General features: G+C 62.3%; 39 protein-coding genes, 1 tRNA gene and 1 pseudogene (1 of these 41 running past the window's edge). 15 read left to right on the top strand and 26 right to left on the bottom strand.

Annotated features, from left to right (window positions below; translation table 11 throughout):
- From PUQ42_RS05155 to PUQ42_RS05125, 7 genes and pseudogenes are all read left to right on the top strand, one after another.
- Window positions 1-768 carry the 3' portion of a BT_3987 domain-containing protein gene (locus tag PUQ42_RS05155; protein ID WP_273371611.1) on the top strand. Its footprint begins 216 nt before the window's first position, so the window shows 768 of its 984 coding nt (coding positions 217-984); its start codon lies off the left edge, out of view; its stop codon occupies window positions 766-768.
- Window positions 769-787: 19 nt separating this feature from the next.
- A complete protein-coding gene (locus PUQ42_RS05150; RefSeq protein WP_122120453.1) occupies window positions 788-1,957 on the top strand; it encodes a DUF1735 and LamG domain-containing protein in 1,170 nt (389 codons plus the stop codon).
- Window positions 1,958-2,043: 86 nt separating this feature from the next.
- On the top strand, window positions 2,044-2,778 hold the full coding sequence (locus tag PUQ42_RS05145) for a DUF1573 domain-containing protein (protein WP_273371609.1): 735 nt from the start codon (window positions 2,044-2,046) through the stop codon (window positions 2,776-2,778).
- A gap of 18 nt (window positions 2,779-2,796) precedes the next feature.
- Window positions 2,797-3,099: pseudogene (locus PUQ42_RS10335) on the top strand (glycoside hydrolase domain-containing protein); the annotation flags it as partial.
- Window positions 3,100-3,118: 19 nt separating this feature from the next.
- The gene (locus tag PUQ42_RS05135) at window positions 3,119-5,437 is read left to right on the top strand and encodes a glycoside hydrolase family 3 N-terminal domain-containing protein (RefSeq protein ID WP_273371607.1); all 2,319 of its coding nucleotides are present in this window, start codon (window positions 3,119-3,121) and stop codon (window positions 5,435-5,437) included.
- 7 nt (window positions 5,438-5,444) lie between these two features.
- Window positions 5,445-7,694 carry a family 20 glycosylhydrolase gene (locus tag PUQ42_RS05130; RefSeq protein ID WP_273371604.1) on the top strand — a complete coding sequence of 750 codons (2,250 nt, stop codon included), beginning with the start codon at window positions 5,445-5,447 and terminating at the stop codon, window positions 7,692-7,694.
- A gap of 93 nt (window positions 7,695-7,787) precedes the next feature.
- Window positions 7,788-8,027, top strand: a complete 240-nt coding sequence (locus PUQ42_RS05125) for an NUDIX hydrolase (RefSeq protein WP_273371601.1) — start codon at window positions 7,788-7,790, stop codon at window positions 8,025-8,027.
- Here PUQ42_RS05125 and PUQ42_RS05120 read toward each other — a convergent pair.
- The gene (locus tag PUQ42_RS05120; RefSeq protein ID WP_273371599.1) at window positions 7,965-9,038 is read right to left on the bottom strand and encodes a tyrosine-type recombinase/integrase; all 1,074 of its coding nucleotides are present in this window, start codon (window positions 9,036-9,038) and stop codon (window positions 7,965-7,967) included. The two genes, PUQ42_RS05125 and PUQ42_RS05120, sit on opposite strands and share 63 nt — an antisense overlap.
- A 208-nt stretch (window positions 9,039-9,246) precedes the next feature.
- On the opposite strand from PUQ42_RS05120, the gene PUQ42_RS05115 reads away from it, so the two are divergent.
- The 3 genes from PUQ42_RS05115 to PUQ42_RS05105 all read left to right on the top strand — a co-directional run bounded on the left by PUQ42_RS05115 (window position 9,247) and on the right by PUQ42_RS05105 (window position 13,092).
- Window positions 9,247-10,443 carry an FprA family A-type flavoprotein gene (locus PUQ42_RS05115; RefSeq protein ID WP_273371596.1) on the top strand — a complete coding sequence of 399 codons (1,197 nt, stop codon included), beginning with the start codon at window positions 9,247-9,249 and terminating at the stop codon, window positions 10,441-10,443.
- Window positions 10,444-10,445: 2 nt separating this feature from the next.
- Entirely contained in the window at window positions 10,446-11,759 is a 1,314-nt protein-coding gene (locus PUQ42_RS05110; RefSeq protein WP_273371594.1) for a UDP-glucose dehydrogenase family protein, read from the top strand.
- A 154-nt stretch (window positions 11,760-11,913) separates the two neighbouring features.
- Window positions 11,914-13,092, top strand: coding sequence for a multidrug effflux MFS transporter (locus tag PUQ42_RS05105; RefSeq protein ID WP_273371592.1), 1,179 nt, complete (start codon window positions 11,914-11,916; stop codon window positions 13,090-13,092).
- A gap of 220 nt (window positions 13,093-13,312) precedes the next feature.
- Here the strand turns inward: PUQ42_RS05105 and PUQ42_RS05100 are convergent, their stop codons facing one another.
- The 21 genes from PUQ42_RS05100 to PUQ42_RS05000 form a co-directional block, all read right to left on the bottom strand.
- On the bottom strand, window positions 13,313-13,762 hold the full coding sequence (locus tag PUQ42_RS05100; protein ID WP_087311009.1) for a NanQ anomerase/TabA/YiaL family protein: 450 nt from the start codon (window positions 13,760-13,762) through the stop codon (window positions 13,313-13,315).
- 49 nt (window positions 13,763-13,811) lie between these two features.
- A complete protein-coding gene (locus tag PUQ42_RS05095) occupies window positions 13,812-14,960 on the bottom strand; it encodes an endonuclease/exonuclease/phosphatase family protein (protein ID WP_122120446.1) in 1,149 nt (382 codons plus the stop codon).
- A gap of 3 nt (window positions 14,961-14,963) precedes the next feature.
- A complete protein-coding gene (locus PUQ42_RS05090) occupies window positions 14,964-15,578 on the bottom strand; it encodes a rhomboid family intramembrane serine protease (protein WP_087311007.1) in 615 nt (204 codons plus the stop codon).
- 43 nt (window positions 15,579-15,621) lie between these two features.
- Window positions 15,622-17,685 (bottom strand): DNA mismatch repair endonuclease MutL, encoded by a 2,064-nt coding sequence (gene mutL / locus PUQ42_RS05085; protein ID WP_273371587.1) that lies wholly within the window; start codon window positions 17,683-17,685, stop codon window positions 15,622-15,624.
- Window positions 17,686-17,708: 23 nt separating this feature from the next.
- Window positions 17,709-18,161: a hypothetical protein gene (locus PUQ42_RS05080; RefSeq protein WP_087311005.1), complete on the bottom strand. Its 453-nt coding sequence runs from the start codon at window positions 18,159-18,161 to the stop codon at window positions 17,709-17,711.
- 341 nt (window positions 18,162-18,502) lie between these two features.
- Window positions 18,503-19,672 carry a molecular chaperone DnaJ gene (gene dnaJ, locus PUQ42_RS05075; protein ID WP_273371584.1) on the bottom strand — a complete coding sequence of 390 codons (1,170 nt, stop codon included), beginning with the start codon at window positions 19,670-19,672 and terminating at the stop codon, window positions 18,503-18,505.
- Window positions 19,673-19,676: 4 nt separating this feature from the next.
- A complete protein-coding gene (locus tag PUQ42_RS05070) occupies window positions 19,677-20,321 on the bottom strand; it encodes a nucleotide exchange factor GrpE (protein WP_273371582.1) in 645 nt (214 codons plus the stop codon).
- A gap of 55 nt (window positions 20,322-20,376) precedes the next feature.
- The gene (locus PUQ42_RS05065; RefSeq protein ID WP_273371580.1) at window positions 20,377-21,090 is read right to left on the bottom strand and encodes an SAM-dependent methyltransferase; all 714 of its coding nucleotides are present in this window, start codon (window positions 21,088-21,090) and stop codon (window positions 20,377-20,379) included.
- A 20-nt stretch (window positions 21,091-21,110) separates the two neighbouring features.
- The gene (gene alr, locus PUQ42_RS05060; protein ID WP_273371578.1) at window positions 21,111-23,480 is read right to left on the bottom strand and encodes an alanine racemase; all 2,370 of its coding nucleotides are present in this window, start codon (window positions 23,478-23,480) and stop codon (window positions 21,111-21,113) included.
- A gap of 251 nt (window positions 23,481-23,731) precedes the next feature.
- Window positions 23,732-25,105, bottom strand: coding sequence for an MFS transporter (locus PUQ42_RS05055; protein ID WP_273371575.1), 1,374 nt, complete (start codon window positions 25,103-25,105; stop codon window positions 23,732-23,734).
- Window positions 25,106-25,190: 85 nt separating this feature from the next.
- Complete coding sequence (locus tag PUQ42_RS05050; protein ID WP_273371572.1) at window positions 25,191-26,105, bottom strand: glycerophosphodiester phosphodiesterase family protein; 915 nt, start codon at window positions 26,103-26,105, stop codon at window positions 25,191-25,193.
- 66 nt (window positions 26,106-26,171) lie between these two features.
- A complete protein-coding gene (locus PUQ42_RS05045; RefSeq protein WP_273371570.1) occupies window positions 26,172-28,205 on the bottom strand; it encodes an endonuclease/exonuclease/phosphatase family protein in 2,034 nt (677 codons plus the stop codon).
- A gap of 20 nt (window positions 28,206-28,225) precedes the next feature.
- Entirely contained in the window at window positions 28,226-30,085 is a 1,860-nt protein-coding gene (locus tag PUQ42_RS05040) for a PKD domain-containing protein (RefSeq protein WP_273371568.1), read from the bottom strand.
- Between the two features lie 25 nt (window positions 30,086-30,110).
- Complete coding sequence (locus tag PUQ42_RS05035; protein WP_273371567.1) at window positions 30,111-31,535, bottom strand: glycerophosphodiester phosphodiesterase family protein; 1,425 nt, start codon at window positions 31,533-31,535, stop codon at window positions 30,111-30,113.
- A gap of 11 nt (window positions 31,536-31,546) precedes the next feature.
- Window positions 31,547-33,007 (bottom strand): RagB/SusD family nutrient uptake outer membrane protein, encoded by a 1,461-nt coding sequence (locus tag PUQ42_RS05030; protein WP_087311025.1) that lies wholly within the window; start codon window positions 33,005-33,007, stop codon window positions 31,547-31,549.
- A 13-nt stretch (window positions 33,008-33,020) separates the two neighbouring features.
- Window positions 33,021-36,545: a SusC/RagA family TonB-linked outer membrane protein gene (locus tag PUQ42_RS05025; protein ID WP_273371564.1), complete on the bottom strand. Its 3,525-nt coding sequence runs from the start codon at window positions 36,543-36,545 to the stop codon at window positions 33,021-33,023.
- A gap of 113 nt (window positions 36,546-36,658) precedes the next feature.
- Window positions 36,659-37,642, bottom strand: a complete 984-nt coding sequence (locus tag PUQ42_RS05020) for a FecR family protein (protein WP_273371562.1) — start codon at window positions 37,640-37,642, stop codon at window positions 36,659-36,661.
- A gap of 215 nt (window positions 37,643-37,857) precedes the next feature.
- Window positions 37,858-38,418 (bottom strand): RNA polymerase sigma-70 factor, encoded by a 561-nt coding sequence (locus PUQ42_RS05015; protein ID WP_087310983.1) that lies wholly within the window; start codon window positions 38,416-38,418, stop codon window positions 37,858-37,860.
- Between the two features lie 149 nt (window positions 38,419-38,567).
- Window positions 38,568-41,060, bottom strand: coding sequence for an endonuclease MutS2 (locus PUQ42_RS05010; protein ID WP_122120435.1), 2,493 nt, complete (start codon window positions 41,058-41,060; stop codon window positions 38,568-38,570).
- A 143-nt stretch (window positions 41,061-41,203) separates the two neighbouring features.
- Entirely contained in the window at window positions 41,204-42,205 is a 1,002-nt protein-coding gene (locus PUQ42_RS05005) for an MlaD family protein (RefSeq protein ID WP_273371553.1), read from the bottom strand.
- Between the two features lie 6 nt (window positions 42,206-42,211).
- On the bottom strand, window positions 42,212-43,477 hold the full coding sequence (locus PUQ42_RS05000) for an N-acetylmuramoyl-L-alanine amidase (RefSeq protein WP_273371552.1): 1,266 nt from the start codon (window positions 43,475-43,477) through the stop codon (window positions 42,212-42,214).
- A gap of 226 nt (window positions 43,478-43,703) precedes the next feature.
- On the opposite strand from PUQ42_RS05000, the gene PUQ42_RS04995 reads away from it, so the two are divergent.
- Window positions 43,704-46,583, top strand: coding sequence for a putative LPS assembly protein LptD (locus PUQ42_RS04995; RefSeq protein ID WP_420534947.1), 2,880 nt, complete (start codon window positions 43,704-43,706; stop codon window positions 46,581-46,583).
- Between the two features lie 590 nt (window positions 46,584-47,173).
- On the opposite strand, the gene PUQ42_RS04990 is transcribed toward PUQ42_RS04995, so the two are convergent.
- On the bottom strand, window positions 47,174-48,061 hold the full coding sequence (locus PUQ42_RS04990; RefSeq protein WP_273371540.1) for a nitroreductase family protein: 888 nt from the start codon (window positions 48,059-48,061) through the stop codon (window positions 47,174-47,176).
- The gene (locus tag PUQ42_RS04985) at window positions 48,036-49,316 is read right to left on the bottom strand and encodes an MFS transporter (protein WP_273371538.1); all 1,281 of its coding nucleotides are present in this window, start codon (window positions 49,314-49,316) and stop codon (window positions 48,036-48,038) included. Before PUQ42_RS04985 ends, PUQ42_RS04990 begins: the two co-directional genes overlap by 26 nt.
- 160 nt (window positions 49,317-49,476) lie before the next feature.
- Here PUQ42_RS04985 and PUQ42_RS04980 point away from each other — a divergent pair.
- A tRNA-Gln gene (locus tag PUQ42_RS04980) sits at window positions 49,477-49,547 on the top strand.
- A 269-nt stretch (window positions 49,548-49,816) separates the two neighbouring features.
- On the opposite strand, the gene PUQ42_RS04975 is transcribed toward PUQ42_RS04980, so the two are convergent.
- A complete protein-coding gene (locus PUQ42_RS04975) occupies window positions 49,817-51,934 on the bottom strand; it encodes a M3 family metallopeptidase (RefSeq protein WP_197714853.1) in 2,118 nt (705 codons plus the stop codon).
- A gap of 37 nt (window positions 51,935-51,971) precedes the next feature.
- Window positions 51,972-54,158, bottom strand: a complete 2,187-nt coding sequence (locus PUQ42_RS04970; protein WP_273371534.1) for a M3 family metallopeptidase — start codon at window positions 54,156-54,158, stop codon at window positions 51,972-51,974.
- A gap of 123 nt (window positions 54,159-54,281) precedes the next feature.
- Here PUQ42_RS04970 and PUQ42_RS04965 point away from each other — a divergent pair, with 123 nt between their 5' ends.
- The 3 genes from PUQ42_RS04965 to PUQ42_RS04955 form a co-directional block, all read left to right on the top strand.
- Window positions 54,282-55,004 carry a 16S rRNA (uracil(1498)-N(3))-methyltransferase gene (locus PUQ42_RS04965; RefSeq protein ID WP_273371532.1) on the top strand — a complete coding sequence of 241 codons (723 nt, stop codon included), beginning with the start codon at window positions 54,282-54,284 and terminating at the stop codon, window positions 55,002-55,004.
- A gap of 30 nt (window positions 55,005-55,034) precedes the next feature.
- Window positions 55,035-57,023: a proton-conducting transporter transmembrane domain-containing protein gene (locus PUQ42_RS04960; RefSeq protein ID WP_273371531.1), complete on the top strand. Its 1,989-nt coding sequence runs from the start codon at window positions 55,035-55,037 to the stop codon at window positions 57,021-57,023.
- A 4-nt stretch (window positions 57,024-57,027) separates the two neighbouring features.
- Window positions 57,028-57,671, top strand: a 644-nt coding sequence (locus PUQ42_RS04955) for a respiratory chain complex I subunit 1 family protein (protein WP_273371529.1), incomplete at its 3' end; no start/stop codon positions are given.

Genomic DNA, 57,671 nt, shown 5'->3' with positions numbered 1-57,671 from the left:
CCTTCGGGCTTCTCGGTGGGTGTTGAGGTCGACAACTCGCTGGTCAGCACCTATAATGCCGCTCACGGCACTTCGTACGCCGCCATGGAGAGCCAGTATGTCAACCTGGCAAACGTACCCTGCCAGATCCCGGCCGGCGCCAACAAGTCGACCGATCAGGTGGTTGTAACGCTGCAGGGTGACCTTTCGTCGCTGACCAACGCCAACGGCTATGTCATTCCGCTGCGCCTGCAGGCCCCGTCGGGTGCCGTTGTCAGCGAGAGCCGCGGCGTAGTCTACGTGACCGTCGACGTCGAGACGAGCAGCGAACTCTTCCGCACGAACTTCTCCGCATCGAGCATCGAGGGGACGCCGGTAGCCGACCGTTCGGGCTGGAAGATCATCGCCTGCGATACGGAGGGTATCCACACCGGCACCTACGACCTGCTCTTCGATGGAGACGAGGCCTCCTACATCCGTACGTGGGGCGGTCCGGTCAGCTTCACGGTCGACATGGGCCGCGAGTACGACATGACGGGCATGTATTTTGTCTCGCGCTCGGATTACGGCGCCAAATACGCCCCGAACGAGGTGATGATCGAGTACAGCCTCGATGGCGTGGACTACCAGATGCTGGGCACGCCGTCGCAGAGTGCCGGCAGCATCTCCGTCTCCCTGCCCGATGCCTATATCGCCCTCTACGGCTCGCAGAAGGTCCGCTACCTGCGTATCAACGCCTCGTACGGCAGCAACATGGGTACCGGCGAGTTCAATATCTATGCGAAATAATCCAAAATGTTGATCTATCATGAAAACCAATAAACTGATGGCAATTCTTCTGGCAACCGCAGCACTGGCTGCGGGCTGCCAGGAGTCGCAGGAGTACACCGATGTCGTCTTCTTCACCGGCACGGAGAATTCTCCCCTGACGAACGTCTACATCGACGGTCCGTCAACCGTATCGGTGAGCATCACCTCGTCGACCAAGGTGACCGAGGACGTCGGCGTCTTCCTCGAGGTCAAGGCTTCGGAACTGGATACCTACAATGCCGAGCACGGCACTTCGTACCGGATTCTGCCCGAGGGCAGCTATAATCTTTCGGACACCGAAGCTCGCATTGCGGCCGGTTCGGCCGTGTCGGATCCCGTATCGGTCGAGATCCTGTCGATGGACGACCTCGAGTTCGGCGTCCTGTACTGCCTGCCGCTCCACATCACCGGCACGTCAACCGGCATGTCGGTGCTGGGGGCTTCGCAGACGACCTACATCGTCTTCAACCAGCTGATCAAGACACGCGGCGTCGATCTGGGCGGTTCGTGGAACATCGACATGGAGAAGACCATGAAGGGCAAAGCCGAACTGGACAACCTGTCGGCCTGCACGATGGAGATCCGCATGTATGCCAAGGGGTGGAGTTCGCTGAGCCACGGCATTTCGTCGCTCATCGGCGTCGAGGAGAACTTCATGCTCCGCATCGGTGATGTCAGCATCGGCGGCGTCGACGAGCCGCGCAGCATCCTCAATGTGGCCGGCCGCGGTTCGACGCTTGCAGCCCTGGACAACCCGCTGAGTCTGAACCGCTGGTATCACGTCGCCACGGTTGACGACGGTTCGAACCTGAAACTCTACATCGACGGTGTGGAGGTCGCTTCGGTTTCGTCGGCCGACCGTGACCCGGTGAACCTGGGCTACTACTACAACAGCGCCTTCTGTATCGGACGCTCGGCCAACGACTACCGCCGCTTCAACGGCATGGTCAGCGAGGCCCGTGTCTGGAGCCGTGCTCTGACTCCGATCGAGATGCTCAACAACCAGTGCTACGTCAATCCCGAGACGGCCGAGGGGCTGATCGGTTACTGGCGGCTGGACGAGGCCGAGGATCGTGTCTTCAAGGATATCTCCGGAAACGGCTATGACGGAGAGGCGACGAGCGACCCCGTCTGGACCGGGGAGATCCACTGTCCGGTTGTCGAATAATGAATCGATAGCATGATGTCTGGATGCGGGCGGTCGCTGCGTGCTGCGGCCGTCCGCATCCTCTTTGAAAAACGAATGAACAGAGTATGAAACGGTTTTTGGGGTGGATCCTGTCGGTCGGGATGTCGGGCATACCCGGTCTCTCGACGGCACAGTCGCATCCGCGGCTGCTGCGCTTCGACAATCCGACGCAGCAACTCGATACGGTGCGCGAAGTCGACGGGGCGATACGTCTGCGCTACGAGTTCACGAACATTGCGGACAAGCCGGTCGTACTGCTCGATGTCCATACGCAGTGCGGATGCCTGCAGCCGGTCTTCGACCGGAAAGCCGTGGCTCCCGGAGCGCGTGGCGTGATCGAAGCGGTGTTCGACCCCGCAAACCGACTGGGAGACTTCTCATTCGGGCTGACGGCAATCTCGACCAACGGCGACTACAAGAAATTCAACACCCTGATTGCCAAGGGGCATGTAATCAGCCGGATTCCCGAGCATGAGATTTTCCACCCCTATGTGCTCTCCGGGGTTTTCCGGGCCAACGTCGAGTCGGTCGGCATGCGGCGGTTCCGTTCCTGGGAGTGGTTCCGGACCCGCGAGATTCGGCTCTACAACACCACGGGCAGTACCCTGCATCCGGTTTACGACTCCGGAAGCGGCTATTTGCGGATGGAGGGGCCCGATGTGATTCAGCCTCACTCCGAGGCGGTGGTAACATTCGGTCTGATCACCTGTTTCATGGATCCGGGGCCCTTCGTGATCCGTTCGTCGGTTCGCACCGGCGATACGGTGACGGCAATCGAGGTCAAGGGGTTTGTCGACTGAAAAACAAACTGGACGACGATGAAAAAGATATTTCTCTGTCTGCTCTCCACACTCTGCTGCGGGGCCTGCGGCGGTCTCGAAACCGATACGGCGGATTATGCCGGCCAGGAGGATCCACGCATCGGCGGCTTTGACCGCACGACGGCCTACGAGGCGATGAAGCGCTCGATGGAGCGTGACGACCGCGTGCGGCAGATCCTCACGACGCTCTACCACGACCGCCCGGACGGCATCTGCGGCAACGAGGATGTCGGCCAGATGTCGGCGTGGTACGTGCTGTCGGCACTGGGCATGTATCAGGTCAAGCCGGCGGGCGGGCGCAGAAATAACGGGTAACACCATGAAACGGACGATATCGAATCTGATTTTTGCGGCGGCCGCGTTGCTCGCCGCGTGCGGCGACGACTGGCACGACGCTTCGCTGTCGCCCCAGCGGCGGGCCGAACTGCTGACGGCCCAAATGACGCTCGATGAGAAGATCGGGCAACTGCAGTCGCCCTACGGCTGGGAGATGTACGAACGCCGGGGCGACTCGGTGGTGCTGACCGACCGGTTCCGGCAGGCCGTCGAGGAGGAGCACATCGGCATGATGTGGGGTGCGTTCCGGGCCGATCCGTGGACGCGGAAGAACCTCGAGACGGGACTTACGCCGCGTCTGGCTGCCCGGCTGGCCAACCAAATGCAGCGCTACGCCATCGAGCACTCGCGGCTGGGCATTCCCCTGTTCCTGGCCGAAGAGGCACCCCACGGCCACATGGCCATCGGAGCGACGGTCTTTCCGACGGCTACGGGACAGGCTTCGACGTGGAACCCGGCACTGATCGAGCGCATGGGGGCGGTGATCGCCTCGGAGATCCGCCTGCAGGGTGCCCATATCGCCTACGGGCCGGTGCTGGACATCGTGCGTGACCCGCGCTGGTCGCGCGTCGAGGAGTCCTACGGCGAGGATCCCTTCCTGACCTCCCGCATGGGGGCAACCTTCGTGCGGGGACTGGGTTCGGCGGACCTCGCGCATCCGCGGCACGCCCTCTCAACGCTCAAGCACTTCATCGCCTACGGTGCCTCGGAGGCGGGGCAGAACGGCGGTCCGAACCTGTTGGGCGAACGCGAACTGCGCGAAACCTACCTGCCGCCGTTCCGGGCGGCAATCGAGGCCGGCGCCCGCTCGGTGATGACGGCCTACAACTCGGTGGACGGCATCCCGTGCACCTGCAACCGCCACACGCTGACCGACATTCTGCGCGGCGAATGGGGCTTCGACGGCTTCGTCATCTCGGATCTGGTGAGCATCGAGGGGCTTTGGGAGACACACGGTGTGGCGGAGGATGTAGCCGACGCCGCCCGTCAGGCCCTCGACGCGGGGGTCGATGTCGACCTGCGCGGGGCGGCCTTCTCCACGCTGAAGGAGTCGGTCGAGGCGGGGCTGGTTCCGGAAGAGGAGATTGACCGGGCGGTACGGCGCGTGCTGGCGCTGAAGTTCGAGATGGGGCTCTTCGAAAATCCCTATGTCGACGAAGATGCGGTTGCCGAGGTGGGTTCCGAAGCCCACTCGGAGGCGACGCTGGAGGTGGCCCGGCAGTCGGTTACGCTGCTCGAGAACCGCAACGGCACGTTGCCGCTCGACGCCGCAAAGCTGCGCCGCGTGGCGGTCGTCGGCCCCAATGCCGACCGCATCTACAACCAACTGGGCGACTATACGGCCCAGCAGTCGGCAGCCAATACGGTCCGCAACGGACTGGAGCAGGCCCTGGGGCGCGACCGCGTGGAGTATGTACGCGGCTGCGGCGTGCGCGACACGGATGCATCGGAGATTGCGGCGGCGGTGACAGCCGCGCGGCGTGCGGATGTCGTCGTGGCGGTGGTCGGCGGGTCGAGCGCCCGGGATTTCGAGACGGAGTTCCTCGCAACCGGAGCGGCCAAGGCCTCGAACCGCGCAGTGAGCGACATGGAGTGCGGCGAAGGCAACGACCGCGCCACGCTCGCGCTCATGGGCGCCCAGCAGCAGCTGCTCGAGGCGCTGAAGGCCACGGGACGACCGCTGGTGGTGGTCTACGTCGCCGGACGACCGCTCGACATGCGCTGGGCCTCGGAGCAGGCCGATGCGCTGCTCGCGGCGTGGTATCCCGGCCAGCGGGGCGGCGATGCCGTGGCCGACGTGCTGCTCGGACGGGTGAACCCGGCGGGGCGCCTGCCGCTGTCGATCCCCCGCGAGGTGGGACAGATTCCGATCTACTACAACAAGAAACGGCCCGCCAACCACGACTATACGGATGCCTCGGCCCGACCGCTCTATCCGTTCGGATACGGCCTGAGCTACTCCCGTTTCGAGTACGATTCGCTGCGCGTCGAGCCGACAGACGGAGGTTACGAGGTCTCATGCAGGGTCCGCAACGTCTCGCAGCGCGACGGCGACGAGGTTGTGCAGCTCTACGTTTCGGACCTTGTGGCATCGACCGTACGCCCCGTACGCCGGCTGTGCGGCTTCCAGCGGGTGACGATTCCGGCCGGCAGGTCGCAGACGGTGCGTTTCGACGTAAATGAGGAGTCCCTCTCGCTGATCGACCGGTTCGGGCAACGGGTAGTCGAACCCGGAGAGTTCGAGTTCGCAATCGGGCCCTCGTCGGAGAATTTGAAACTGAAACAGACCGCAAATTATTGATTTCCATATGAATATTATTCGACTTTCCATGCTGGGGCTCCTGATGTCCGGACTGGCCGCTTGTGCGGATTTCGGGCGGGAGGAGTCATTGCTGATCCCAACTCCGGCCAAGGTGATTCGGGGAGACGGCGTGCTCGACCTGTCGCACGGCGTGACGGTCCGTACGGCCGATACCCTCTTGCGCCCGGCGGGTGACCTCCTTTCAGAGTGTATGGAGCAGGAGGGGTTCCACATCACCGGGTCCGGAGCCGGGAGTGTGCCGATCACCCTCGGACTCGACCCGACCCTGCCGGCTGCGGGCTATCGGCTGCGGGTTCTACGCAACGGCGTCGAGCTCTGCGGAGGCTCCTACGAAGGGGTGATCTCGGCGACATCCACCCTCCGGCAGCTCCTCTGGAGCGCCGATGCACAGCGGCTGCACCGGGTGGAGATCGTCGATGAACCGCGCTTTGGCTGGCGCGGCGTGATGCTCGACGTGGCCCGTCACTTCTTTACGGTCGACGAGGTAAAGTCGCTCATCGACCGCATGGCCCTCTACAAGTTCAACCGACTGCATCTGCACCTGACCGACGATCAGGGTTGGCGGGTCGAGATCCGCCGCTATCCGCAGCTGACCGAACACGGGGCCTGGCGCGAGCCGGACCGCAACGATTCGCTCTGTCTGGCCCGGGCCCATACCGACCGGGACCGTCGTTTCCTGTTGCCTCAGGACCGCTTCAAAGAGGGACTCTACGGCGGATTCTACACCCGGGAGGAGCTCCGCGATCTGGTGGACTATGCCGCCCGGCGCGGCGTGGAGATCATTCCCGAGATCGATTTCCCGGGCCACTCGCTGGCAGCCCTGCGTGCCCGTCCCGAGCTCTCGTGCGACGGGCAGGGCGGTGCCTGGGGGAAGAACTTTTCGACACCGCTCTGTTTGGGAAACGACGCGACGCTCGAGTTCTGTCGCAACGTCCTGACCGAGATCCTCGAGATCTTTCCCTCGCCTTATGTCCACATCGGCGGCGACGAGGTCGAGCAGACGGCCTGGGAACACTGTCCGCGCTGCCGGCAGCGGGTTGCCGACCTCGGGTTGACGGGAATCGAGGAGCTGCAGTCGTGGTTTACCCGCGAACTCGAATGCTTCCTGCAGGAACACGGCCGCATACTGGTCGGTTGGGACGAGGTGGCACACGACGGACTCTCGCCGCAAAGCCGGGTGATGTGGTGGCGTAACTGGAATCCCGGGACACTCAACGATGCCTTGCAGCAGGGGCAGCATGTGATCATATCTTCGTCGGAGTTTTACTATTTCAGCGGCGCTCAGGACCGTAACTCCCTGGCCAAGGTCTATGGCTACGAACCGGTTCCGAACGGCATGCCCGGATACGACCGGCTGATCGACGGAGTACAGGGCCACCTCTGGAGCGAGGAGGCTCCTACGAAAGAGGCCGTCGGCGTGCGCCTTTTCCCGCGCCTCCTGGCGCTTGCCGAGACGGCCTGGTGCCGCCCCGACCGCAAGGATTTCGGGCGATTCGAACAACGCCTGCCCTATCACCTGAAAGAGCTGTCGCGCAGTGGATGGAGCTATCGGCTGCCCGATATCGGAGGCGTCTGTGATCGCAATGTCTTTGTCGGCCGCACCCTCGTCAGGCTCGGCGTGCCGGAGGGTGCAACGCTCTACTACACACTCGACGGATCAATCCCCGACACCGGCGCAATCCGTTATACCGCACCTTTCACCGTCGATAAGGACTGCAAGCTGCGGATGCGCTGCTACGATGTCCGCGGTGTCGAGGGCGATCTGGCAGATGCCCTCTTCGAGGGGATGAATTTCCTGTCGGCGGTGAATCCCGAGGGGACGTTGGTCGAAGGCCTGCTTGTCCGCTGGTTCGACTTCGGAGGCGATTGCTGTGCCGACATCGACAAAGCTCCGCTCAAGGAGGACTTCATCAGCCATGAAATCTCCATCCCGGAGAATGTGGTAGGAGATATCGGGCTGATTTTCGACGGGTATATCGAAATCCCCGACGACGGGATCTATTCGTTCTACACCTATTCGGACGATGGCAGCATGCTCCGGATCGGAGGCAGACTTGTCGTCGACAACGACGGTCTCCATTCGCGTTCCGAGCGCAGCGGACAAATCGCCCTCCAACGGGGACTCCACCCCATCGAACTCCGCTATTTCGATACCAACGGTGGTGTGCTCGAAGCCGGCATGATTGACCGGGAAGGGCGCCGCATCCCCTTTACGGCCGGGATGTTCAGACATTGACCGCCGGGGCGGCAAGGGGTTCGGACGAGAAGATGCAGGATGGCGGGTGTTAGCGTAACAGGGCACCCGGCATTCGCCGAAATCTTCCCCCGGGTGCTGCTGATCGAACGGCGTTACTACAAGCCCGACTCGCATCTTGACCCGTTGAAACTGCCCGGCTCGATGATTCTCGAGAACGAGACGCTTCCCGAAGCCGCCTATCGTGTGCTGGAGGAGACGACGGGTCTCAAGGACGTCTACCTGAAAGAGATTGAATCATTAGCCAAAAACTCAGATTTCGAGCAAATCTATAACCAAACGATTGGCGCGGTCCACCACCCCCGTATCCAGTGAGGCCAAATAGATGCGTGTGGCCGTTTCCGAGTCATGCCCCATGCCTTCGCTGATAACCGACAGCGGAATCTCCCGGCTCCGCGCAACATTGGCCCAGGTATGCCGGGCGCAATAGAGAGTCAGCGGAATCGGCAAATTGAGAAGATTGCCCAGCCGTTTCAGATTCCGGTTGATCAAATGTCCCCGGTTCTTGTATTGATTCCGTCCGTCCGGGAAACCGCTCCGGAAGACCGGCAGCAGATAATCCGGATGCCGCAAGGGATATTTGTCGACGATCGCCTGCATGCAGGGTTCCCAACGGATCCGCAGCAGCTGGCCGGTCTTCTGCCTGCGGCAGACCAGCACACCGTCCTGCAGGTTCGAACGCTTCAGATAGGCCATGTCCACGAAGGACATGCCCCGCAGGTAGAAGCTCAGCAGAAACAGATCCCGGGCATAATCCAGGTGGGAATCCGACCGCAGATCCAACATCCGCAGACGCCGCAAGGATTCCAGCGTAACGGCCCGTTTGACGGTCTTGTCGACCCCCGTATAGACATGCCGGAAGGGATAGCGCTGCGGAGTGAGGTTCTTCTCCACGGCCCGGTTGTAGACCGCCCGCAGAATCCGCATGTAGAAAGACGAGGTGTTCCGGCTCACTCCCGAACGCCGCAGATCGGCCTCATAGGCCTCGATCAGATCGCCGTCGATGGCTGCAAACGGAATATCCTGCTGATGGCGGAAACGGGCGAAACTCCGCAGCGCCTCCGTATAGGTTCCACTCGTGCGCATACGGTTCAGTTCCCGGAGTTGAAGGATCAGCCGCTGCACGTCGGCCAGGTACTCCCGTCGTTCGGAATCGGCGGCGGATTCGGTGCGGCAGCATCCCCTCCCGGCATCCCACTCGGACGGAAAAAGCCGGAATCCGGTTCGCATCCGCTCGATACGTCCGTCGTGAACAACCTGATAGAATAGATGCCCCATCCGGCCTGCTATGGTCGAGGCCCGGAATTTCACTTTTACTGTTGCCATAACATAATAATAGGTTTGAAAAACCCCGAAGATAAGACTTTCATCCCACTCCCGGCCCCTTCCGAGGATGCGGCCCTGCAGTCCCGGCATGCAACAACACCCCGGGCCGGGGCCGAAACCGCACGGATTTTGAGAATGCCCGCAAAAACAACGAGTTGTTTTGCGTTTTTTTTCGTACCTTTGCGGCAAAAATTTAACATACCCTTTTATGGCAATTACTGAAATTGTTCCCGGCATTCACTATGTCGGCGTCAACGACCGCACGACGACCCGTTTCGAGGGTCTCTGGTCGCTCCCGCAAGGGGTTTCCTACAACGCATATCTGGTCGTGGGCGAGAAGATCGCCCTGATCGACACCGTCGAGGAGGCATTCGGCAGCCGTCTCGAAGCCAACATCCGCGAAGTGATCGGCGACCGCCGGATCGACTACCTGGTCATCAACCACATGGAACCCGACCACTCGTCGTCGATCGCCACCCTGCGCCGCATCTACCCCGACCTGCAGCTCGTCGCCAATGCCAAGGCCCTGCAGATGGTCGAGGGATACTACGGCGTGAAGGGAAACGCCATCGAGGTCAAGGAGGGCTCGACGCTCGATCTGGGCGATGGCAAGAGCCTTTCGTTCCACATGATCCCGATGGTCCACTGGCCCGAGACGATGGTCACGTGGTGTGCCGAAGAGCAGACCCTCTTCTCGGGGGATGCCATGGGTACGTTCGGAGCCCTCGACGGCGGAATCACCGACTCGCAGGTCGACGCCGAGCGCTATTGGGACGAGATGCGCCGCTATTACGCCTGCATCGTCGGCAAATACGGAGCTCCGGTGCAGAAGGCCCTGCAGAAACTCGCGACGCTGCCCGTGCGGACGATCTGCCCGACCCACGGTCCCGTCTGGCAGCAGCACATCGACCGCGTGCTGGATCTCTACGACCGCATGAGCCGCTACGAGGGTGAGCCGGGCGTGGTGATCGCCTACGCCTCGATGTACGGCAACACCGAACAACTGGCCGAGCGCATCGCCCGGGAACTGGTGTCCGCAGGCGTCCGCAACATCCGCCTCTACAACCTCTCGTATGCCGATCCGTCGGTCGTGCTGCGTGACGTCTTCCGCTTCGACACGCTGCTCGTCGGCGGCCCGACCTACAACGGCGGACTCTTCCCGCCCGTGGGCGAACTGCTCGACAAACTGGCCGCACGTTGCATCCCGCAGCGCCGCTTCGGCTGGTTCGGGTCGTTCAACTGGGCCGGAGCCTCGGTACGTCTGCTGGGTGAATTCGCCCAGAAGATGAAGTGGGAGACGCTGTGCGACCCCATCGAGATGCGGCAGGGCTTCGGCGAGAAGATATTCGACGCCTGCCACGCACTGGCCTGCAACGTCGCCGAAAAACTCCGTAACAAGGCCTGAGGATGAGAATCGCCATCGTCGGAACGGGATACGTCGGACTGGTGTCGGGGGCCTGCTTTGCGGAGATGGGCCTCGACATCACCTGCGTGGACACCGACCGCGGAAAGATCGAAGCGCTTCGCAGCGGACAGATTCCGATCTACGAACCGGGGCTGGAGGAGCTGGTGCGCCGCAACACCGCAGCCGGACGGCTCCACTTCACGACCGATCTGGCGGAGTGTCTCGACCGCGTCGAGGTGGTCTTCTCGGCGGTCGGAACCCCGCCGGGAGCCGACGGCAGCGCCGATCTGAACCAGGTGATGAGCGTCGCACGCACCTTCGGACAGCACATCAACCGCTACACGCTGCTCGTCACGAAGAGCACCGTTCCCGTAGGCACGGCCGACCGCATCCGCACGATCATCCGCGAAGAGTTGGACCGACGCGGCTGCCAGGTGCCCTTCGACGTCGCCTCGAACCCCGAATTCCTGAAGGAGGGGGCCGCCATCAAGGATTTCATGTCGCCCGACCGTGTCGTGGTGGGGGTCGACAGCCAGCAGGCCCGCGACCTGATGGCCCGGCTCTACCGACCCTTCCTGATCAACAACTTCCGCGTGCTGTTCATGGACATCGCCTCGGCCGAGATGACCAAATACGCCGCCAACGCCATGCTGGCCACCCGTATCTCGTTCATGAACGAGATCGCCAACCTCTGTGACCGCGTGGGGGCCGATGTCGGGATGGTCCGCAAGGGGATCGGCTCCGACACCCGTATCGGCAACAAATTCCTCTATCCGGGATGCGGCTACGGCGGTTCGTGCTTCCCGAAGGATGTCAAGGCGCTGGCCGCCACGGCCCGCCAACACGGCTACACGATGCAGGTCATCGAAGCGGTCGAACGGGTCAACGAGGCACAGAAGAGCGTCGTCTTCGAGAAGCTGCACGCCGCGCTGGGCGATCTGCACGGACGTCGCGTGGCCATCTGGGGGGTCGCCTTCAAGCCCGAGACGGACGATATCCGCGAAGCCCCGGCCACGGAGGTCATCACGCGTCTGGTCGGCGCCGGTGCCGAGGTGCGGATCTGCGATCCGGTGGCCGTGACGGAGTTTCTCCGCCGGCGGAGCGATCTGGAGGTGCTCCCGGCCCGGACGATGTACGAAGCAGCCATGGGGGCCGATGCCGTGGCGCTGCTCACCGAGTGGAAGGAGTTCCGCATGCCCGACTGGGGCCGCCTGCGCGAGATGATGCGCGGCGATGTGGTGGTCGACGGACGCAACATCTACGACAGGGAGGAGGTCCGGGCCGCCGGATTCCGCTACTTCGGTATCGGCAAATAGCCCGACAGAGAGAGCTTCCCCCTGGAAGGAGGATTTCGGAGACGACGTGTTCCGGAATCCTCCTTCTTGTTCCGAAATGCGACAAAACCGGGCAACAAACGACTACTCGCACCGGGAAAAACCAGTGTACTTTTGCAACGAAAATTTGTACGGAATGAACAACAACAGCAAACTCTTTCTGCTCGTTCTGCTGGGTATGCTTACGGCGTTCGGCCCCTTTGTGACGGACATGTACCTGCCGACGCTCCCCGCCATGACGGGCTATTTCCACACCTCGTCGTCGCTCGTGCAGATGGGACTGACAACCAGCATGATCGGCCTGGCCGTCGGACAGCTGCTCTTCGGCCCGCTGAGCGACAAGTACGGACGTCGCCGCCCGCTGCTGGCAGCCATGTGGCTCTTCATTGCCGCCACGCTGCTCTGCCTGTTCGCCACCGACATCAGTCAGTTCATCGCCCTGCGTCTGCTGCAGGGCGTGGCCGGAGCCGGCGGCATCGTCATCTCACGCTCGGTAGCCACGGACCGCTTCGCCGGCCAGGATCTGGCCCGCATGCTGGCCCTGATCGGTGCCGTGAACGGCGTGGCCCCGGTCGTGGCCCCGATCGTCGGCGGTACGCTCAGCGACTCGATCGGCTGGCGGGGCATCTTCTGCATCCTGCTCGCGCTGGGTGTCGTCCTTCTTGCCGGCAGCTATCGCCTGCGCGAATCACTGCCGCTGGAGCGCCGCAGCCGGGTCGGCTGGGGCGATCTGCTGCACGGCTTCGCCACCGTCCTCCGCAACCGCCGCTACCGCGCCTACACGCTCCAGCTCGGATTCGCACAGGGTGTCCTCTTCGCCTACATCGCCTCGTCACCCTTCATCGTCCAGCAGCACTACGGCTTCTCGGCCTTCGAATTCAGTATCTGCTTCGCCATCAACGCCATCTCGATCGGTACGGCTGCTGCCCTCTCGGTGAAGTTCCGCTCGCCCGAACGCTGTACGCGCACGGGCTGCCGGGGCATGATCCTCTTCGCCGCAGCCGAAGCCATTGCGCTGGCATCGGGTTGCGGATTCTGGACCTACGAGATGCTGCTCTTTGCACTGCTCTTCGCCATGGGCCTCACCTTCACCTCCTCGACGGCACTGGCCATGGAGGCCGCCCGCGAACAGGCCGGAACAGGTTCGGCCCTGCTGGGAGCCGTCTGCTTCGCCTTCGGAGGTGTGGTCTCGCCGCTCGTCGGCATGGGCAACACGCTTCTCTCGACGGGTACGGTCTTCGTGGTCTGCGCCCTTTGCTCGTGGCTCTGCATCCGCTTCGGAGTGCGCCACTCGTCCCGCCCCGCCGTGGCCTGACACTCCGGAAGAGGGTGCGGAAAGCGGACCCGGTGCCCATCCGATACGGCCCTACACCCGTCCGATGCCGCCCGGCACCCGCCTCTGATACGGACCGACTCCCGCTCTTCCGCAGCCACCTCTCCATACAAAAAACCCTGCTGCCCAAAGACAGCAGGGTTTTTCATGAGCGTTTTTCCATCAGAAGGGAAGGAATCAGCCCCTTCCCGCCCGCGCGGAACTACAGGCGCACCTTGACGATGATCTTGCGCACCGTCCCCTCGCCCACCATCGGAGCGTGTCCATCCTCGGGGAAGAGCACCGTAAACTGGCCCGGACGAAGCGTATAGTAGGTCTGGGGCTCATCGTCGAAGAGCTGAATATCCTTCTCCTTGTTGAACTCCGACTGCGGTTTGCAGAGATCCTTGCGCTCGCTCCAGCCGAACGATTCGCACGTGCCGCTGACGAGCACCTGGATGTCGATATACTCGTTGTGCACCTCGAGTTTGGCATCCTTCTTCAGTTTGAGCAAGCGCTCCTGGACGTTGACGTAGATATCCCGGCCGTCGAGCTCGTGAATACCGGGCTCCACCTTCGTCCAGTCGGTCGAGGCGATCAGTTCGAAGGCCTTCTTCATGCGCGGATGTACGCCGTAGTAGAGTGCGCTGTTTTTCAAAGAATCCAGAATCATAGTTTTCTATTTTTAGGGTTATCTTGCAATTCAGGGTTATCGGGCTCGCTCAGTCCTCCTCCGATTTCTTCATCCGCACCAGCACCGGATGGTGGTCCGAATAATCTACGGGAATGGTTTCGTAGGTGATCGGTTCCAGACCGCCGCACAGCACATAGTCGATGCGCAGTGTGTTGTAGAAGCCGCGGAACGTATGCGAATAGCCCGATCCGCAACTGCGGAAGGCGTCGCGCAGTCCGCGGGCCATCTTGCGGTAGACATACGAAACGGGCGTATCGTTGAAATCGCCGCAGACCAGGATCCGCGTGCGGGTATCGTCGATCACGCGGGCGATGCTGTCGACCTGTGCGGCGCGCAGCACGCTGTTGTCACGCAGGCGGTCGACGATGCTGCGGATCTTAGTCTCGCGGGCCGTATCCGAGAGGAAGCGGTGCTCGGTGATGTAGCGGTTGTCCGAGGCATTGATGGCCGTCGAGCGGAGGTGGTTGTTGAAGACGCGCACCGTGTCCTCGCCCACCAGCAGGTCGACCCACACCGACGAGGCGGGAGTCAGCACCGTTCCCGAGCGCAGGATCCGGAACTTGCTCAGCACCGCCAGCGGAGCCTCGTAGGCCGAATCGGGGGCCGACGTACGCCCGAAGCCGGCACTTTCGTAACGTTCATCCAGCAGCGCAAACTTCTCCGAACGCGCCGCCAGCCGGGCATTGAACTCCTGCAGGCAGATCACGTCGGGATCCTGTTCGTCGATCAGCCGCAGGATGTCGCCAACGCTGCTGTGGCCGTTTTCGCCGTAGAAACTGCGGACGTTGTAGGTCATCACCTTGAAGGTTCCGCGGTCGAAATCCTCCGTCTGTTCGTAAGTGCGCCGGATCTCGGGGCGCCAGAAGAGCGAGACCTTGAACAGACCGATCACAACGATCAGAATCATCATGCCGGCCCTCAGCCAGCGCCAGCGGATGATCCAGTAGAACATCAGAATGACACCAGCCACATAGGTGATCGGTGCCGCGAGTCCCAGCACCGGAAAGAACCACACGCGGGCCGGATCAACATAGGGGACCAGATAGGTCAGCACCAGCACCACGGCCACCACGGCCGAGAGCAGCGTCATCGCGCCATCCAACAGCCAGACGATCCAGCTGCGGCGTCGTTTTGCGGCCGGCCGCTCGCCGTAACCGCTGTAGTACTCGGAGGCCATCTTTCAGAAACGGATCATACCGCGGCGTTTCCACCACTGGAGCATCAGATATCCCCACAACATGCCGCCGACATGGGCGAAGTGGGCCACGTTGCCTACGCCTCTCCACCCGAGGAAGAGCTCCAGGACGGCGTAGATGATGACGAACCATTTGGCCTTCATCGGGATGGGCGGGATGAGCAGCATGATCACGGCATTGGGATACATCACGCCGAAGGCCAGCAGCAGTCCCATCACGGCCCCCGACGCACCGACCAGAGCCATCGGCTGACCCATGGCCACGGTGATGGCGGCCTGAATCAGCGCCGCGCCCACGCCGCAGACCATGTAGTAGATCAGGAAGCGCCGCGAACCCAGATCATACTCCAGCGTACGTCCGAACATCCACAGTGCGAACATATTGAAAAAGACATGTTCGAAATTGGCGTGGAGGAACATGTAGGTAATGAACTGGTAGGTATGGAATTCATAGCCCAGCATCCGCGGGCCGATCTGAAGCGCTCCGTAATGGTTCAGGAAGCGGTAGGCTTCGGGGATGAGCGCCATCGCCAGGTAGATCAGAGCGTTGATGATAATCAGGTTCTTGACTACCGGTGGGGTCTGGAAATAACGGTTCATGAACGAATTCAAATTTTTGCAAATGTAACTTTTTTCCGCCGGATTATCCCAGTCGGGCCCGCAAATCTTCGGGGGTGATCTCGGCGATGAGGGTCTTGCCCGAGGGCGAGAAGCTGATGTTGCCCGTCTCGGACAGACGGTCGAGCAACGCCTGCGCCTCCTCGCGCGAGAGGTTGCGCACGATGCTCTTCGATCCCGAGAGAGCCATGGCTGCGGCGATCTTCTCGCGGCGCACGTCGGCCAGCGACACGGGTGTGGCGAAGGCCTGCAGCAGGTCGAACAGCAGCTGATCGACCGAATCGGCAGGCATGTCGGCCGGCGTACCCTTCACCTCGACGGTACCGCCGCCGCGAAAGTCGATGTCGAAACCCAGGGCGGCCAGATCGACGGCATTCTCCTCCATAAGGCGGTACTCCTCCTGCGAAAGGACGAGCCGTTCGGGGAAGAGCAGTTGCTCGCTGACGGCCGAACCGTGGCCCAGCATGCGCAGATACTCCTCATAGAGGATCCGTTCGCGGGCCCGGCGTACGTCAACCACGACGAAACGGCCGCCGACCAACGCGGCAATGAACCCGCCCGGCAGCGGCATCGCATCCGAGAACTGCACGCCTTCCGCCAACTCCAGCTGCTGCTGGCGGGGTTCCGCCGACGAGGGGATGAACTCCAGCGAACTCTCTCCGAGGGAGGCTGCATCCGCCCCATCGCCGACCGGGGCTCCCGAAGCCACGATCTCGAAATCCGCGGCCGCCAGTCCGTCCGGCGAGAGGAACTCGTCCGAGGGTTCCGGCTGAAAATCGCTCGACGATTCGAAATCGTCAAACTCGTCGGACTGGGCCGCAGTCAGCGCCCCGCCGCCCAGGAACGACGGAACACGTCCCGCACGCGGTGCGCCCACACCCCCCGATACCGGTTTGGACGGGGCATCCGCCCCGTCGTAGGGGACGTCGAAGCCCGTAAAGTCGACCGTCGGTTCGGGAGCCGACGGATCGATATACTCCTCGCGGAAGGGGTTGTAATCCAGATTCGACATGGCGGCCGGTTCGCTGTAGACGGCTCCCTTCTGCAGCACGGGGATCTCCATCGACCTCTCGCGGTCGAAATCCATCATCGGCACGGCGCCCGTCTTGGCCAGCGTCTCGCGCACGGCGGCGTTGACGATCTGCCAGACGGCATCCTCGTCGGCAAAGCGGATCTCGGTCTTCTGCGGATGGACATTCACGTCGATACGCGCGGGATCGATCGTCAGGAAGAGGAAATACGAGGGTTGGCAACTCTCCGGAATCAGCTTTTCATACCCCTTCAGGATGGCGCTTCCCAGATAGGTGCTCTTGAAGAAGCGGCCGTTGACGAAGAGATACTGCTCCGTATTGCGCTTCTTGGCCGCCGCAGGGCGTCCGATGAAGCCTTCGAGGCGGGCAATCGAGGTATCGGCCTCGACCTCCAGCAGATTCTGCTTGATGTGGCGTCCCACCACATCGACGATCCGCCCGGCCAGCGACGCCGGCTGCAGGTTGTAGACCGGAGCGTCGTTGGAGTAGAGTTCGAAGCTCACCTGCGGATAACAGAGCGCAATACGCTGGAATTCAGCGCGGATCTGCGACGCCGACGTGGTACTCTTGTCCAGGAAACGCCGCCGGGCCGGTACGTTGTAGAAGAGGTTGCGCACGTAGAACTGCGACCCCACGGGGCATATCACCGCCGTCTGCGAGACGAACTGTCCGCCGTTGATTTCGGTCTGCGTACCCATCTCGTCGCCCTCCTGCCGCGTGCGGAGTTCGACCTGCGACACGGCGGCAATCGAGGCCAGCGCCTCGCCGCGAAATCCGAACGTATGCAGTGCATAGATATCCTCGACCTCCTTGATTTTGCTCGTGGCATGACGGTCGAAGGCCATGCGCGCATCAATGGGCGACATACCGCAGCCGTCGTCGACGATCTGAATAAGCTCCTTGCCGCCGTCGCGGAAATTGACCTTCACGGTCCGGGCCCCCGCATCGAGCGAGTTCTCCATCATCTCCTTGACCACCGACGAAGGCCGGTTGACCACCTCGCCCGCCGCAATCTGGTTGGCGACCACTTCGGGCAACAGTCTGATTTTGTCTGCCATTTACTCTCTCACGGATTACACGATTACTCCTCCGCCTGCTTCTCCGCCGTCTCGGCGGCCGGAGCCTCCGGCTTCTGATAGTCGTTCGGGACGACGACAATCGGCGCATAGGGGTTGAACTCCCCCTCGGCCTGAGCCGCCGGTACGGGCCGCGCCACGGGCCGCTGCATCTGCAGCATCCAGTTGACCAGCCGCGGATAGAGCAGATAGATGAACAGCAGCATCAGGACCACCGCCCCGGCGATCTTGAAGATGCGCATCCGGCCCCGATCCTCGGTTCCGGCATGGCGAGCCGCACGCGCCTCACGCTGCGTACGGATATACTGTCCCGGGCGGTATTCGCGGCCGGCATCCTCGGCGCGTTCGCCGCGCAACTCGGCGCGACGCTGTTCACGGGCCTCCTTTTCGGGGTCGTAATAGCGCGGAATATAGTTGAACTTGTTCGCGTGTTTCTTGAAGGGGGTAAAGCCTAACATGGTCGTCCTCTTTTTCGGTAAAGATACGAATATCTTTGCAAATTATTGCATGTTTTTTCACAGATTCGGATCCCGGGCTCGCCGTGCAGGCGGATCCATAGGCACAGCAAACGGCCCGAATACCCGCACATCCGAGCCGGTCTCCCCGCGAGCAGCCCGGAGCTTCGCCCATACGGCCCCGAACCTTCGGCACCAAGCAGCCCGGCTCTCACACAGACGAGCCTCAAAAACAGCCGGGGAGGGGTCGCCGGCCCCGCATCCATAGTTCCTCCGTCATGAGAAAGCCCCTCCCGAGGGAGGGGTTTTCGTCCCGACGAGCATCCAAAGCGCCCTTCCGCCCGTCAACGGAAGAAGCTCTTCATGCGTTCGAATATGTTCTGATTCCTGGTCGATTCGGCGCGCTGGAACGAGGGCTGGGCTGCCAGCTGCTCGACCAGCCGTTTCTCTTCGGCCGATAGTTTCGAGGGGATGGTGATGTCCACGACAACCAGTTCGTCGCCGCGGCCGTAGCCGTTCACCTCGGGCAGGCCCTTGCCGGCCAACCGCAGCACCTTGCCGGCGTGCGTACCCGGAGCGATCTTGATCTTGGCTCGTCCGTCGACGGTCGGGACCTCGACCGTGCCGCCCAGCAGCGCCGTGGTCACCGTGATGTTCAGGTTGTGGATCAGATCGTTGCCGTCGCGGACCAGTTCCGGATTGGGCTCCTCCTCGATCACGACCTGCAGGTCGCCGTTCACGCCGCCCTGGCGCGCGGCATTGCCCTTGCCCGTCACCGTGAGGACCATTCCCTCGCCCACTCCGGCCGGGATCTTGATCTCGACGACCTCCTGACCGCGCAACGTGCCTTCGCCCTTGCACTTGTCGCAGGGCGAGGTGATCACCTTGCCCGTGCCGCCGCACGTCGGGCAGACACCCTGCGTCTGCATCCTTCCGAAGAAGGTGTTCTCCACGCGCGTGACGTAACCCGTACCGTTGCAGGCCGAGCAGGTCGAGTAGGAGTTGGCATCCCTGGCACCCGTACCGCCGCACTTGTCGCAGGCTATGGTCTTGTTGATCTTGAGCTTCTTGGTGACGCCCGAGGCGATCTCGGCCAGCGTCAGCTTGACCCGCACGCGGATATCCGAACCGCGGTTGACGCGCCGGCTGCCACCCGCCGACGACGAACGGAATCCGCCGCCGAAGTGGCCGCCGAAGATGTCGCCGAACTGCGAGAAGATATCCTCCATCGAGAAACCTCCGCCGCTGAATCCGCCGAAACCGCCGGCACCGCCGCCAGCCGCACCGTTCATTCCGGCATGGCCGAACTGATCGTAGCGGGCCCTCTTTTCGGGGTTCGACAGCACGTCATAGGCCTCGGCGGCCTCCTTGAACTTCTCTTCGGCCTCCTTGTCCCCGGGGTTCTTGTCCGGGTGATACTTGATGGCGGCCTTACGATAGGCCTTCTTTATCTCGTCGGCGTTGGCGTTCCGCGCCACACCGAGCACTTCATAGTAATCTCTTTTCTCTGCCATGGCATTATTCTCCTACGACAACTTTGGCAAAGCGAAGCACCTTGTCGCCCAGCAGGTAACCCGTCTGCACGACGTCGATGACCTTGCCCTTCATCTCCTCACCGGCCGCGAATTTGGCCACCGCCTCCGCGATGTCGGCATCGAACTCCTTATCCTTCAACTCCATCTCCGTAACGCCCCGTTGGCGCAGCGCCTCGGTGAACTTCTGCGAGATGAGCCGCACGCCCTGACGCAGCGCCTCCAGATCGTCGCTCTTCTCCATGGCCGCCATGGCGCGCTGCACGTCATCGCGCACCGGCAGCATGGCCAGCAGCACGTCGCGGCCGCCCGTCTGGACGAGCTCCATCTTCTCCTTGAGGGTCCGTTTGCGGTAGTTGTCGAATTCGGCCTGCAGCCGCAGGAACTTGTCCTTCCACTCGGCCACGGCAGCCTCGACGGCCCGGGCCGCTTCGTCGGAAGCCTCCTCGGCAGCGTCCAGTTCCGGATCGGAGTCCTTGGCCTTGGCATCGTCTGCCATTTTGGCACTCTCCGCAGCGGCCGCGTCTGCCATTTTGGCATCCGAAGCCTCGTCGTGCGAAGGATTTCCAGCGTCCGGAGCGACTTTCTTGTCGCTCTTAACGTCTTCATTATAAACCTTTTGTTCTTTCATATCTCGTATTTTTTTCAGTTTCCGGATAATCTTTCGCACAAATTGCATACCAACGCTAACCGATGATGAAGATAGCCGGGCGTTTGTTCAATTCGGGCAGCGGGCCGCGGCGCCACTCCCCGACCGTGCGGGTTATGACCGACTCCGAAGGGGCCGTCAGATCAACGGCTACCGTCAGCCGCGTCTCCTGAGCGAGCGTCTGCAACAGCTCGCCGAACAGCTTCGCGTTGCGGTACGGCGCTTCGATGAAGAGCTGCGACTGCCCCTCCGCATGGGCCCGGCGCTCGAAGAAGCGGATGGCACGGCTTCGTTCGGCCGGCTTGACGGGCAGATAGCCATTGAAGGCGAACGACTGCCCGTTCAACCCCGAGGCCATCACCGCGAGGAGGATCGACGAGGGGCCCACGAGCGGCACCACGCGGATGCCGCGCCGGTGGCACGCCTCGACCACCAGCGCCCCGGGATCGGCCACGCCCGGCACCCCGGCTTCGGAGATCACCCCGGCCGAGCGTCCGGCGGCGATCGGCGCCACCAGCTCCTCGACCTCACGGCCGGCCACCGTATGTTCGTTCAGTTCGCGGAACTCCAGCTCGTCGATCGGCCGTGCGATGCCGGCCCGCGAGAGGAAGCGCCGCGCCGTGCGCGTATTCTCGACAATGAAGTAGTCCAGCGCGTCCATCACCGCGCGGTTGGCCGCGGGCAGGACGTCCCACGGATCGGTCTGGTCCGAAATCGGACACGGAATCAGGTAGAGGGTTCCGGCAGTCATACGTTGCGTTGAAATGGGGGTTACTCCTTGAGGTAGATGCGTTTGACTCGGCCCGAAACCGAGGTCATGATTTCGTAGGGGATCGTATCCAGCACGCGGGCCATCGTCTCGAGATCGTTGCCTGCGGTGGCCGAGAAGACGACGGCCTCGTCGCCCTCCTCCACCCCGGGGATATCTGTGATGTCGATCATGCAGCTGTCCATGCAGACCCGCCCAACGATCGGAGCCGGCTGCCCGGCCACGAGCATCGACCAGCGTCCGCACCCCAGGTGACGATCCAGGCCGTCGGCATAACCGATCGGGACGGTGGCCGTAACCGTCGGACGCGTCAGCCGTCCGGCCCGCCCGTAACCGACCGTATCGCCCGCCTCAAGGTGTTTGATCTGCACGATGCGGGTCTTCAGCGTCGAGACGGGACGCAGCGCGGCGTTGTGCTGCCACCCGAAGCCGTAGAGCCCCAGTCCCAGGCGGCACATGTCGAACTGCGCCTCGGGGAAACGCTCGATGGCCGCCGAGTTGGCCGTATGGCGGATGACAGGATAGGGCAGCGCCTCGATCAACGCCGTGCTCATGCGGTCGAAGCGCTCGATCTGCGCCCGGGTGTAGGTATCCTCCTCGGGCATGTCGGCGCAATTGAGGTGCGAGAAGATCGTGGCCACCTTGACCTCCGACATTCCCTGCAGCCGTTCGCACAGCGCCGGGATCTCCTCCTCCATGAAGCCCAGCCGGTGCATCCCCGTGTCGAGCTTCAGGTGGATCGGATAGCGGAGCTCGCCGGCGTGCGTCACGGCATCGGCAAAGTCACGCAGCGAGTGAAAGCTGTAGATTTCGGGTTCGAGGCGGTTGGCGATCATCAGGTCGAAACTGTCGGCGTCGGCATTCAGCACCACGATCGGCATCGAGATGCCCCGCTCGCGCAGCAGCACCCCTTCGTCGGCAAAGGCCACGGCCAGGTAGTCGACCCCCTGGTGCTGCAACATCTGCGCCACCTCGAAGTCGCCCGTGCCGTACGATCCGGCCTTGACCATGGCCACGAGTTTCGTCCGGAAATCGAGTTTCGAGCGGAAATAGTTGAGATTATGGATCATGGCGTCGAGGTCGACCTCCAATACCGTCGTATGGCTCTTGAGCGAGAGCGCGTGGGCCAGCTTCTCGAAGCGGAAGTCGCGGGCCCCCTTGAGCAGCACGGCGCGGCCGGCCACTGCTTCGCGGCCGAGACGTGCGATGCACTCGTCGGTCGAGGCGTAGAAGAGCTTCGCGCAGTCGAAGAGCGAGGCATAGCGCTTCAGCCTGGGACCGATGCCGACCAGCGTGTCGATGCCCGCCCGCGAGACCATGCCGGCCACGCGACTGTAGAGCTCGTCGTCCGAAAGGCCGCTCTGCGCGATGTCCGACAGCACGAGAGTCGTCGGCCGCGTGAGGGCCACGCTGTGGAGGTAGTCCAGCGCCAGGGCCAGCGAATTGAGATCGAGGTTGTAGGCGTCGTTGATCAGCACCGAGTCGTTGATGCCGTCCTTCACCTCGAGGCGCATGGCCACCTCCGGGGCGCTGGAGAACGACGGTGCCGGAAAGCCCATCGCCGTGCAGAAGGCCTCGACGATCTGGGCGTTGCGGCGCGAAGCCTCGTTGCCGATCACCGCCTCGGGAACCTGCGGCGCCGAGGCCGCATCGTAGAGCCGGCGGTCGGCGAAATGCGTGGCAATGAGATGCCCCAGCGGTTCGTAGTAGCTGTGGTAGACGATGACCCGGGCGCGGTGGGCCAGCACCATCTTTTCGAGACACTTCTGTTCGAGATTGAGGAAATTCTCCTGGTGGGCGTCGCCGATCGAGGTGAAGACCACCACGTCGGGACGGATGATGCGCTCCAGGCGCTCCATCTCGCCGGGCTGCGAAATGCCCGCCTCGATCAGCGCCAGCTGCTCGTCGCCCTCGATCATCAGCACCGACAGCGGCACGCCCAGCTGCGAATTGTAGCTCTTCGGCGAGCGGTAGCACTTCATGCCCGCGGGCAGCTCCTCGGCGATCCACTCCTTGATAACCGTCTTGCCGTTCGAGCCGGTGATCCCGACGACCGTTCCCTTGAAATGGGCGCGGTGGTAGGCGGCCAGGCTCTGCAGCGCCGCGATGGCATTCTTGACCACCACGTACCCGGCCCCGGGCAGCTCCTCGACGGCGTGTTCGACCAGAAACGAGCGCACGCCGCGGCCATACATCTGAGCAATGAAATCGTGCGAGTCGTGATTGGCACCGCACATGGCGACGAAAATCGGGTTGCAACCCAGTTCGCACGAAAGCGAACGGCTGTCCGTGACGACCGACTGCACCTCGTGGTCTTCGCCCGAGAAGCGGCCGCCGACGACGGCAGCGATCTGCGAAAGTTTGTAATTCATAAAATACCGATTGTTAACGGCATCGGCCTTTCCGGTGCTGACAGCTCGCTTCGCCGGACGCTCCGTGACGGAGGGCTCACAGCCCCGGGTCGGTCCGGCGCCTGCGCAAGCGGGTCGGGGCTCGGCGTCCCGGCGTTGCAAAGGTAGCCAATTTTGTCGGAAATGCAAGGTTGCGCCTCTCCTTTCGACACAACGAAGCGGGCTGCGGAATTCGCTCCGCAGCCCGCCCGAAATCCGGTCCGGACCTCCTCTCAGCGTCGCGACCTGCGGGCCACAAAGAGGGCCAGGATGAACGACAGGGCCGAGGCGGCGATCCAGAAGACCGCGGCCGTGGAGAAGTCGTAGCGCGTCACGCCGTCGACAACCTCCTTGCCCGAGTCGATGAGCCAGCCGCTGATGATGTCCTGCAGACCGGCGCCGACGTAACTGGCCATGCCGACGATTCCGAGGGCGGCACCCGTGGCCTCGCGCGGCACGATGTCGATGGCCATCAGCCCTCCGAGGAAGCAGATCAGCACGCCGATGGCCATGCCGAAAAACACCATCGAGAGCAGATTGACGAACATTCCGTTGCCCGAGTAGAGGAACAGCGCCAGGGCCAGCGTGTTCAGCACGCCGAAGCCGAAGGCCAGCACATTCCGCCGCCCGTGGAAGAGACGGTCGGAGAGCCACCCCGAGAAGACCGTTCCGAGGATGCCCAGCAGGGCGTTGACCGAGATGACCTGCGTGGCCGTAGCCAGCGAATAGCCCTTGGCTTCCTGCAGGAACAGCACGCCCCAGCCGTTGATGGCGTAGCGGCTCACGTACATGAAGGCGCTCGAGAGGGCCAGCACCCAGACCAGCGGATTGCGGATTGCCGAACGCTGCAGTTCACTGGTCGAGGCGTGGTGATGGCTCTCTTCGGCCGTCTCCTCGCCGGTCAGCACGCCGATCGGGGGCAGCCCCTTCGATTCGGGCGTGTCGTGGAGCAGGCAGACGATGATCACCACGCCGATGACGCCGGCCAGGGACGATCCGACGAATCCCCACTGCCAGCCGCAGATCCCCACGACGGCCCCCACGAAGAGGAACGAGAGGAATTCTCCGAGGTTGTGGCTGGCCGAGAAGAAGCCGTAGAAGGTGCCGCGGATCGAGAGCGGATACCAGCGCGAGAGGGCAATGATGGCCGGAGGGGCCCCCATCGACTGGGCCCAGCCGTTCAGGCCCCACATCACGGCGAAGACCACGAAGAGGGTCATGTTGCCCACCAGGCCGCCGCCGTTGGCCAGGCCCAGCAGCCCGACCAGCAGATTGGCCACGGCCGAGACGCAGAGTCCGGCGGCCATGAAGCGTTTGATGTTGCTGTGGTCGGCCAGGAAGCCGTTGACGAACTTGCCGATGGCGTAGGCGAAGAGCAGCGCCGAACCGATCAGACCCAATTGCGAGGCATCGAGCGCCCCGCTCTCGAGGATCGGCTGCTTGACCACGTTCAGACTCGTGCGGCAGACGTAGTAGAGACTGTAACCCACCGTTCCGGCGATGAAACTCTGCAGCCGCAGCTTGCGGTAGAGCCGCATGCGGGCCTCGTCGTCGCCGGCAAAGGGCGCCGACGGCTCGCTTTTGCGGAAATAGGATAAAATGGACATGTTGTTTCAGGTAGTTTCGGTCAGTCGTGTTCGCAAGGTCCGGCAGAGAGGCGCCGGTCGGCACCCCTCCGTCAGACCGTCTGATTTACGGGCGGCGCCCCCTGGCGCTCAGATAGTCGATCAGCAGCTGCGGGCGATCGGTCTGGATGATTGAGGCCCCCATGTCGAGCAGCGCGCCGTAGACGGCATCCTCTTCGCCGCTGAAAGCCCGGTCATCGTCCAGCCCGCCGCAGAGCGACGGCCACAGCGAATTGACCCACAGACGCGACCCCCCGGCTACGATCCGGTGCATGCAGGAGTCCACCGCAGGGGTAAACTCGTCCCAGCAAACCTCGTAGGCCAGCGGCTGGACCGTCTGCCGACGATACGACTCGAAGAGTTCTCGGCCCCCGGGTTTGAGGATATCGATGATCGGCATGTACATCATGTTGTGCGGATACTCGGCGAACTTCGCGGCCACGACTTCGGCCGGGCGTTTGCCCTTGATCAGCAGCTGATCCGTCACCCCGAGCTCCTCGGCTATGGCCAGCGCCAGATCGTAGTATTCATACCCCTGGTCGATGTTGACCACGATGCGGTCCTTGCAGACGGCGAGCGCCTCACGCAGGGTCGGCATCCGCCACGAGGTCTTCACGTTGTGACCGGTCCGCAGCACACAGCGCTGAATGGAGTCGTAGGTGATGTCGCAGACCCGGCCCTTGCCGCTGGTCGTGCGGTTGATCGTGTGGTCGTGGCACAACACCAGCACGCTGTCCCGCGTAAGTTTGAGGTCCAGCTCCATGATATCGACCCCCATTTTGATCACCGACTCGATGGCCGGGATCGAATTCTCGGGCCAGTTGCGCCAATCGCCGCGATGCGAGGCCACCAGTACGTATTTCGAGGTCGGGTCGTGGAGTTCGGCCAGGATCCGGTCGACGTGGCTGCCCGCCGGCTCCGGCTGCGGGGCGCATGCGCCGAGCCACAGCAGGGCGCCCAATCCAAATAACAAACGTTTCATGTTGACAAAGATACTAAAAAAAGGCGGAAAAGTCCTCCTTTCGGAACGCTTTTCCGCCGATACATACTATTTCAGAACGGGATAGGTATCCGAAGCCACCCACTCGCGCAGGCTCACCACGGGTTTGGTCGGGAGCGTGCCGTCGGGCAACTGGTCATAGAGTTCGGCTCCGGTGTTGAGCGCCTCGACCAGCGACGCGCACTCCTTGCCGGACGAAGGCACCGTCACGGCCCCGGACTTCATCTCGTCGAGGCTCAGCAGCGCACCGACACTCTCGGCCCAGACCGAGCCGGCCATCTTCGAGTCGTTGCCCACGATCCAGTCGGCATTCTTCTGTCCCGACGGGCAGGCCTCGTTGCCGTAGACATTCCAGACGTTGCCCTTCTTGTTGTAGCCCACCGACGAGGCGTAGGAGTCGTTCTGCGTAACGTCGGCCAGTGTCGCATAGCAGTTGATGACGAAGCTGTCGTCGCTGACGATGCCGACGATACCGCCCAGGTTGTTGTTGTTCGAGGCGATGCGTTCGATCCAGCTGTAGCAGTTGATCACGTAGTTGCCCACGCCGTCCGAGCCCTTGGAGATCTGGCCGACGATACCGCCCAGATTCTCGCCCTTGACTCCGGAGTCCAGATTGACGGCCTCGATCGAACCGCCGCGATTGCCGCAGTTGACGATCACGCCCTGATTCTGGCCAGCGATGCCGCCCAGAACGGAGGCCACCCCCGTGCCGACAATCCGGCCCCGGAAGGTGACGCCGTCGATCACGCCGCGGTTCGTGCCGACCACGCCGCCGGCCGTCTTGAAGGCCGTCGAGAGCGAGAGATCCTCCACGTTGAGATCGTGGATCCGGCCGTCGTTGGCGCCGAACAGACCGAAGGAGGAGCCCGAAGCGGTCATCGTCACGTTGCGGATCGTGTGCCCGCGGCCGTCGAACTCACCCTGGAAATAGATCGTCGAGGCCGCATAGGAGATCGGGAGGAGACTCTGTCCCTTGAAGTCGATATCGGCCGTCAGGGCATAGAAGTGGGTCGTCTGATAGGTGGCGTCGGCCTCCGCGCCGTTGATCGACTCGGCCACGGCGTTCCAGTCGGCCGTGGAGTTGATCTGCCAGGGGTCGGACTCCGTACCGGCACCCTCGATCTGAGGAGGCTCCGGTGCATCGTAGTTGAAGTCGACCTGGATGCTCACCGGGCAGTGGTCCGAGGGATAGATGCCGCCGTAGATCGAGTTGTCGACCCGGTAGCTCTTCAGCGCAAGCGAACCGCGCGTGTAGATGTAGTCGATGCGGGCCGTCGAAACCGAGAGGTCGGTCGAGGTCTTGTGACCGTTGAAGGTCCCCACCGGACCGCTTATGAAGCGGGCGTCGACCGCCTGATAGGCGTCGTTCCAGCAGGTGCGGAAGGTTGCCGAGGCGGCATCGTCCGGCGTGGCGTTCATGTCGCCCACCAGCACCGAGGGCATGCCCGGTTTGTTGTACATCTGTTCACGCTCGACGATCAGCTTGGCGGCCTCCGAGCGGGCCATGTCGGCCAGCGGCAGGTGGGTCACCGTCAGCAGGAACTGCTTCCCGTAGCGTTTGTCGGTCACCACGGCGCAGCAGGCGACGCGGTGGTAGCCCAGCTCGTCCCAGCCGTAGCTCATCTCGTCGGGCGTCTCCGAGAGCCAGTAGTAGTGCTGGTCACTGAGCGTGAAGCGGTCCGGGTCGTAGGCGATGCCGAGAGCCTCACCGCTCTTGCCGTCCTGCGAATCGCGTCCGACGAACCACCACTCGTAGTTGCCGCCCTTGTCGGCCACCAACTTCGGCAGCTCGGACTGAATCGTGGCGTTGGCCTCCTGGAATCCGAAGATGTCCCAGTCGTTGTTGACGATCGACTGCGCCAGCACATCGCGGCGGTTCGTCCAAAGGTAGTCACCCGTACCCTTGTTCGAGATCCAGAGGTTGTAGGTTCCCAGCCGCACGGTCTGCTCCGTCACGTCGGGCTGGGCGGGCGTCGTATTCTCCTCGTAATAGTCGTGGTTGAGCACCGTGGGGAAATCCTCGGCGCAACCCGCCGTCAGGCAGAACGTCGCGCACAGAGGAAGAATCAGGTATTTTTTCATATCGGTTTGTTTTTCGGTTGTTACTTCTGGTAGTTGATGTGGCGGGCGTTACGGCCGTACTGCGACCAGGCCGAATCGGCTGCGGAGTTCACACCCGGCAGTGCCACGGCGTAGACCTTGAGCTTGCCGGCGGCGGTATCCTTGCCCAGCACATAGGCGTAGCCCCACTCGGCGATCGAAACCGAACCCTCGAAGCTGTCGGCAATCTGCTCATAGCAGACCACCTCACCCTCGGCCGAGAGAACCACGTAATGACCGCTGAGCGTGACGACATGCACCTGACCGAGGTTGTCGACGGCCGGGATACTGCGGCTCTGCGCATCGAGCGTATAGGACCAGCGCGTAGCGCCATTCGTCGTATTGAGGGCATAGACCACCGAAGGCGTCACGGCATCGGCCACGATGTAAAGGGTCTGACCGTCGGCGCTCAGCGAGGCTCCCGTCTGTTCGAAACCGCCGTCGAGAGCCGCGCTCCACTTGGGCGTCTTGGCCGAGGAGGCCGTCAGATTCGTACAGTCGAAAGCGGCCAGATTCCACGTGCCTCCGCTACCCTCCTTGATCTTGCCGGGCAGATAGACGCAGTTGTCGGCGCCGACACAGGGCTGACAGCGACCGGCCGAAAGCGTCTTGCTCGGAGCAAAGGTGTTGGAGGTCGGAACCGGCGACCAGACGAACTGATCATCGGGAACCATGATTCCGTAACCGTATTCGGACGTATTGGTAAAGACCACAACACCGTTCTTCAGGATGACGGTTCCCGATGTGGCGCCGCCGTTTGCAGGCGTTGCGTGGGCGGTATTCTGTCCCGAAGCCTTGTCGAAACCGCGGATGGCGCCGTTCGTACCACGGCTGCCGACCACCATCAGACTCGGAGTGATGCAGGGGGTCGAGTAGGCGATGCGGGCTCCCGAAGCATAGGCCGTCTGGTTCTTCCAGCGCACCGTACCCGTCGCGCCGTCGAAGGCGTAGACCGTCGGAACGGGATCCGTGCCGTAGGCGTGAGCCGCCCAGTAGAGCGTACCGTCGCTGTCCACCGAGGCATAGGCGATCTCCTGGGTCAGCGATACCTGGTCCTGCGCCGCGGCGTCATACTCCCAGGCCACGTCGCCGTTGGCATCGAGAGCCACGAGCTTGCCGTCGCCCGTCACGGCGTAGATGTAGCCCAGATCGCTCACCGTCACGACATTGGCCGTGCAGAGCGCCTCGGCCGAAGCCACCGCCGTACTCCACAGCAGGGTGAAGTCCGCAACGTCGCCCGAACGGACGTTGACCGACTTGGTGACGCTGCTTTCGCCGCCGCGGTCGTCGGTCACCGTCAGCGTCACGCGGAACATGCCCGCCGAGGTGAAGGTGTACGAGGGGCTTTCGGCCGTGGAGGTCGAACCGTCGGGAAGCGTCCACTTGCGGGAGACGATCTGGCCGTCCGAGTCGGTCGAACGGTCGGTGAAGGTCACCTCGTCGCCCACGTTGACCATCATCGGGGCATAGGCAAAGTCGGCCGTCGGCAGCACGTTGTCGGCCAGTACCTTGATGATCTTCTTCACCGTGGCGCGGTTGCCGTCGGCGCCCCAGGCCGTCAGGGTGACGGTATACTCGCCGGCCGTCTTGTAGACCACCGGATCGGGCTGGGCCTCTTCGCTCCAGTTGCCCTCGCCGGCGAATCCGAAGTGCCAGAAATAGTCGGTCACGGTGGTACCCTCGACCGTGGTGGTATTGGTAAAGGTCACCGGGGTGATTCCGGCCACGACCTCACCCTCGGGGAGGGTGAAATCGGTGTTGATGACCGAGTCATATACGGTATTCATGTCGTCGTTGCTCTCCGAGCAGGCACCCGGCGCCAGGAGCGACACGACGCTCAACAGGGAAATGATTCGTTTCATGATCTTGGTTTTGTCGTTTTAAGGTTTAGCGTTTGCCCCTGCCGCGCAGGTATTCGTCCATTTGGGCAGGATAGTCGCACTGGATCATCCGCACACCGGCCGTCACGAAGCTCTCCATGAGCGTCGTATTGCCGTTGTGGAAGTTTTCGCCGTCGGCGTCGAGCAGGTTCGTCACCGACAGCGCCCGGGCGTTGATCGCCGCAATCCACGACGGGGTGACATACCCGGTCGAGGTCTGCACCATCCAGGTGTTTTCGTAGGCGGTCATCAGCGTCAGCGCCGACTCCTTGTTGGCGTGCGGGGCGAGGATTCCGGGCACCTCCTGCTGCGAGAGCCAGTCGGCGCGGTCGGTATTGTCCGAGATGTAGAACTGCACGCGGTCGAGGCATCCGCAGCGACGCACCACGTCGTAGACCTTCTCGATGTTCACGTCGCTCTCCATGCACTTGTCGAGGTTGAACCACACCTTGCCGCGGAACTCCAGCAGGACCTCCTCCAGCGTGGGGATCTTCTCCCCGGAGACCTTTCCGTCGGAGGTTTTCAGACGGAACTGCCCGAGCTCCTCGAGCGTATAGTCGGCCACCATGCCCTTGCCCGAATAGTAGCTGTTGTAGTCGGTGAAGCGGCTCAGGTAGTTGTCGTGCAGACAGATGACCTCGCCGTCGCGGGTGATCTGGACGTCGGTTTCGATGAAGTCCACACACCCCGACTCGACACAGGCCCGGAAGGCGGCCATCGAGTTGGGCGGCAGGTTGTAGCCGTTCTGCGTGTTGCCGCGGTGGGCCATGATCCACATCTTCGAGCGGTCGAAGTTGCGGCACGCCCAGCTCAGCGACAGCCCCTCGACCTCGACCTCGTGCTGCAGCGACTCGCTGCGGCCGTCGCCGTAGGTGATCGAGGCCCGGACGGTGAAGTTCCCGTCGCGTTGGAAGGCGTGCGTGAGGATCTCCGAGGCCGAGGCGGTCGACTGCGGATCGCTGTCGTCGCCGAAGTCCCAGTCGACACGCTCGACACCGGCCAGGTGGTTGAGCGAGAAGCTCACCTCCTCCATGCGGGCCGGGAAGTCGTTGCTGACGACCATTCCAGCTTCGGTGTTATTCACCGTCAGCGACTTCGAGAGTTCGGTCATCGGACCCGAGAGATGGGTCACGGCCGCCTTCACGACATATTCTCCGGCCTTGGCATAGGCGTGTTCGACCGGTGTGGAGACTCCGCCCGAGGCGGTTTTCCCGTCGCCGAATATCCACAGCACGCTGCGGACATTCGCCACGTCGCCCCCGAGCGAGAAACTCACCGTCTGTTCGACAGCCGGCGCTTCGGGCGTCCAGCAGATCTCCAGCTCCGAGGTCTTTTCGGGCGCAGCGGCATCCTCATCCCCGCTTCCACACGCCGGGAGAATCAAACCCGCCATCCCGGCCACCAGCCACAGTCTCAGTTTCAGCAATTTCATTTTTCCGTGTTTTAGTCGACGTTGTAACCCGGATTCTGATAGAGCCCGTCGGGATTAAGCACCCGCTCGTTGTAGGGAATGGGCAGCAGCAGATCCTTGACTGAGAAGTTGGAATTGATGGCGTTGTAGTGCTCGATGAGCTCCTGGTTCGTGTACATGCGGCGCACGTCCTGCCAGCGCAGGCCCTCCTGCATGAACTCGAAGAGGCGTTCGTCGTAGATTCCCTGCCGCAGGTCGCTGCCCGACCAGTCGCCCAGACCGGCGCGCTTGCGCACCATGTTCAGATAGGTCTTGGCCTGCTCGGCCTGATCCTGCCAGTAATAGGCCTCGGCCAGCATCAGCGCCACGTCGGCATAACGCAGCACGATCCAGTTGTTGCCGCCGTAACCGTTGGCGCCGCACTCCAGATCGGCATACTTCATCGTGTGGTAATAGGTCACGCCGGCCACGGTCGTCGACCGCAGGTAGTTGCGACGCACGTCCTTCTCGTCGAACGAAGCGTAGACCTCCGGCGTGGTCATGTTGTGCATCTGACCGATCTTGTAGGAGGTGATGCCCGTGGTGCTGGGTCCGAACTGATAATTCCAGATCGAGCCCAGATCGGCGTTGCCCTGCACGAAGTTGACCTGGAAGAGGCTTTCGGGGCAGGATTTCTGCGTCGAGAGGTCCCAGAGCTGGTTGTAGGGGATGTCGGCCAGCTCGCTGAAGGGGCGCATGCCCCAGACCTGCCCCAGCTTGTCGATGGCCGTGGTGAGGAACTGCGACTTCTCGGAAGCCAGATCCTCGTCGCAGGCGCACTGCAGCGCCACCTTGCCATAGAGGGCCATTGCGGCGGCCTTGCTGGCACGACCGCATTCGGCAGCCGGCTGGAAATCGGTCAGCGGACTCTGCAACACATAGTCCAGATCGTCGAAGATGGCCTGGTAGACCTCGCGTTTGGGACGGCGGTAGTTGTTGGCCTCGACCTCGTCCTTGGTCTCCAGACGCTTGAGCACCAGGGGCACATCACCCCACTCGGTGACCAGATGGAAGTAGGTCAGCGCCCGGATGAAGCGGGCCTCGGCCTCGTACGTATTTCGGGCCTCGGGCGTCGAGTAGCTCACGTCGTCGAGGTGGGCCAGCAGTGTATTGGCGCGCGAGATGCTCTTGAAGAGCTGCGTGTAGCGGTTGTAGACATACTGGTTCTCCTCGGTGAGGGTGTAGTTGTAGAACTGGTAGGGAATACCGCTGCTCGCACCGCTGTCGGTCACCACGGTGACGTGTGCGCGCACGTCGGTGAAGTAGTAGTTGTACGGATAGTAATAGCTCTGCGTAAGCGACTGGTAGACACCGTTGAGCGAGGTCTGAATATCGGCTTCCGAAGTATAGAAGTTGCCGGCCGTGGTGGCATTGGGGTCGTATTCGTCGAGGAAGCTGCACGAGGCCAATGCGGCCGAAGCGGCCAACAGGGCAAATATCTGTTTGATTTTCATGGTCATCCTGGGATTAGAAGGTAAGATTCAGTCCGATCGAGTAGATGCGCGAAAGCGGGTAGCAGCCCCAGTCGAAGCCCGGCATCAGGTTGCTGGTCTTGTAGGAGACCTCGGGGTTGTAGCCGCGATAGGGCGTAATGGTGAAGAGGTTGTCGCCGCTGAAGTAGATGCGGGCCGACGAGATGCGCAGCTTGTTCATCCAGCGCGAAGGCAGCGTATAGCCGAGCGTGATGTTGGCGCAGCGCAGGAACGAGGCATCCTCGACGTAGTAGGACGAGAGCTTGAGCGACGTGTTGGGCGTCGAGATACGCGAAGCGATGGGGACGTTGTTGCGTCCGGGCTGCTCGTCCGAGATGTAGCGGTCGGCCACGATGGCGTACTGGTTGCCCGAACCCTCCATGTTGTAGAGGTAGTAGTCCTGGAAGTTGATCACCTCGCCGCCGTACGAGTAGACGAAGCTGGCGCTGAAGTCGAGTCCCTTCCACGAGAGGTTGGTCGAGAAGCCGCCCGTGAAGTCGGGATAGGCATCGCCGATGATGGTCTTGTCGTCGGTGGTGATCATGCCGTCGCCGTTGACATCCTCCCAGATGGCGTTGCCGTACGACAGGGCGTCGAGCGAATAGGAGGAGACGGCCGGGCCCTTGAGCTGGTAGCCCTCGGGGAACTTGTTGCCGTTCTGGAGATAGACCTCGCGGTCGAGCAGCGCATTGGCGTAATCGGCCTTCGACATGATGCCGATGGCGTTGTAGCCGTAGAACGAACCGATCGGATAACCCTCCTTGGTGATGTGCGAACCGACGGAGCGCTCCGTGGTGGAGATGATGTCGTCCAGACCGCCCATGCTGACCACCTTGTTGCGGTTGACCGAGATGTTGGTACTGACGTTCCACTTGACCTTGCCGGTCAGCAGACGGGCGTCGAGCTGCAGGTCGAAACCGCGGTTGCGGATCTTGGCCGAGGTGAGGTTGGTCTTCGTCGAGGTGGCACCCGAGATCGAGGAGATGGGATAGTCGTAGAGGATATCCGACGAGAAGGAGTTGTAGTAGTTACCGATGATGTTCAGGCGGCCGTCGAAGAATCCGAGGTCGAGACCGATGTTGGTCTGCGTGGTGGTCTCCCAGCCCAGGGCGGCATCGGCGAACGAACCTTCGTAGGTGGTCGACACGGGTGTTGAACCGAAGGCGTAGCTGCCCGTCGAGATCGAGGCGATGCTGGCGTAGTTGCCGATGTCGTTGTTACCGCTCTTACCCCAGCTGGCGCGCACGCGGATCGTGGCGATGTGGTCGAGGGCATCCTTCAGGAAGGGCTCGTTCGAGAGGGTCCATCCGGCCGATACCGAGGGGAAGTAGCCCCAGCGGCTGTCGACGCCGAAGCGCGACGAACCGTCGGCACGGAACGAGGCGGTGAAGGTGTAGCGGTCGTCGAAGGCGTAGTTCACACGCGCCAGGAACGACATCATCGACCAACCGGCCTTGCGCGTATCGTAGAGTTTGATGTCGGTGGCCTCGGCGCCGTGGGCCGTCACCTCGTGGATGCGGTCGTCGGCAAATCCCGTGGCCTCGACACCCAGGCGGTCGTAGGTCTTCTTCTGGAGCGTGTAGCCGGCCAGGGCATCGAAGTGGTGACGGCCGAGCTCCTTTTTGTAGCTGAGCATGAACTCGCCCAGGCGGTCGACGTCATAGGTCGAGGTGGTGCGGGCGATGTTGTAGGGCTTCAGGGCGTCGCTGTAGGCCACGGCCGAGTCGCGTCCGAGGCTCATCGGACGATAGTAGAAGTAGCGGTAGGTGTACCACTGCTGCCCGAGGCGTGCCGAGAGCTTCAGATCGGGGATGAACTCGTAGACCAGATTGACGTTCAGGTTGTGACGCGACATCTTCTCCTGAATGTCGAGTTCATGGGCGATGGCCAGCGGGTTTTCGGGGAAGTTGATGCCCCAGTCGTTCTTCATGGCGATCATGGCGCTGCGTGCGTAGTCACCCGACTCGTCGTAGACGGGAAGGTTGGGCAGGTACATCAGCGCACTCTGGATCACGCCGTCGTTGATCATGCGGCCCTCGGCCTGCACCACGCGGTTCCTGGCGTCGTACATCGAGTAGCTCAGGCTCACCGAGAAGCGTTTCGAGATCTGCGCATCGAGATTCAACCGGGCGTTGATGCGGTTATGGTTCGAGGGGGCGATGATACCGTCCTGATCCATGTAACCGACGCTGGCCATGTAGCGGATGGCCTTCGTGCCGCCCGTGACGGAGATGTTGTGGCGCATGATGCCGGCATTGGAGAAGAGGGCATCCTGCCAGTCGGTGTCGTACTGCGGCGTGACGGGCGTACGGGTCGTGAAGTCGTAGAACATCTCGGGGATGCCGACCTCGGCCAGCGAGAAGCCCTTACCGGCACGGACCGTATTGTCGTCATAGGGGCTCCACGAAACGCCGGCGGCCGTAGCGCGCAGCCGGTAGGAGTTGTTGCGGGCGTCGATCAGCAGATCGCGGAACTGCGTGGCGTTCAACAGATCGACCTTGTGATCGAGCTGCTGGATACCGTACGAGAAGTCGTAGCTGACGCGGGCAGCCTGCCCCTCCTTGCCGCGCTTGGTGGTGATGAGCACCACGCCCGAGGCACCGCGCGAACCGTAGATGGCGGCCGAAGCGGCATCCTTCAGGATATCGATCGATTCGATGTCGTTGGGGTTGATGAAGACATCCTCCGAGGCGGGATATCCGTCGATGACGTAGAGCGGGTCGCTGCTGGCCGACAGGGAGTTGACACCGCGCACGCGGATGGACACGCCGTCGCCCGGGGCGCCGCTGGTCTGGTGGACCTCGACGCCGGCGACCTTGCCGACGAGCGACTGTCCGACGGTGGGCGCCGTCACGGAGAGTTCACTGGCCTTGACGCTGGCGATCGAACCCGTGAAGTCACTCTTGCGCATGGGGGTGTAGCCCACGACGACCACTTCGGAGATCTGTTTGTTGTCCTCCTGGAGCGTGACGTCGATGACCGTACGCGAGCCGACCGTCTCCTCCTTCGTATCGAAACCGAGGAAGGCGAACGAAAGGGTCTGACCGGGGCGGGCCGAGATCGAATACTCGCCCGAGAGGCCGGTGACGGTACCCACGGAGGTCTCCTTGACGATGACACTGGCTCCGACGACCGGATCGCCCGCGACGGTGGTTACGCGTCCGGTGATAACGCCGCGCTGCGATTCCCGGTTTTCCGCAGCGGCTGCCGGGCGCGCCACCCGCGAAAGGAGCACGCGGTTACCCTCGATGCGGGCCTCGAGATGCTGAGGGCCGAGCACGCGGTTGACAATCGAGACGATCTCTTCGGATTCGGCCCTGACGCTGACGAGGGCCGTCAGATCGATGTCCGCATTGTTGTAGGCGAAGGTGTAGTTGCTGCGGGTTTCGATTGCGGAGAGAAACTCCTTGACCGTCACATTCCGCAGATTGATCGAGATGACGCGGGTCTGGGCCGCGGCCGTAAAGACCATACCCAGCGCCAGCATCAGCGACACGAGAAATTTCGGGACACGGGGCATACGCCCGAACGGATTGGGTCCTTCATGTTTCAGTGGATAAGTTTCAGCATCGGGACCGCGGCCCCGTCAAAAAGGAAGGGTTCAGTTGTCTGGTTTCATGGGTCAAAAGGCGTTCATTTACGGATGGAAATATGGTGCTTGTCAATTTGCAGACAGTGATAGTGAGTCAGATTTTCGATGATGCGGAGCGTCTCATCGAGGGTTTCGGGGCGCAGCGTGAACGAGATCCGCACCGACGGGTCGACATCCGATTCGATGCGGATACGGATATTGTACCAGTGTTCGAGGTTGACGGCAATCTCCCCGAGGGTCATGTTGTCGAAGACGATCGAATCGCCGGTCCAGCTGCAATAGTTGTCGGCCACGACGTTGCGGACGGTCATCAGTCCGGTCGAGGCATCGAACGTACAGTTCTGGTCGGGGACCAGCCGGATGCGCTCCTGCGAATAGAGGTGTTCGACCTCGACGCTACCCGACTGCAGGGTGACCTCTTCGATCCCGAAGTCGTCGATATGGCTGGCCATGAAGCGCGTACCGAGCACGCGGACCTGCAGTTCGTCCATCGTCACCTCGAAGGGTGCGAGCGTATCGCGCTTCACGTCGAAGAAGGCCTCGCCGTCGAGGCGGACTCTGCGGTGGCCGTTTTCGGCGAAATCGGCCCGGTAGGCCAGGCGTGAATCGGCATTGAGCCAGACGGTCGAACCGTCGGGCAGCGTAAAGCGTCCCTTGCTGTTTTCGGCCGTCACGAGCCACGTGGTAGAGTCGGCGGCCAGGTGCTTCACGACGAAGAACTCAACGCCCATCAGCAGCACGACCACAGCGGCGGCCACGGCGGCAGCCCGTCGCGAAAGGGTGATCAGCCGCGCCTTCGGAGCCACGTGCATTTCGCGATGCAGCCGCCCGAGTTTGCGCCGATAGCTCCGCTCGTCGACGGCAAAGACCTCGGCGGGGTCGAGCCGGTCCCACTCCTCGCGCAGAACCGACTCCTTCTCCCGGGCATGCTCCTTGTCCAGGATCCAGGAGCGGAAGTGCTCCTGCACCCGGTCGGGCATCGGATGGAAGAGATAGGTGTGGATAATTTTTCGAACCAGATTCATGTTTCCACGGCATTTACATCCATAAGACGGGCAACAAGGGGGCAACCCCAGTCGGAAAATCAATTTTTTTCAACACGATGCCCACTCCCCAAAATCATTCACCCCGGAATTCTGAAATCCGGGGCGAAAATAGCGTAAAAGCCAACAACAGGGATTCTGCGGACAAAATGTCACAGAAATATCATCTCGGCGGGCAAAGGCTCCGCGAGAGGCAATCAACAGAAAAAGGCGATGATTCCGATGATTTTTTTCAATTCGGAGAGAGCCGTATGAATATGGTATTCAACGGTTTTGGTCGATATGCCGAGTTCCCGGGCGATCTCCTGGTGGGAGCGTTTCTCGTAGCGGCTCATACGGAAGACGCGCTGCCGCTGTTCGGGCATCTGCTCGACGGCCATTTCGATGATCAGCAACAGATCCTCCGAAGCGATCCGGGCGGCGAGATCTTCCGAGACCAGCTCCCCGACCGAGGGATAACTGCGCTCGTAACGGATTCGAACATGCCTGTGCTCGAAGCGGTCGAAGACGGCATTGCGGGTCATGCGGAAGAGGTAGCTGCGCAGGGATTTCACATGGCTCATACCGGTGCGGTTCTCCCAGATTTTCAGAAAGATGTCATGGGCGACATCCTCGGCTTCCGAGCGATTTTTCAGCAAACAGAAAGCAAAGGCCTCCACATGCGGAGCATACCGCAGATAGAGTTCGTCGAAGGCTCCGCAGTCGTTCTCGTCGAGTCCCTGCAGGAGGCGTTCATCGGTCTGTTCTTTCCAGTTCATTTCGAGATTAGGGATCGCACCACTGGGGAGATCCGCCCGGTTGCAAAGACGAATTTACGCAAAAAAATCCAGAAAAGAAAACGCCCGCATGCTCCCGCCCGATCACAAAGCACCGCACCGGCCCCCTCGGCGGCAGGCCGCAACCCGCCTTAGGAGAGGTCGAACGTCACGATCGTGATGCCGGCTCCACCGCGGTCGGCATGTTCGTCGACGGCCGATACCACCTCGGGAACCGTCCTCAGATAGCGGCGGATCTCCTCCTTCAGGGCGCCGGTCCCCTTGCCGTGAAGGATCGTCACCGAGCCGACGCCCAGCATCAGCGCATCGTCAACCAGATTCTGCACCGCCTCCAGCGCCTCGGCGGCCCGCATGCCGCGTACATCGATATGATCCTTGAAGTTGAGCTTGCGGGCCGAGATATCGGCCGAATAGACCGTGCGGGCCGTTGTCGGGCGCGTCGCTTCGCGGTACTCGTTGTTCGAGACGACGCGGAGCGCCGACTTGTCGACCGTCGTGAGGATCTGCCCGAAGGCCACTTGGGCCCGTTTGCCCTTCAGCGACTGCACCACGCCGACCATCTCCTGCCCCGCCATGCGGACCTTCGACCCGACCTCCACCTCACGCGGCTTCTCGACCGCCTGTGCCGGCTTCTCGGGGCCCTTTTCGCCCTGACGCTCGCGCCGTTCGGCACGCCGCTGACGGCGCCGCTCGATGCGCTCCATCTCGCGGGCCACCTGCTCGTCGCGCTCCGACGTATCCTCCTTCTCGACCGTCTCGCGGAAGTCGTCCAGCTCGCGGCGCGCCAGACGCGTCAGCTCCTTCTCGGCCTGTGCCTCGCGGATCGTGCGGATCGTATTCTCGATCTGCCGGTTGGCATCCGCAATAAGGCGCTGCGCCTCCTCCCTGGCCCGGCGCAGGATCTCCTGCCGCTCGGCGCGGATCTTCGAGAGCTGCTCCGTGTAGGTCTGCTCCAGCTCCTCGACCTTGCGGTCCGTCAGACGGATGCGGTCGCGTTTCTGCTCCCAGTAGTGCTTGTCGCGGGCGATCTCGCGCAGCTGCTTCTCGATGTTGATGTGGTCTGAACCGGCCTTTTCGCTCGCCGCACGGATGATCTCCTCCGGAAGTCCGATCTTGCGGGCGATCTCCACGGCAAACGAGCTGCCCGGCTTGCCCATCTCCAGCCTGAACAACGGGCGAATGTTCTGCACGTCGAACATCATCGCACCGTTGGCAATCCCCTCGGTATTCGACGCATAGTATTTGATGTTGGCATAGTGGGTCGTGATGACGCCGTAGCACCCCCGGGCCAGCAGCCGTTCGAGAATCGCCTCGGCAATGGCCCCGCCGATGATCGGCTCGGTTCCCGACCCGAACTCGTCGATCAGCACCAGCGTACGGTCCGACGCCCCGGCCAGCATGTGCTTCATGTTCAGCAGGTGGGACGAATAGGTCGACAGGTCGTTGTCCATCGACTGCTCGTCGCCGATGTCGATGTAGATGCTCTCGAAGACAGGCAGTTCGGAGATCTCCGACGCCGGGACCGGGAATCCGCACTGGAACATGTACTGCACGATGCCGGTGGTCTTCAGACAGACGGACTTTCCGCCGGCATTCGGCCCCGAGATGACCAGAATATGCTTGCGGCGGTCCAGCTGCAGGTCGAGCGGCACGATCTCGCGGCCGGCGGCGCGCAGTGTCTGCTGCAGCAGCGGGTGGCGGGCATTCTTCAACACGAGTCGGTCGTCCATCGAGAGGATCGGCCGCACGCAGCGGTTCTCCGAGGCCCAGCGACCCTTGGCACGCAGCATGTCGATCTCGGCCAGATAGTCACCCGACGCGGCAATCAACGCGGCATCGGGACGGATTCCCTCGGTGAACTCCGTGAGGATGCGCACGATCTCGCGCCGCTCGGCGTATTCGAGTTCGCGCAGTTCGTTGTTGATCTCCACCACCTCGACGGGCTCGATGTAGAAGGTGCGTCCCGTGGCCGACTCGTCGTGGATGAAGCCCTGCAGCTTGCGCTTGTTCGAGGCCGAGACGGGGATCACGGCCCGTCCGTCGCGGATCGAGATCTGGGCGTCGCTCTCGACGATTCCGGCCCCCTTGGCGGCCGAAAGCACCGCCTGCAGCCGCTTGGCGGCGAGCCCCTCGTGCTGACGGATGGCGCTGCGGATCTCCTGCAGCGCGGGCGAGGCGTTGTCGCGCACGTTGCCGAACGGATCGACGATCGCCTCGATCTGCCGCACGATCTCGGGGAAGGCCTCGACTCCCCGCGTGCGGGCATGGAGCGTCGGATAACGCTCCGCACGATTGAGGATAAAGGAGACAATGCCGCCGATGGCGCGCAGGGCGTGACCGAGAGTGACCACCTCCCCCACGTCGAGGAACGCCCCCTCGACACGCAGTTTGGCCAGGATCTGCTCGACGTCGGGATACTCTCCGCCGGGGAATTCGTGTTCCATTTCGACGATCAGGCGCATCTCGTCGGCCAGAGCCAGACGGTGTTCGATCTCGCGCGGCGAGGTCGAGAAGCCCTCGGCGGCGATCCGCTCACGGGCGGCCTGCATCGTACAACGTTCGGCGACCTGTTCCCGAAGGCGGTCGAAACCTATTTTCTGTTCGAATGTGGCTGGATAGATCATGCGATGGATGAATCGAATAAAAACGGCCCCACGACTTGTCCGGGGCCGGAAACAGGGCTTTGTCCAGGTGATCGGCGACACACCGCGCCGCGCGGGACAACCTTTCCGCGCGATTCAAGAGCCGGGTGCTGCAGCATCTGCTCTCAGCGCAGGGCCTTCAACGAATCGCGCTCGGCACGTTCGGCCTGGCGGGCGGCCTGCCGTTCGGCCCGGGCCTTCATCTTCTCGGGATTGCGGCCGAAGAGCGAGAAGTGGACGTAGCGTCCGGGATACTGCTCCAGATCGGCCAGCAGCGACGCCAGATTGTCGCTGGCCTCGGTGAGCGATTCGTAGAGCGCCGGATCGTTCAGCAACCGGCCGACGGTTCCCTCTCCCTGGCGGATCTGCGCAACCAGCGCATCGACCTCCTCCACCGTTTCGGTGAGACGGCTTGCGAACTCCGCCTCGGCCAGCTCCGTGGTGATGCGGTTCAGGTTGTTCATCATGCTGTCGACCCGCGGGGCATTTTCGCCGAGCATTACGGAGAAGGCCAAGAGGTTTTCGACGGCCGAGGACAGATTCCGTTTCTGCGCATCGAGCACCTCGGCCAGATCACCCGACAGGGCATCGAGATGGGCCATCGTACCGTTGACGTGCCCGGCATTGGTTTCGAGCAGCTGGTTGATGTTGTTGAGCGTACGCGAAAGGTCGTCGGTAAGCCGCGAGACCTTCTGCTTGAAGAACTCCAGTTCCGAACCGGCCATATCCATCAGGTCGCGGCCGCGCACCGAACGCAGCGTATCGCCCTTTTCGAGATACTCGTCCGACGAACCGTAGACGATTTCGATGGCCTTGCCACCCATCAGGCCGTCGCTGTAGATTTTGGCCTCCGAATCGATCGGGATCCGGTACTGGCGTTTGATGGTGAACTGCAGCACGACATTCTGGCTGCGCTCGGGATTGAACGCAATGCCGGTCACGGTACCGATCTTGACCCCCTTCATCATGATGGGCGAAGCAGCCTGCAGACCGCTGATCTGATCGTACGAGGCGTAATAGACGGCGTTGCGGCCGAAGATGTCGAACCCTTTCAGAAAACGGATTCCGGCCCAGGCGGCCACGAACATCAACACGGCAAATATTCCGATCTTGACTTCTCTTTTCATCGCGAACTAGTTGTTTACAATTTGCGTACCCCGACAGCAGACCACGAAGGCTTCGGGGAAAATTTTGCGCACTTCGGCAGCCTTGCGCTGTGCGGCGGTACGGCTTTCGAACTCGCCGACACAATATTTATAGGGGAAACGCCCCTGTGAGGTATACTGCCGCACCTTGCCGCGATACGAGCGGAACTGCGCCGAATTGAGCGGGATGCTCTTGGCCGAAGCCAGCACCTGCACCGCATAGCGCAACGGCTGCTGCGCGGCAGACTCTTTCGCAACGGCCCCTTTTGCGGCGGACTCTTTTGTGGCGGAGGCGTTTTCGCCCGAAACCTTTCCTGCGACGGACGGCTGCGTGGAGTTCGCGGCCCCCTTGCCGGAGGCCTTGGCCGAATCGGCTGCCGGCTTCGGAGTCGGCTGCTGCGTGCCGGCGGATTGGGAGGTGCCGGCCGGCAGGGTCGTCTCCTTCACCGAGGCGCCCTCCTCGGCCCGACGCGTCTTCAGCACATAGGCCGAATACTCCTTCACGGCACGGTAGATCGACGAGGCAATTTCATTCTGCCCCTTGTCGGACTTCATGTAGGCCAGCTCCTGGGCATTGGTCATGAATCCGATCTCGGTCAGCGCACCGGGCATGTCCGTGGCGTAGAGCACGCGCAGCAGCTGACGCTTCACGCCGCGCGAATTGCGGCCGGCCTTGGCATAGCTCGTCTGAATGCAGCGGGCGATGGCCATGCTGTATTCGCCGTAGGTGAACTGCAGATTCTGAATATAGGCCCGCACGATGGCTGCCGTACGTTCGTCCGACATGTCGATCAGATCCTCGCGGTTGCTTTCGTAGAGGGCATTTTCGTTGTAGCGCTGCTCCTTGGGGGTTTCGCCCATGATGAGCGTCTCGACACCCCGGACCGAGGTAGCTTTCGGCGCAGCATTGGCATGGATCGAGATAAAGAGGTCGCCGCCGGCATTGTTGGCGATATCGGCCCGAGCCTGGAGATCCGAGGCCAGATCGGCGCCGAGGGCCTTGTCGGTCGTCCGCGTATAGACGACCTTCACCCCGGGCATCCCCTCCTCAATCAGCTTGCCGAGCTTGAGGGCCACCTTCAGCGTGAGGTCCTTTTCGTAGACACCGCCGTAGTGTGCCCCGGGGAATTTGCCGCCGTGCCCGGCGTCGATGACCACCACGCTGACTCCGTGCACAATATTCCCGGCGGCAACCGCGTTGATAGAGACGACGGCCGCCGCAAAGGCGAGGAGCAACAAAAGGCGCATGCGCATATTTAATGGTGCCAAGTGTGAGCTTTCTGTAAATTTTTACCTATCTTTGTCGGGCCGGAAACGCGGCCGAAAATGCGGCCGGAGAGGCTCCGGAGCCCGATCCGAGCGTTTTTGCCGACTTGTCGGCAAAGGTACGAAAATTTTTGGAATTTTGGATAAACTGAGGGTAAAATATATCGCATCGGCGGCCGTACTCGTGCTGTTCGCCCAGGTTGTGCTGGGTGGCATGACGCCCCGTACGATTTCCTTTTCACCCCTCGAAGAGGCGTCCGGCGACTCCGGGATTCCGGCCCTGGCCGAGGCGGCTCCCGCCCCCGACAGCGCCACATCCGGACAGGCGTCCTCCCGACCCGAGACACCACCGGCCGCCACAACGGCCGCGGGGGATTCCGACACCGTGGGGGCCACCCCCGCCACCCTCTCGCGCCGTGAACTGCGCCGTGAAGCCCGTGCCGCGCGCGAACGGGCCCGCCGCAACGCCGCTTTCAATGCCCTGAGCCAGCAGGAGCGCGATTCGCTCTTCTCGGCACAAGTCGACTCGCTCATCGCCCGCAAGGCCGATTCACTCGAGATGCACGCCGACTCGCTGGCCGTCGACACCATGCGCCGCGACACGGTCAGGAAGCCCCGGCCGGCCGGGGCGTTCCTCGACGACCCGATCTCGGGCAAGAATACCGACTCGCTGGTCTACGACGTACGCAACAAGCTGGTCTACATCTACAACCAGGGCGACGTCACCTACCAGAACAGCAACCTCAAGGCCGACTTCATGCGCATCGACATGAATTCGAAACTGGTCCACGCCTACGGAAAACCCGACTCGCTCGAAGGCCGGCCGATCATCACCAAGCCCGAATTCTCGGACGGTTCGGCCTCCTACCAGATGGACACGATCACCTACAACCTCGACTCGAAGAAGGCCAAGATCAAGGGGGTGGCTACGCAGCAGGGCGACGGCTGGCTCGTGGGCGGCAGCGTGAAGAAGATGCCCGACAATACGATCAACATCGAGAACGGCAAGTATACAACCTGCGACGAAACCGACCACCCGCACTTCTACCTGGCGATGACCAAGGCGAAGGTGATCCCCGGCAAGAAAGTCGTCACGGGCCCGGCCTACCTGGTGATGGAGGACGTTCCGATCTACTTCCTGGGCATCCCCGAAGGCTTCTTCCCGATCAGTTCGGGGCCGAAGTCGGGACTGCTGATGCCCACCTACGGCGAGGAGTATTCGAAGGGTTTCTTCCTGCGCGACCTGGGCTACTACTTCACGCTGGGCGACTATGCCGACCTGGCCGTGCGGGGCGGCATCTACACCCTCGGGTCGTGGGAGGCCTCGGCCGCCTCGCGCTACATCAAGCGCTACAAGTACAGCGGCAGCTTCAACATGGAGTTCTCGAACATCAAGACCGGCGAAAAGGGCGAACCCGACTACATCAAGCAGAACAACTTCCGCATCCAGTGGACCCACTCGCAGGATGCGAAGGCCAACCCCGGATCGACCTTCTCGGCCTCGGTGAACTTCGCCACGAGCGGCTACAGCAAGTACTCGGCCACGAACCTCAACGACATTCTGGCCACACAGACCAACTCGTCGATCTCCTACTCGAAGAGCTGGACGGGCACCCCCTTCTCGCTGTCGGCCAACATGGCCATTTCGCAGAACTCGCAGAACCAGTCGCTCTCGATCACCCTTCCGACAGTGGTCTTCAACGTCTCGCGCTTCTACCCCTTCAAGCGCAAGGAGAAGATGGGCAAGGACCGCTGGTACGAGAAGATCTCGATGCAGTATACGGGCAAGATGACCAACTCGGTGACCACCACCGAATCGGAAATCTTCTCCAAAAAGACGCTGGAGAACATGAAGAACGGCATCGAACACTCGATCCCGGTTTCGGCATCGTTCAACCTGTTCAACTACATCAACGTCACGCCGTCGGCCAACTACACCGAAAAGTGGTACTTCAAGAAGGTCGAATACGAGTGGAACCCGGTGACGAACCAGACCGACACGCTGCCGACGAACTACGGCTTCTACCGCCTGTACAACTATAACTTAAGCATCTCGTCGTCGACGACCATCTACGGCATGTACGACTTCACCAAGAAGCGCCGCGACCGCAAGATCCAGGCCATCCGCCATACCATCACGCCGACCTTCGGCTTCTCCTACGCCCCGGACTTCAGCGACCCGAAATACGGCTACTACCTCACGCGGCAGACCGACTCGACGGGCCGCTTCACGACCTATTCGCCCTACGCCGTCAATGCCTATGGCGTACCGTCGTCCGGGCGGTCGATGTCGATGACCTTTTCGCTGTCGCAGAACCTCGAGATGAAGGTATTGTCGAAGCGCGATACCTCGGGTGTGAAGAAGATCAAGCTCATCGACGAACTGCGCGCCAGCGGTTCGTACAACTTCCTGGCCGACTCGATGCGGCTGTCGACCATCTCGCTGTCGTTCCGCACGACGCTCTTCAAGAACTTCGGCATCAACCTCTCGGCCACACTCGACCCCTATCGCGTTTCGCCGCAGGGCGTGCGCTACGACAAACTCTTCTTCCCGGGGCGCATCACCTCGACGGGCTGGTCGTTCGGCTATACGTTCAAGTCGCGCGAGGACAAGAGCACCCCGGCCGTCAACGACATCACGTCGATCCCTCCGGAGTACCAGAACCCCTTCTACGACCCCTACGGGCAGATGGATCCCGTGCTGCGGCGACAATACATGGCACAGAGCTACTATGACTTCTCGTTGCCGTGGAACTTCGGCTTCAACTATGCGGTGAACTACTCCGTCTCGTACGTCAACAACGGTACGACGGGCTACCGCAAGAACGTCACCCAAACGCTGGGATTCAACGGTTCGGTGAACCTTACGCCGAAGACGGGTATCACCTTCCAGGGCGGTTACGACCTGAAGACCAACAAGCTGACTACTTCGTCGATCTCCATCACGCGCGACCTGCACTGCTGGCAGATGTCCTTCTCGTGGATTCCGTTCGGCTACCACAAGAGCTGGAGTTTCAACATCGGTGTAAAGGCGGCATCACTCTCCGACCTGAAGTACGACAAGTCGCAGTCGATGTACGACAACCTCTATTAGCGGAGGGGCGTGCGGGCATAACGACAAGAGGCCACAGCAACGAGGCGAACCGCAAGGGACGAACGACATGGGGCCGGTTACGATGGAGCCAACGGCGAAAGGACGAAAATCGGACGTAAGAGCAAGGCGGCAAGGCGGCAAGAGGCTTGCGACACCGCAGCACGCAACAAGCGCAAGCAACTCCGAAGCGACGTGCAACCTCGAAGTGATACAAAATCTCGGAACAACACAAAGCCCCGGAGCGGCACGTAACCCCGGACATTTACCATAAACATAAAAGGGAACGATCGAAAGCCGTTCCCTTTTTTCACGACTGCGGCGGCAATCCGTACTGCACCGTGACGCCCGTCCATACCGACGTCCATGCCGCACCGCACAATGTCCATTCACGCCGCCTGCCCGTGCCATCCGTCCGGGTCATCCATTCAAGCCGCTTGTCCACGCCATCCGGCCGGGGCATCCATCCACGCATCCGGCCGGGGCATCCATCCGTACCGCCTGTCCACGCCGTCCGGCCGGCCACACCGCCCCTGCGCCCTTTTGCGCCCCTTTATGCCCCCCTTGCGCCCCTTTGCACCCCCTGCGGGCAGTCAGATGCGATGCACCTCAGAGGGTTCGCGGTCGATGTAGTTGGGATAGAGGAATTCGGGCATTCCGAGTGCCAGAATGGCCGCAATGCAACGCCCTTCAATTCCCAGCATCCGGTTCAGACGCTTGTGACGGTCCTGCCGGATGGCCGTCAACACGAACCCCATGTAGATCTGACTCACCCCCAACGCCTCGGCCATGAGCGAAGCGTTCTGACAGGCCAGATTGGCATCCTCGGCCGCGAAACGGTTTTTCTCCGGCGCGTGGATGAAGATCAGCGCCGTGGCGCCGCGCAGAATACGGTCTCGCCCTTCGGCATAGTCGCGGCGCAGGCGGGTAAAGACCGGGACATAGCGATAGACGCCGGGCATCAGCGGCTTGAGCCAGGGCTTCACGAAGGGGCTCGACAACAGCTGTTCCAACCCCCGGAAGACCCCGAGCGTATACTCGGCCACCTGCCGCAGCCGCTCCGGATCGGTCACAATCGTGTAACCCAGCTCACGGGCATTGCTGGCCGTCGGAGCGCGGTCGGCGGCGGCGAGGATACGATCGAGATACTCCTGCGGCACCGGACGCCTCGACAGGGCGCGGTTCGAACGCCGCACGGCCATGAGCAACTCCACCTGCTCGGGCGAAGGGAGCTGCGTCCGGTCGGCCTTGTGCACCCGTTCGAGCGGGAAGGCTTCGTGGTCGATCGCCCCCGCGGGACAGGCCGCCACACAGTGGCCGCAGACGATGCACCCTTCGGGTTCGCGCACCACAATCCGCCCTTCGGGCTCCACCCGTCCGAAAATTTGCGACGGACAGACCCGCACGCAACGGCCGCAGCGGATGCAGCGGTCGCCGACCCCGATCCGCCACGGATCAGCGGTTGACCTCTTCGACGGCATGGGGATCGTGCTTATAACGGAAGACCAGCGCAAAGACTACGGCCACCACCAAGGCATATCCGGCAAAGACCAACCACGACTGCGACCAGCCGGCCACCTGAGCCGCTGCGCTCTGCTGCGAGTAGACCAACCGGTTGACGACGGCCTGTGCACCGAGCGTACCGATCGTGGCGCCGATGCCGTTGGTCATGATCATGAAGAGCCCCTGGGCGCTGGAGCGGATCGTCACATCGGTCTCCTTGTTGACGAAGAGCGAGCCCGAGATGTTGAAGAAGTCGAAGGCCACGCCGTAGACAATCATCGAGAGGATGAACATCCAGACTCCGCCGCCGGGATTACCGAGTCCGAACAGGCCGAAACGCAGCACCCAGGCCAGCATGGCCATCAGCATGACGTTCTTGATGCCGAAACGCTTCAGGAAGAAGGGGATGAGCAGGATGCAGAGGGTTTCGGAGACCTGCGAGAGCGAGATCAGCGCATTGGCGTGGTTGGCGCCGAAGGTCGAGGCATACTCGGGGATATCGCGGAACGAGGTGATGAAGGGGTTTGCAAAGCCGTTGGTGATCTGAAGCGAGATGCCGAGCAGCATCGAAAAGATGAAGAACAGGGCCATCCGTTTCTGCTTGAAGAGGGTGAAGGCTCTCAGACCGAGGGCTTCGACCAGTGATTTGCGGTCGCCGTCGCGGCTGATGGGGCAGGCGGGTAGCGTCAAGGCGTAGAATCCGAGGACGAGCCCCAGCACGGCACACTGCAGGAACTGCATGTAGGTGGTCTGGAATCCGGCGGCATCACAGAGGAGCATCGAGCAGATGAAGCCGACGGTCCCCCAGACGCGGATCGGCGGGAAGGCCTTGACCGTATCGAGACCGGCGCCTTCGAGGACGCAGTATGCCACGGAGTTCGAGAGGGCGATCGTCGGCATGTAGAAGGCCACGCTGAGCGCATAGAGCGTAAAGAGCAGACCGAACTGTACGCCGTTCCCCGAGGTCATGGCATAACCGCCGGCGGCGGCCATGAACAGGGCGGCCAACAGATGGCAGAAGCCGAGCAGGCGCTGAGCCGGGATCCAGCGGTCGGCGACGATGCCGATGACGGCGGGCATGAAGAGCGAGACGATACCCTGCATGGCATAGAAGATACCGATATGCGTCGCCAGACCGACTCCGACCAGATACGATCCCATGGAGGTCAGATAGGCACCCCAGATGGCGTACTGGAGGAAGTTCATGATGACGAGGCGCAGTTTGATTCCCATAACGTAACGATTTACAGAATATTTCAAGATTCATTAGGTCTATCTCCGAGGAGATTGAAACAAAAATAGTAATTTTTTTTGGGATTTTTCTTTGCAATTGAAAAATAAAGTTCTACTTTTGCATCGTCAAACCAATCGAACAGAGGCTTGACGAGGACATTGAGCTATGGTGTAATGGTAACACAACAGATTCTGGTCCTGTTATTCTTGGTTCGAATCCAGGTAGCTCAACAAAGACCGCTCCGATCTCCGGGGCGGTTTTTTTGTTGGTGGGGTTTCTGAAAGGTTTCCACAGAGGAACACCAACCCCCGAGCACACACAGCCGATCCGAGAATCCGGGCCCTCATACCGGCCACTACCCTCACCCTCTCAAAAAAACTCCGCACCTGTTCAAAAAAAAAGCGGTCTCCGTCATTGGGCGGAGGCCGCTTTTCGCAGGGCCGGTTTCGGGGAGCGCGGCCTCTCACTCCGAGACCGCAGCACCGAAACCGCAGCGCCATTATTTTCCGAGTCCCATGCGCTCGATCAGCGCCCGGCTGTCGGGCTTGTGGCCCCGGAAGCGCACGTAGAGATCCATGGGATGCTCCGTACCGCCCTTCTCGAGGATGTTCTTGCGGAACGACTCAGCCACCTCCTCATTGAAGATTCCCTTCTCCTTGAAGAGCGAGAAGGCGTCGGCATCGAGCACCTCGGCCCACTTGTAGCCGTAATAGCCGGCGGCATAACCGCCCGAGAAGATGTGGCCGAACGACGGCGACGTGGCCGTACCCTCCACCACGGGCAGCACCTGCGTGGGGGCCATCGCCCGGACTTCGAACTGCTCGACATCTTCCCCGAAGGGTTCGGTCAGCGTATGCCAGGCCATGTCGGTGAAGCCGAACGACAGCTGGCGCACGTGGAGATAGGCAGCCAGATAGTTCTGCGCGGCAACAATGCGGTCGACGATCTCCGCAGGGATCTTCTCGCCGGTCTGGTAGTGGACGGCCCACAGATCGAGATACTCCTTCTCGGTGGCCCAGTTCTCCATGATCTGCGACGGGAGTTCGACGAAGTCGCGATAGACGTTCGTGCCGGTCAGCGACTCGTAGTGTCCCTTGCCGAGCATGCCGTGCAGCGAGTGGCCGAATTCATGCAGGAAGGTGTTGAATTCGTCGAAGGTGAGCAGCGAAGGGGTCGTTGCGGTCGGTTTGGTGAAGTTCATCACCAGCGAGACCAGCGGACGGGTCTCCTTGCCGTTGACGATCTTCGCACCGCGGAATTCGGTCATCCACGCCCCGGCGGTCTTCGAGGCGCGCGGGAAGAAGTCGAGGTAGAGCACCGCCAGGAAACGGCCGTCGCGGTCCGTGACGTCGTAGGCCGTCACGTCGGGATGGTAGACGTCGATCTTCGTATTGGGCGTGAAGTTCAGTCCGTAGAGCTTGTTGGCCAGCAGGAAGACCCCCTTCTTGACATGTTCGAGTTCGAAATAGGGCTTCACCAGCTCGTCGTTGAGCGCATACTTTTCATCCTTGTACATGGTGCTGTAATAGGGCCAGTCCCACGGCATGAGCTCTCCTTTGAGCCCCTTCGAGGCGGCGTATTCGCTCACCGTGCGGTAGTCGGCATCGGCCCACGACTTGGTCTGCACGAGCAGGTCGTTCAGGAACGACTCGACCGTCTTCGTGTCACCGGCCATGCGCTCCTCCAGCACGTAGTCGGCATAGCACTTGTAGCCCAGCAGATTGGCGATCTTCAGCCTCGTATTGACGATCCGGCGGATCAACTCCGTGTTGTCGAACTTGCCGCCCAGACACTCCGAGGACCGCGCGCGCCAGAGTTTCTCCTTCAGTTCGCGGTTCGTGGAGTAGGTCATGAAGGGGAGGTAGCTCGGATACTGCAGCGTGACGGTCCACCCCTTCTCGCCGCGCGAGGCGGCCTCGGCGGCCATCCCCTCCCGCACGAATCCGGGCAGTTCGGCCACCACTTTCGGATCGGTGATATGGAGCGTGAAGGCGTTGGTGGCGGCCAGCGAATTCTGGCCGAACTTGAGCGTCAGGGCCGAGAGTTCGGTCGTATACTGGCGGTAGAGCTTCTTCTTCTCGGGCGAGAGGGCGGCGCCGTTGCGGGCGAAGTGCTTGTAGGTCTTTTCGAGCAGCATGCGCTCCTCCTGCGAGAGGCGTCCGGGGTGTTCGTAGACGGCCTTCACGCGTTCGAAGAGCTTCTCGTTGAGCGAGATGTCGTTCTCCAGTTCGGTCAGTTTGGGCTGCACGCGCAGCGAGATCTCCTGCAGCTGGTCCGAGGTCTCGGCGCCGAGCATGTTGAAGAAGATCCCCTCGATGCGCGAGAGCAGCGAGCCGCTCTGTTCGAGGGCGACGATCGTATTGACGAACGACGGTTTTTTGGGATTGTCGACGATGGCCGCCACCTCGGCCCGCGAGCAGGCGATGGCGGCATCGAAGGCCGGTTCATAGTGTTTGAGTTCGATTTTCGAGAAGGGCGGCGTGGCGTAGGGGGTCTCCCACGGGGCCAGCAGCGGATTCGAAAGATCGAGTTCGGGCAGCTGTGCCTTGGGAACCGAGTTGTCGGCGCAGCCTGCCGCCAGTGCGGAAATGGCCATAATCAAAATTGCTTTTTTCATATTCGGGTCTTGGGTTTTCGTTTTCGAGGGGAGGGGGTTAGCGCTGTGAAGCCGGCGTTGCGGCGGGGTTCTTCCCCGCAACCGGGTTCACGGAGAGCGAATCGGCCGGCACGGGGTCGCTCCACAGACCGCGGCTGCGCAGCATCGGGCGCTTGTCGGGGTCCTTGCCGCGGAAGTCGCGGTAGAGGGTCATGCCGTCGGCCGAGCCGCCACGGGCGAGCACCTTGCGGCGCAGCGAATCGGCGATCTGCCGGTTGTAAAGGTCGCCGCTCTCGCGGAAAGCCTCGAAGACATCCTTGTCCAGCACCGCGGCCCACGTATAGAAGTAGTATCCGGCCGCATAGCCGCCGTCGAAGATGTGCGAGAAGTAGGGATAGTGGTAGCGGGGTTCGATCTGCGGGATCAGTCCGCGGCGTTCGGTCAGCGCCCGGCGCTCGAAGGCCATCGGGTCGAACTCCTCGTATTCGCCAATCGAGTGGATGTCCATGTCGGAGAGCGATGCGGCGATGAGCTCCGTGGTCATGAATCCCTGGTTGAAGAGGCGGCTGCGGCGCAGTTTTTCGATCAGATAGTCGGGAATAACCTCGTTCGAGCGGTAGTGCACGGCATACTGTTTGAGCACGTCGGGTTCGAAGGCCCAGTTCTCCATCAGCTGCGAGGGCATCTCGACGAAGTCACCCTCGACCTCCGAGAGGCCGCGGTAGCGGACATTGTGGAAGAGGAAGTGCAGGGCATGGCCGAATTCGTGGAAGAGCGTCTCGGTCTCGTCGAGGGTCAGCAGCGCGGGGGTGTTCGAGGTCGGGCGGGTGAAGTTGCAGACGATCGAGACGACGGGAGCCACACGGTGCCCCTCCTCGTCGAAGGTCTGTTCGACGTAGTTGCCGCACCAGGCGCCCTGGCTCTTTCCGTCGCGGGGGAAGAAGTCGAAGTAGAGGATGCCGAGGTGCGACTCGTCGGCATCGAGCACCTCGTAGGCCACGGCCTCGGGATGGTACAGCGGCACGACTACCGGACGGAACGTAATGCCGTAGAGGCGGTTGGCGAGGAAGAAGATCCCCATCTGGACATTTTCGAGCAAGAAGTAGGGACGCAGCATCTCCTCGTCGAGGGCGTATTTCTGCTTGCGGAGCTTCTCGGCGTAATACCACCAGTCCCACGAGGCGAATTCACCCTCGGGGACATCCTTGCGGAAGAGCTCCTCCATCTCGGCGAGTTCGCCCTTGGCGCGTTCGAGGGCCGGTTCCCACACCTCGTCGAGCAGTGCATAGACGGCGTCGGTGGTACGGGCCATCTCGTCGTCGACCACATACGCGGCATACGACGGGTAGCCCAGCAGGTGTGCCTTCTCCGTGCGCAGACGGATGAAGTCGTTGATCAGCTGTTTGTTGTCGTATTCGTCGCCGTTGTTGCAGCGGTTCAGATAGGCCTTGTAAAGCTCCTCGCGGCGGTCACGGCGGGAGGAGTAGGTCAGGAAGGGAATCAGGCTCGACTTCTGCAGCGTGAAGGCATACCGATCCTTCTTGCCCAGTTTGGCGGCCGTCTCGCGGGCCAGATCACGCACGTTTGCGGGCAGGCCGTCCAGCTCATCCGACGAAAGCATCATCACGAAGTTGTTGTTCTCCGCACGGATGTTGTTGCCGAAGTGCACGGCGGCCAGCGACAGCGCCTCGTTGATCTCCTTCAGACGGGCCTTCCGTTCGGCATCGAGCAGCGCCCCGGCACGCACGAAGCTGCGGTATGTCTTCTCCACCAGCCGCAGTTGCTCGGCATCGAGATCCATCGCCGCGCGGCGGTCGTAGACCGCCTTGACGCGTTCGAAGAGCTTCCCGTTGAGCCGGATACGGTCGGCATGAGCCGCCAGCAGAGGCGCCGCCTCCACCTGGAGCTTCTCCAGTTCGGGGGAGTTCTCCGCGGCGCAGAGCATCTCGAAGATCAGCTCCACCTGGGAGAGCATCTTCCCGGAGTTGTCGTAGGCAAGAATCGTGTTTTCGAACGAGGGGTCGTCGTTGTTCGAGGTGATGGCGTCGATTTCGGCGTCATGGAGCGACATGCCGCGCTCCAGGGCAGGCAGGAAGTGTTCGGGGGCGATCCGGTCGAAGGGGGGCACGCCGTAGGGGGTCTCCCACTCGGAGAAGAAGGGATTCTCGCCCACCTGCTTCTCGGATTTGCAACAAACGAGTGTCATGGTCAGAAAAAGCGTCAATAAACCGATGATACGTTTCATGGATCGTGTTATTTTGTGTACATTTGCGGGCCGCAAGTCCGGCACGGCAGACAAAAGCCGCCGTCCGGGCCCGCGCAAGACAAAAGTACAATAAAAAATCCGTAAAACAAATACGCGAAGGCCATGCAACTCTTCTATGCTCCGGATCTCGAACCGCCCGTCCACACGCTCGACGAGGAGGAGTCGCGCCACTGCATCCGGGTGCTGCGGCTGGGGCGCGGCGATTGGATCCACCTCACCGACGGCCGCGGGAATCTCTATCGGGCCGAGATCATCGAGGCCGACCCGCGCCGCTGCACGGTACGCGTCGTCGAGACGCAGTCCGAATTCGAACGGATGCCCTACCGGCTGGTGATGGCCGTGGCGCCGACGAAGAACCCCGACCGCTTCGAATGGTTTCTGGAGAAGGCCACCGAGGTGGGCGTCACGCGGATCATCCCGCTCGAGACGGCCCACAGCGAGCGGCGGAGCTTCAAGCCGCAACGGGGCGAAAAGGTGATCACGGCGGCCATGAAACAGTCGCTCAAGGCCTACCGCCCGGAGCTGAGTCCGCAGACGGCGTTCCGCGAGGCGGTGGCCGAGCCCTTCGAGGGGCGGAGCCTGATCGCCCACTGCGAGGCGGCGCACTCCGCACGCGGGAAACGGTTCCTGCCGCGCACAATCCGCCCCGGCGAATCGGTACGCATCTTCATCGGCCCCGAGGGGGACTTCTCGCCCGAGGAGATCGACCTGGCGCTGGCCCACGGCTTCGAGGAGATCACGCTCGGGCCGCAGCGGCTGCGCACCGAGACGGCAGCCGTCGCGGCCACGGTGATGACCGCCACCGTAAACGGTCCCGCCGAATAGCGCTTTCGAAAACACATTTACCCGCAGAATATGCTATTTATCTACACCCTGTTGTTCCTCGTGGTGGTCGTGGCGGCGATCTTCTCGACGCCGCTGCGGGCCAAGGCGTGGACGGCCCTCGCCCTGACGGCCGCCGGAGCCCTGTGGGCCTCGGTCCGGGCCATCGGCGTACTGGCCGACGGAGGCACCGAATCGCTGTGGATGATCCCCGGCACGCTTTTCGGCGGCGATTCGGGATCGATAGACCCGCTCTCGGCGCTCTTCGTCCTGCTGATCTCGATCGGCTCGGTAGCTTCGGTGCTCTATTCGCGGGGCTATCTGGCCCACACGCTCCGGGAGAAGTCCCCGGCCCACGTCTCGCTGCACTACATCTCGCTCACGGTGATGGCCTACGCCATGCTGGGCGTCGTCTGCTCCGACGGCGGCTACTCGTTCCTCTTCTTCTGGGAGCTGATGACCGTGGCGTCGTTCCTGCTGATCCTCTACGACGCCCAACGCCGTGAGGTGAGCCGCGCGGCGCTGGCCTACCTGATCATGATGCACGTGGGCTTCGTGCTGCTGGTCGTGGGGTTCGTGCGGCTGGACGCCGTCTGCGGACGCGCGACGTTCGACGCCCTGGGCCAATACTTCCACACGAAGCCGGCACTGCCGCTCTTCCTCGTCTTTCTGGCGGGCTTCGGCATGAAGGCCGGCCTCTTCCCGCTGCACGTCTGGCTGCCGGAGGCCCATCCGGCCGCCCCGTCGCACGTCTCGGCGCTGATGTCGGGCGTGATGATCAAGACGGGCATCTACGGCATCCTGCGCACGACGGCCGCCCTGGGCGATCTGCCCGTACTGCACACCGCCGGGGTGATTCTCCTCGTCGTGGGGATCATCACCGGCCTGTGGGGCGTCATTCTGGCCGCCATGCAGAACGACGTGAAGCGCCTGCTGGCCTACTCCTCGATCGAAAACATCGGCATCATCCTGCTGTCCGTGGGCATCGCGGCGCTGGGCAAGGCCTCGGGCAACCAGATGGTGGCGCTGTGCGGCATCGCCGGGGCGCTGCTCCACTCGCTCAACCACTCGTTCTTCAAGTCGCTGCTCTTCTTCGGGGCCGGCAACATTCTCTCGCAGACCCACACCACGTCGCTCGACGCGCTGGGCGGCCTTACGAAACACATGCCCCTCACGTCGCTGCTCTTCCTGGCGGCCACGGCCGCCATCTGCGCCCTGCCGCCGCTCAACGGCTTCGTCTCGGAGTTGCTCGTCTACCTCGGGCTGCTCGACGGCATCGCCTCGGGAAGCAACATCCTCGCCTCGGCGGCCGGTCTGGCGGCGCTGGCGCTGATCGGCGGCGTGGCCGTGCTGGCCTTCACGAAGCTCTACGGCACGGTCTTCCTCGGCTCGCCCCGCTCGCATGAGGTGGCCGAAGCCTCGGAGGTCGACAACCTGCGGCTGGCCGCCATGGCGCTGCCGCTGGCGGGCATCCTCCTCGTGGGACTCTTCCCGCGGGCGGCCGTGGGGTGCGTGACGCGCGCCGCGGAGTTTTTCCTGCGCACGCCGTCGGATGCCGCCGACTGGCTGCTCTCGCCGACGCTCACCGCAGTCGGGCGCATCGCCTGGGGGCTGATTCTGGTCGTCGCCATCCTGGCATGGCTGCGACGCCGCACGCTGCGCGGACGTCAGGTGGCCGAGGGCCCGACATGGGGCTGCGGCTTCACGGCGGTGAACACCCGCATGCAGTATACGGGCGAGTCCTTCTCCGAAGGGCTGCAGTCAATCGCCACGTCACTGACACAGAACAGCGGCGAGGGGTCGCCCGTGGGCAAGGGCGAGATCTTCCCCGACGCCCACCGCTTCGACGTCGGCCACCGCGACCGCATCGGACGCCTCTTCTCGGCGTGGTGGGTCGAACTGCTGCGCCTGATCAACCAGCGCGTCATGCGCCTGCGTACGGGCAAGATTAACCACTACGTGCTCTTTGCCCTGGCCTTCCTGGCGCTGGTCTTCCTGTTGTCGATCCTCCATATCATCTGATGCCATGGCACTGCTCAATCTGCTTCTGCTTCTGGCGGCGGCCCTCTGCATTCCGGGGCTGATCAACCGCACGCGGGCCCGGCTGGCGGGCCGCAAGGGCATCCGTTTCGCCCAACACCTCTACGACGTACGCCTGCTGCTGCGCAAGGGGGCCGTCTACTCGACGACGACCACCGTACTGTTCCGCACGACGCCGTCGGTCATCCTGGGCGCGTCGCTTCTGGCGCTGCTCTTCATTCCGGTGGGCAATCTGCCGCCGGTGGTCTCGTTCGACGGCGACGTGGTGGCCTTCGCCTACCTGCTGGCTCTGGGCCGCGGGGCGCTGATTCTGGCGGCCATGGATACGGGCAGCTCGTTCGAGGGGATGGGCGCCAGCCGCGAGGCGCTCTACGGGGCGCTGGTCGAACCGGCGCTGATGCTCACCATCGGGACGCTGGCCCTGCTCTCGGGCCACACCTCCTTCGCCGAACTCTTCGACGCCGGAGCCTCCGACGACACGCAGCTGATCATCGTCCTGCTGCTGGCGGCCTACGTGCTGACGAAGATCGTCTTCACCGAAAGCGGCCGCGTGCCGGTCGACGACCCCCGCACGCACCTCGAACTGACGATGATCCACGAGGTGATGTGCCTCGACTACTGCGGCGTCGA

The organism is Alistipes megaguti, from assembly GCF_944320325.1.
GTDB lineage: Bacteria > Bacteroidota > Bacteroidia > Bacteroidales > Rikenellaceae > Alistipes > Alistipes megaguti.
The sequence above is the reverse complement of the archived record's forward strand: the minus strand, read 5'-3'. Positions and strand labels throughout refer to the sequence as shown.

What these genes read in the sequence shown, in the direction of transcription:
- PUQ42_RS05135 (WP_273371607.1), top strand. Translation starts at nt 3,119, where the DNA reads ATGAAACGGACGATATCGAATCTGATTTTTGCGGCGGCCGCGTTGCTC.
- PUQ42_RS05065 (WP_273371580.1), bottom strand. Translation starts at nt 21,090, where the DNA reads ATGACTGCCGGAACCCTCTACCTGATTCCGTGTCCGATTTCGGACCAG.
- PUQ42_RS05120 (WP_273371599.1), bottom strand. Translation starts at nt 9,038, where the DNA reads ATGGCAACAGTAAAAGTGAAATTCCGGGCCTCGACCATAGCAGGCCGG.
- PUQ42_RS05040 (WP_273371568.1), bottom strand. Translation starts at nt 30,085, where the DNA reads ATGAAACGAATCATTTCCCTGTTGAGCGTCGTGTCGCTCCTGGCGCCG.
- PUQ42_RS05100 (WP_087311009.1), bottom strand. Translation starts at nt 13,762, where the DNA reads ATGATTCTGGATTCTTTGAAAAACAGCGCACTCTACTACGGCGTACAT.
- PUQ42_RS05070 (WP_273371582.1), bottom strand. Translation starts at nt 20,321, where the DNA reads ATGAAAGAACAAAAGGTTTATAATGAAGACGTTAAGAGCGACAAGAAA.
- PUQ42_RS05030 (WP_087311025.1), bottom strand. Translation starts at nt 33,007, where the DNA reads ATGAAAATCAAACAGATATTTGCCCTGTTGGCCGCTTCGGCCGCATTG.
- PUQ42_RS05095 (WP_122120446.1), bottom strand. Translation starts at nt 14,960, where the DNA reads ATGGCCTCCGAGTACTACAGCGGTTACGGCGAGCGGCCGGCCGCAAAA.
- PUQ42_RS04965 (WP_273371532.1), top strand. Translation starts at nt 54,282, where the DNA reads ATGCAACTCTTCTATGCTCCGGATCTCGAACCGCCCGTCCACACGCTC.
- PUQ42_RS05005 (WP_273371553.1), bottom strand. Translation starts at nt 42,205, where the DNA reads ATGAAAAGAGAAGTCAAGATCGGAATATTTGCCGTGTTGATGTTCGTG.
- PUQ42_RS05150 (WP_122120453.1), top strand. Translation starts at nt 788, where the DNA reads ATGAAAACCAATAAACTGATGGCAATTCTTCTGGCAACCGCAGCACTG.
- PUQ42_RS05035 (WP_273371567.1), bottom strand. Translation starts at nt 31,535, where the DNA reads ATGAAATTGCTGAAACTGAGACTGTGGCTGGTGGCCGGGATGGCGGGT.
- PUQ42_RS05090 (WP_087311007.1), bottom strand. Translation starts at nt 15,578, where the DNA reads ATGAACCGTTATTTCCAGACCCCACCGGTAGTCAAGAACCTGATTATC.
- PUQ42_RS04975 (WP_197714853.1), bottom strand. Translation starts at nt 51,934, where the DNA reads ATGAAAAAAGCAATTTTGATTATGGCCATTTCCGCACTGGCGGCAGGC.
- PUQ42_RS04970 (WP_273371534.1), bottom strand. Translation starts at nt 54,158, where the DNA reads ATGAAACGTATCATCGGTTTATTGACGCTTTTTCTGACCATGACACTC.
- PUQ42_RS05045 (WP_273371570.1), bottom strand. Translation starts at nt 28,205, where the DNA reads ATGAAAAAATACCTGATTCTTCCTCTGTGCGCGACGTTCTGCCTGACG.
- PUQ42_RS04995 (WP_420534947.1), top strand. Translation starts at nt 43,704, where the DNA reads ATGACGCCCCGTACGATTTCCTTTTCACCCCTCGAAGAGGCGTCCGGC.
- PUQ42_RS05010 (WP_122120435.1), bottom strand. Translation starts at nt 41,060, where the DNA reads ATGATCTATCCAGCCACATTCGAACAGAAAATAGGTTTCGACCGCCTT.
- PUQ42_RS05105 (WP_273371592.1), top strand. Translation starts at nt 11,914, where the DNA reads ATGAACAACAACAGCAAACTCTTTCTGCTCGTTCTGCTGGGTATGCTT.
- PUQ42_RS05130 (WP_273371604.1), top strand. Translation starts at nt 5,445, where the DNA reads ATGAATATTATTCGACTTTCCATGCTGGGGCTCCTGATGTCCGGACTG.
- dnaJ (WP_273371584.1), bottom strand. Translation starts at nt 19,672, where the DNA reads ATGGCAGAGAAAAGAGATTACTATGAAGTGCTCGGTGTGGCGCGGAAC.
- alr (WP_273371578.1), bottom strand. Translation starts at nt 23,480, where the DNA reads ATGAATTACAAACTTTCGCAGATCGCTGCCGTCGTCGGCGGCCGCTTC.
- PUQ42_RS05145 (WP_273371609.1), top strand. Translation starts at nt 2,044, where the DNA reads ATGAAACGGTTTTTGGGGTGGATCCTGTCGGTCGGGATGTCGGGCATA.
- PUQ42_RS04960 (WP_273371531.1), top strand. Translation starts at nt 55,035, where the DNA reads ATGCTATTTATCTACACCCTGTTGTTCCTCGTGGTGGTCGTGGCGGCG.
- PUQ42_RS05055 (WP_273371575.1), bottom strand. Translation starts at nt 25,105, where the DNA reads ATGTCCATTTTATCCTATTTCCGCAAAAGCGAGCCGTCGGCGCCCTTT.
- PUQ42_RS04990 (WP_273371540.1), bottom strand. Translation starts at nt 48,061, where the DNA reads ATGCCGTCGAAGAGGTCAACCGCTGATCCGTGGCGGATCGGGGTCGGC.
- PUQ42_RS05115 (WP_273371596.1), top strand. Translation starts at nt 9,247, where the DNA reads ATGGCAATTACTGAAATTGTTCCCGGCATTCACTATGTCGGCGTCAAC.
- mutL (WP_273371587.1), bottom strand. Translation starts at nt 17,685, where the DNA reads ATGGCAGACAAAATCAGACTGTTGCCCGAAGTGGTCGCCAACCAGATT.
- PUQ42_RS05015 (WP_087310983.1), bottom strand. Translation starts at nt 38,418, where the DNA reads ATGAACTGGAAAGAACAGACCGATGAACGCCTCCTGCAGGGACTCGAC.
- PUQ42_RS05025 (WP_273371564.1), bottom strand. Translation starts at nt 36,545, where the DNA reads ATGCCCCGTGTCCCGAAATTTCTCGTGTCGCTGATGCTGGCGCTGGGT.
- PUQ42_RS04985 (WP_273371538.1), bottom strand. Translation starts at nt 49,316, where the DNA reads ATGGGAATCAAACTGCGCCTCGTCATCATGAACTTCCTCCAGTACGCC.
- PUQ42_RS05080 (WP_087311005.1), bottom strand. Translation starts at nt 18,161, where the DNA reads ATGTTAGGCTTTACCCCCTTCAAGAAACACGCGAACAAGTTCAACTAT.
- PUQ42_RS05050 (WP_273371572.1), bottom strand. Translation starts at nt 26,105, where the DNA reads ATGAAACGTTTGTTATTTGGATTGGGCGCCCTGCTGTGGCTCGGCGCA.
- PUQ42_RS05000 (WP_273371552.1), bottom strand. Translation starts at nt 43,477, where the DNA reads ATGCGCATGCGCCTTTTGTTGCTCCTCGCCTTTGCGGCGGCCGTCGTC.
- PUQ42_RS05110 (WP_273371594.1), top strand. Translation starts at nt 10,446, where the DNA reads ATGAGAATCGCCATCGTCGGAACGGGATACGTCGGACTGGTGTCGGGG.
- PUQ42_RS05020 (WP_273371562.1), bottom strand. Translation starts at nt 37,642, where the DNA reads ATGAATCTGGTTCGAAAAATTATCCACACCTATCTCTTCCATCCGATG.